50 protein-coding genes and 1 pseudogene (2 of these 51 cut by a window edge) are annotated in these 57,671 nt (G+C 45.9%); 29 read left to right on the top strand and 22 right to left on the bottom strand.

Annotated features, from left to right (window positions below):
* From BN102_RS02805 to BN102_RS02790, 4 genes are all read right to left on the bottom strand, one after another.
* Positions 1-754 carry the 5' portion of a 1,4-dihydroxy-2-naphthoate polyprenyltransferase gene (locus BN102_RS02805; protein WP_035456744.1) on the bottom strand. 137 nt of this gene lie to the left of the window's left edge, so the window shows 754 of its 891 coding nt (coding positions 1-754); its start codon is at positions 752-754; its stop codon lies beyond the left edge, outside the window.
* Positions 747-1,334, bottom strand: a complete 588-nt coding sequence (gene nadD, locus BN102_RS02800) for a nicotinate (nicotinamide) nucleotide adenylyltransferase (protein ID WP_035456839.1) — start codon at positions 1,332-1,334, stop codon at positions 747-749. The genes BN102_RS02805 and nadD overlap by 8 nt, the downstream gene beginning before the upstream one ends.
* Positions 1,335-1,419: 85 nt before the next feature.
* Positions 1,420-1,986, bottom strand: coding sequence for a guanylate kinase (gene gmk, locus BN102_RS02795; protein WP_019207552.1), 567 nt, complete (start codon positions 1,984-1,986; stop codon positions 1,420-1,422).
* Between the two features lie 5 nt (positions 1,987-1,991).
* The gene (locus tag BN102_RS02790; RefSeq protein WP_036786964.1) at positions 1,992-2,864 is read right to left on the bottom strand and encodes a YicC/YloC family endoribonuclease; all 873 of its coding nucleotides are present in this window, start codon (positions 2,862-2,864) and stop codon (positions 1,992-1,994) included.
* Positions 2,865-2,961: 97 nt separating this feature from the next.
* Here BN102_RS02790 and tsaB point away from each other — a divergent pair, with 97 nt between their 5' ends.
* The 11 genes from tsaB (at position 2,962) to BN102_RS02735 (ending at position 12,956) form a co-directional block, all read left to right on the top strand.
* Positions 2,962-3,651, top strand: a complete 690-nt coding sequence (gene tsaB / locus BN102_RS02785; RefSeq protein ID WP_019207550.1) for a tRNA (adenosine(37)-N6)-threonylcarbamoyltransferase complex dimerization subunit type 1 TsaB — start codon at positions 2,962-2,964, stop codon at positions 3,649-3,651.
* Positions 3,652-3,654: 3 nt separating this feature from the next.
* A complete protein-coding gene (locus BN102_RS02780) occupies positions 3,655-4,281 on the top strand; it encodes a DUF4290 domain-containing protein (protein WP_019207549.1) in 627 nt (208 codons plus the stop codon).
* A 31-nt stretch (positions 4,282-4,312) separates the two neighbouring features.
* Positions 4,313-4,831, top strand: coding sequence for a ribosome maturation factor RimM (gene rimM, locus BN102_RS02775; RefSeq protein WP_019207548.1), 519 nt, complete (start codon positions 4,313-4,315; stop codon positions 4,829-4,831).
* Between the two features lie 6 nt (positions 4,832-4,837).
* Complete coding sequence (locus BN102_RS02770; RefSeq protein ID WP_019207547.1) at positions 4,838-5,704, top strand: M23 family metallopeptidase; 867 nt, start codon at positions 4,838-4,840, stop codon at positions 5,702-5,704.
* Between the two features lies 1 nt (position 5,705).
* Positions 5,706-6,851, top strand: coding sequence for a 1-deoxy-D-xylulose-5-phosphate reductoisomerase (locus BN102_RS02765; RefSeq protein ID WP_019207546.1), 1,146 nt, complete (start codon positions 5,706-5,708; stop codon positions 6,849-6,851).
* Positions 6,852-6,871: 20 nt separating this feature from the next.
* Positions 6,872-8,212: an RIP metalloprotease RseP gene (gene rseP, locus BN102_RS02760; RefSeq protein ID WP_019207545.1), complete on the top strand. Its 1,341-nt coding sequence runs from the start codon at positions 6,872-6,874 to the stop codon at positions 8,210-8,212.
* 313 nt (positions 8,213-8,525) lie between these two features.
* Positions 8,526-9,002 carry an arginine repressor gene (gene argR / locus BN102_RS02755; protein WP_019207544.1) on the top strand — a complete coding sequence of 159 codons (477 nt, stop codon included), beginning with the start codon at positions 8,526-8,528 and terminating at the stop codon, positions 9,000-9,002.
* A 25-nt stretch (positions 9,003-9,027) separates the two neighbouring features.
* A complete protein-coding gene (locus tag BN102_RS02750; protein ID WP_019207543.1) occupies positions 9,028-9,588 on the top strand; it encodes a GNAT family N-acetyltransferase in 561 nt (186 codons plus the stop codon).
* Positions 9,589-9,600: 12 nt separating this feature from the next.
* Positions 9,601-10,812 carry an argininosuccinate synthase gene (locus BN102_RS02745; protein WP_019207542.1) on the top strand — a complete coding sequence of 404 codons (1,212 nt, stop codon included), beginning with the start codon at positions 9,601-9,603 and terminating at the stop codon, positions 10,810-10,812.
* A 23-nt stretch (positions 10,813-10,835) separates the two neighbouring features.
* Positions 10,836-11,807 carry an N-acetyl-gamma-glutamyl-phosphate reductase gene (argC, locus tag BN102_RS02740; RefSeq protein WP_019207541.1) on the top strand — a complete coding sequence of 324 codons (972 nt, stop codon included), beginning with the start codon at positions 10,836-10,838 and terminating at the stop codon, positions 11,805-11,807.
* Between the two features lie 12 nt (positions 11,808-11,819).
* Positions 11,820-12,956, top strand: coding sequence for an aspartate aminotransferase family protein (locus BN102_RS02735; RefSeq protein ID WP_019207540.1), 1,137 nt, complete (start codon positions 11,820-11,822; stop codon positions 12,954-12,956).
* 564 nt (positions 12,957-13,520) lie between these two features.
* On the opposite strand, the gene BN102_RS02730 is transcribed toward BN102_RS02735, so the two are convergent.
* From BN102_RS02730 to BN102_RS02700, 7 genes are all read right to left on the bottom strand, one after another.
* The gene (locus BN102_RS02730; RefSeq protein ID WP_019207539.1) at positions 13,521-14,714 is read right to left on the bottom strand and encodes a glycosyltransferase WbsX family protein; all 1,194 of its coding nucleotides are present in this window, start codon (positions 14,712-14,714) and stop codon (positions 13,521-13,523) included.
* A gap of 583 nt (positions 14,715-15,297) precedes the next feature.
* Positions 15,298-16,410 (bottom strand): hypothetical protein, encoded by a 1,113-nt coding sequence (locus BN102_RS02725; RefSeq protein ID WP_198006539.1) that lies wholly within the window; start codon positions 16,408-16,410, stop codon positions 15,298-15,300.
* 78 nt (positions 16,411-16,488) lie between these two features.
* On the bottom strand, positions 16,489-17,916 hold the full coding sequence (locus tag BN102_RS02720; protein ID WP_019207538.1) for a RagB/SusD family nutrient uptake outer membrane protein: 1,428 nt from the start codon (positions 17,914-17,916) through the stop codon (positions 16,489-16,491).
* A 12-nt stretch (positions 17,917-17,928) separates the two neighbouring features.
* Complete coding sequence (locus BN102_RS02715) at positions 17,929-21,153, bottom strand: TonB-dependent receptor (protein WP_083867193.1); 3,225 nt, start codon at positions 21,151-21,153, stop codon at positions 17,929-17,931.
* A gap of 190 nt (positions 21,154-21,343) precedes the next feature.
* Positions 21,344-22,306 carry a FecR family protein gene (locus BN102_RS02710; RefSeq protein WP_019207536.1) on the bottom strand — a complete coding sequence of 321 codons (963 nt, stop codon included), beginning with the start codon at positions 22,304-22,306 and terminating at the stop codon, positions 21,344-21,346.
* A 74-nt stretch (positions 22,307-22,380) separates the two neighbouring features.
* Complete coding sequence (locus BN102_RS02705; RefSeq protein ID WP_019207535.1) at positions 22,381-22,953, bottom strand: RNA polymerase sigma-70 factor; 573 nt, start codon at positions 22,951-22,953, stop codon at positions 22,381-22,383.
* Positions 22,954-23,015: 62 nt separating this feature from the next.
* Positions 23,016-24,380 carry a sodium-dependent transporter gene (locus tag BN102_RS02700; protein ID WP_021312142.1) on the bottom strand — a complete coding sequence of 455 codons (1,365 nt, stop codon included), beginning with the start codon at positions 24,378-24,380 and terminating at the stop codon, positions 23,016-23,018.
* Positions 24,381-24,700: 320 nt separating this feature from the next.
* Between BN102_RS02700 and BN102_RS02695 the strand changes: the two genes are divergently transcribed.
* Positions 24,701-25,093 carry a VanZ family protein gene (locus BN102_RS02695; RefSeq protein WP_019207533.1) on the top strand — a complete coding sequence of 131 codons (393 nt, stop codon included), beginning with the start codon at positions 24,701-24,703 and terminating at the stop codon, positions 25,091-25,093.
* 1 nt (position 25,094) lies between these two features.
* On the opposite strand, the gene BN102_RS02690 is transcribed toward BN102_RS02695, so the two are convergent.
* The 4 genes from BN102_RS02690 to BN102_RS02680 all read right to left on the bottom strand — a co-directional run bounded on the left by BN102_RS02690 (position 25,095) and on the right by BN102_RS02680 (position 28,760).
* Positions 25,095-25,583 (bottom strand): CYTH domain-containing protein, encoded by a 489-nt coding sequence (locus BN102_RS02690; RefSeq protein ID WP_019207532.1) that lies wholly within the window; start codon positions 25,581-25,583, stop codon positions 25,095-25,097.
* A gap of 27 nt (positions 25,584-25,610) precedes the next feature.
* Complete coding sequence (locus tag BN102_RS11215) at positions 25,611-25,745, bottom strand: hypothetical protein (protein ID WP_019207531.1); 135 nt, start codon at positions 25,743-25,745, stop codon at positions 25,611-25,613.
* A 77-nt stretch (positions 25,746-25,822) separates the two neighbouring features.
* Positions 25,823-26,938: a peptide chain release factor 2 gene (gene prfB / locus BN102_RS02685; RefSeq protein WP_019207530.1), complete on the bottom strand. Its 1,116-nt coding sequence runs from the start codon at positions 26,936-26,938 to the stop codon at positions 25,823-25,825.
* 16 nt (positions 26,939-26,954) lie between these two features.
* Positions 26,955-28,760: an AMP-dependent synthetase/ligase gene (locus BN102_RS02680; protein WP_019207529.1), complete on the bottom strand. Its 1,806-nt coding sequence runs from the start codon at positions 28,758-28,760 to the stop codon at positions 26,955-26,957.
* 206 nt (positions 28,761-28,966) lie between these two features.
* Here BN102_RS02680 and BN102_RS02675 point away from each other — a divergent pair, with 206 nt between their 5' ends.
* On the top strand, positions 28,967-30,034 hold the full coding sequence (locus tag BN102_RS02675) for a M20 family metallo-hydrolase (RefSeq protein ID WP_019207528.1): 1,068 nt from the start codon (positions 28,967-28,969) through the stop codon (positions 30,032-30,034).
* Between the two features lie 472 nt (positions 30,035-30,506).
* On the opposite strand, the gene BN102_RS02670 is transcribed toward BN102_RS02675, so the two are convergent.
* The 4 genes from BN102_RS02670 to dut are packed head-to-tail and all read right to left on the bottom strand — an operon-like array spanning position 30,507 to position 34,905.
* Positions 30,507-31,823, bottom strand: coding sequence for a murein hydrolase activator EnvC family protein (locus BN102_RS02670; protein WP_019207527.1), 1,317 nt, complete (start codon positions 31,821-31,823; stop codon positions 30,507-30,509).
* A complete protein-coding gene (gene lolB1 / locus BN102_RS02665; protein ID WP_019207526.1) occupies positions 31,823-32,650 on the bottom strand; it encodes a lipoprotein insertase outer membrane protein LolB1 in 828 nt (275 codons plus the stop codon). The genes BN102_RS02670 and lolB1 overlap by 1 nt, the downstream gene beginning before the upstream one ends.
* Complete coding sequence (locus tag BN102_RS02660; RefSeq protein ID WP_019207525.1) at positions 32,650-34,449, bottom strand: tetratricopeptide repeat protein; 1,800 nt, start codon at positions 34,447-34,449, stop codon at positions 32,650-32,652. Before BN102_RS02660 ends, lolB1 begins: the two co-directional genes overlap by 1 nt.
* Before the next feature lie 21 nt (positions 34,450-34,470).
* Positions 34,471-34,905 (bottom strand): dUTP diphosphatase, encoded by a 435-nt coding sequence (gene dut, locus BN102_RS02655; RefSeq protein WP_019207524.1) that lies wholly within the window; start codon positions 34,903-34,905, stop codon positions 34,471-34,473.
* Between the two features lie 126 nt (positions 34,906-35,031).
* On the opposite strand from dut, the gene BN102_RS02650 reads away from it, so the two are divergent.
* Entirely contained in the window at positions 35,032-36,363 is a 1,332-nt protein-coding gene (locus BN102_RS02650) for a deoxyguanosinetriphosphate triphosphohydrolase (RefSeq protein ID WP_021312276.1), read from the top strand.
* A gap of 355 nt (positions 36,364-36,718) precedes the next feature.
* On the opposite strand, the pseudogene BN102_RS02645 reads toward BN102_RS02650, so the two are convergent.
* The 3 genes and pseudogenes from BN102_RS02645 to glsA all read right to left on the bottom strand — a co-directional run.
* Positions 36,719-37,116 (bottom strand): annotated as a pseudogene (locus tag BN102_RS02645) (ISL3 family transposase); the annotation flags it as partial.
* Positions 37,117-37,365: 249 nt separating this feature from the next.
* Positions 37,366-38,337 carry a glycine N(alpha)-acyltransferase GlsB gene (gene glsB, locus BN102_RS02640; protein ID WP_019207522.1) on the bottom strand — a complete coding sequence of 324 codons (972 nt, stop codon included), beginning with the start codon at positions 38,335-38,337 and terminating at the stop codon, positions 37,366-37,368.
* A gap of 18 nt (positions 38,338-38,355) precedes the next feature.
* A complete protein-coding gene (gene glsA / locus BN102_RS02635) occupies positions 38,356-39,177 on the bottom strand; it encodes a lyso-glycine lipid O-acyltransferase GlsA (RefSeq protein ID WP_019207521.1) in 822 nt (273 codons plus the stop codon).
* 450 nt (positions 39,178-39,627) lie between these two features.
* Between glsA and mraZ the strand changes: the two genes are divergently transcribed.
* From mraZ to BN102_RS02560, 15 genes are all read left to right on the top strand, one after another.
* Positions 39,628-40,095, top strand: coding sequence for a division/cell wall cluster transcriptional repressor MraZ (mraZ, locus tag BN102_RS02630; RefSeq protein WP_019207518.1), 468 nt, complete (start codon positions 39,628-39,630; stop codon positions 40,093-40,095).
* Complete coding sequence (gene rsmH / locus BN102_RS02625; protein ID WP_019207517.1) at positions 40,092-41,009, top strand: 16S rRNA (cytosine(1402)-N(4))-methyltransferase RsmH; 918 nt, start codon at positions 40,092-40,094, stop codon at positions 41,007-41,009. The genes mraZ and rsmH overlap by 4 nt, the downstream gene beginning before the upstream one ends.
* Complete coding sequence (locus BN102_RS02620) at positions 41,006-41,380, top strand: FtsL-like putative cell division protein (RefSeq protein WP_019207516.1); 375 nt, start codon at positions 41,006-41,008, stop codon at positions 41,378-41,380. The genes rsmH and BN102_RS02620 overlap by 4 nt, the downstream gene beginning before the upstream one ends.
* 2 nt (positions 41,381-41,382) lie before the next feature.
* Complete coding sequence (locus tag BN102_RS02615) at positions 41,383-43,512, top strand: PASTA domain-containing penicillin-binding protein (RefSeq protein ID WP_019207515.1); 2,130 nt, start codon at positions 41,383-41,385, stop codon at positions 43,510-43,512.
* Positions 43,513-43,524: 12 nt separating this feature from the next.
* A complete protein-coding gene (locus tag BN102_RS02610) occupies positions 43,525-44,979 on the top strand; it encodes a UDP-N-acetylmuramoyl-L-alanyl-D-glutamate--2,6-diaminopimelate ligase (RefSeq protein WP_019207514.1) in 1,455 nt (484 codons plus the stop codon).
* A 12-nt stretch (positions 44,980-44,991) separates the two neighbouring features.
* Positions 44,992-46,260, top strand: coding sequence for a phospho-N-acetylmuramoyl-pentapeptide-transferase (mraY, locus tag BN102_RS02605; RefSeq protein WP_019207513.1), 1,269 nt, complete (start codon positions 44,992-44,994; stop codon positions 46,258-46,260).
* Between the two features lie 12 nt (positions 46,261-46,272).
* On the top strand, positions 46,273-47,607 hold the full coding sequence (gene murD / locus BN102_RS02600; RefSeq protein ID WP_019207512.1) for a UDP-N-acetylmuramoyl-L-alanine--D-glutamate ligase: 1,335 nt from the start codon (positions 46,273-46,275) through the stop codon (positions 47,605-47,607).
* A gap of 30 nt (positions 47,608-47,637) precedes the next feature.
* Positions 47,638-48,993 (top strand): FtsW/RodA/SpoVE family cell cycle protein, encoded by a 1,356-nt coding sequence (locus BN102_RS02595; protein ID WP_019207511.1) that lies wholly within the window; start codon positions 47,638-47,640, stop codon positions 48,991-48,993.
* Between the two features lie 78 nt (positions 48,994-49,071).
* Complete coding sequence (gene murG, locus BN102_RS02590) at positions 49,072-50,199, top strand: undecaprenyldiphospho-muramoylpentapeptide beta-N-acetylglucosaminyltransferase (RefSeq protein WP_019207510.1); 1,128 nt, start codon at positions 49,072-49,074, stop codon at positions 50,197-50,199.
* Positions 50,196-51,572 (top strand): UDP-N-acetylmuramate--L-alanine ligase, encoded by a 1,377-nt coding sequence (locus BN102_RS02585; RefSeq protein WP_019207509.1) that lies wholly within the window; start codon positions 50,196-50,198, stop codon positions 51,570-51,572. Before murG ends, BN102_RS02585 begins: the two co-directional genes overlap by 4 nt.
* Positions 51,569-52,300 (top strand): cell division protein FtsQ/DivIB, encoded by a 732-nt coding sequence (locus BN102_RS02580; RefSeq protein WP_019207508.1) that lies wholly within the window; start codon positions 51,569-51,571, stop codon positions 52,298-52,300. Before BN102_RS02585 ends, BN102_RS02580 begins: the two co-directional genes overlap by 4 nt.
* A gap of 10 nt (positions 52,301-52,310) precedes the next feature.
* The gene (gene ftsA / locus BN102_RS02575; protein ID WP_019207507.1) at positions 52,311-53,840 is read left to right on the top strand and encodes a cell division protein FtsA; all 1,530 of its coding nucleotides are present in this window, start codon (positions 52,311-52,313) and stop codon (positions 53,838-53,840) included.
* A 42-nt stretch (positions 53,841-53,882) separates the two neighbouring features.
* Positions 53,883-55,262 carry a cell division protein FtsZ gene (ftsZ, locus tag BN102_RS02570; protein ID WP_019207506.1) on the top strand — a complete coding sequence of 460 codons (1,380 nt, stop codon included), beginning with the start codon at positions 53,883-53,885 and terminating at the stop codon, positions 55,260-55,262.
* 12 nt (positions 55,263-55,274) lie between these two features.
* A complete protein-coding gene (locus tag BN102_RS02565; protein ID WP_019207505.1) occupies positions 55,275-55,724 on the top strand; it encodes a GatB/YqeY domain-containing protein in 450 nt (149 codons plus the stop codon).
* Positions 55,725-56,411: 687 nt separating this feature from the next.
* A protein-coding gene (locus tag BN102_RS02560; protein WP_019207504.1) for a SusC/RagA family TonB-linked outer membrane protein crosses the window boundary here: on the top strand, positions 56,412-57,671 show its beginning. The gene runs 1,827 nt beyond the window's last position; the window shows 1,260 of its 3,087 coding nt (coding positions 1-1,260); the start codon lies at positions 56,412-56,414; its stop codon lies off the right edge, out of view.

Raw genomic sequence — 57,671 nt, 5'->3', positions numbered from 1 at the left:
AAAATTGTGGAAGAACGGCCGCCCCAAGATGGCCGCTGAAGACGAAGAGCAGGCACAATTCGGTAGCTGCGATGCCGAGCAGCAAATAGAGCTGTCGCCCCGCCTTTTCGCCCCAACGGACGACAACGGTTTTCTTTCCACTCTTTTTATCTTGCTCGCGATCTCGATAGTTATTGACCATCAGCAATGTGTTGACCGCTAAGCCGCAAGCGGTGGAAGCGACGGTGACGTCCCATGTCCAATCGTGAACCATGACATAAAAGGTACCTCCTACGGGGACGAAACCAAAGAAGAGGAGCACCAGCACATCTCCCCAACCATGATAAGCTAATGGATAAGGACCACCAGTATACAGAAAGGCGAACAAGATGCAGACGAGGCCGATGGGAATCAATTCCCACCCTGCATAAAAGAGGACAAAAGAACCGACGAGGCAAGCTGTAACAGAAACGACGACGATACCCTTCCACATCGCCTGCAAACTGATCCAGCCCTGCGCACAGGCCCTTTCTGGCCCAAGTCGGTCGTCCCGGTCAATCCCCTTCTTGAAGTCATAATAATCATTAATGAAGTTGGCATCAATTTGCATGATGAAAGCGAACAGGAAGCAGACGACGGCGGGAATCAACTGAAACCTGTTTACCCCGTATGCCAAACTACAACCGATCATGATTGGAACACCAGCACCGGTCAATGTTTTCGGACGGGCAGCCAGTACCCATGCCCTCATAGAGTTTATCTCAACGTCATTCATCATGAAACATCTTCTTAATCTTTTTATATACAGCCGGGTGTAGAAAGTAACGCACATCCTTCCCGGTTTCGATGGCTTCACGAATGATCGTCGAACTCATCTCGAAGATCGGCGCTTTCACAAACCTTACTTGGCGGGGTAAAGCACTCTCGTCAATATCGAAGCCCAAACGCGGATAGATCAAGAGGTGATGCCGGCTGAGAATTTGTTCCGGTTGATGCCATCGAGAGAATATTTTCCAGTTATCCGATCCGATGATCAACGCGAAAGTCCTGTCGGGATATTCTTGCTGCAAAGCGTCCAGCGTGGTAATCGTATAGGAAGGATCGGGAAGATGGAACTCATAATCGGAGACGCGGAACTTCGGATAGTCGTCGATTGCAAGTTTGACTAATTCTAACCGAAAATTATCATCCCAAAGCTCTGATTCTTTTTTCAGCGGATTATGCGGAGTGACGAGAAACCATACCTCATCCAAAATATCGTATTCGCATAAGTAATTAGCCAAAGCTAAATGTCCGATGTGAATAGGGTTGAACGAGCCGCTAAAGATACCTGTTCTAATTCTTGCCTGCTGCAGCGTACTTTTTCTCTCTTTTTCCATTCTTTGTCATTATAGATCCGACTTACGATGCATAGAAACGTTGCCTTATCCATTTTTCTTTCTATCGAAGGAATGCTTTGACCAGCTTTAATGCTTCGGTTTTCGCCTCCTCCAACTCATTGTTCACGATGATTTTATCAAACTTCTCGGCGAAAGACAGTTCGAACCGAGCTCTGGCGAGGCGATCCTCGATCACGTCCGGCTTATCCGTCGCGCGGTTTACCAACCGTTTGCGCAACTCCTCGACGCTCGGCGGTTGAACGAAGATGGCTAATGCGTTCTCTCCATAATATTTTTTTATGCTGCATCCGCCTTTCACATCCACGTCAAAGATTACGTTGAAGCCTTCGCTTAATTGCTTTTCCACAGGTGCTTTCAAGGTGCCGTAAAAACGATTGGGATAGACTTCTTCGTATTCTAAAAATTCATTTCTTTTGATGCGTCGCTTAAATTCTTCCGGCGAAAGAAAATAATACTCCACACCATTTTTTTCCTTTCCGCGAGGCGCGCGGTCGGTTGCCGAGATAGAAAAGGCGAGGTGCAAGTTCTGAGTCAGCAGATAGTCAATGATCGTCGACTTTCCTGATCCGCTCGGTGCGGAGAAGATGATTATTTTTCCTTTGCCCATATCATTTACATTACGTTCAGTACTTGTTCTTTGATTTGTTCCAATTCGTCTTTCATTTGGACCACGATGTTCTGCATTTCCGCCAAATTGGATTTACTTCCGGTAGTATTGATTTCGCGTCCCATTTCCTGGGCGATGAATCCTAATTTCTTCCCTTGTCCATGTCCGTTTTTCATCGTCTCACGGAAATATTGCAAATGGTTTTCCAAGCGTTGTTTCTCTTCACTGATATCTAACTTTTCGATATAATAAATCAGTTCCTGTTCCAGGCGATTTTTATCATAATCGACCGGCAAGGTCTTCAACGATTCGATGATACGTTCGCGAATTTTTGCCACCCGCTCCGCCTCGTAGGATTCGATGGATTGCAGTAACCGTTCGATATTGTCGATCTTTTCCATGAATTTCTTTTCCAGTGCTGCTCCTTCTTGCGTGCGAAAGATTACCAAATGGTTTACGGCCTCCTCCACAACCCGCCATGCTGTTTCCCATTCTTCTTCCTCCAATTCCTGGGTTTCTACTTTCGTCAATACGTCGGGCATACGAAACAACAAGTTGAACCAGTCGGTCGGTTCCGGGATATCCAGTTGGGTGGATAATGCTTTAATTTGTCGATAGTAATTCTCCACTAACGAAACGTTGATGGGGGTGGCCGCTTGCTCGTTCTCTTTTTCTATCCAAAGGTTGAAATCCACTTTTCCTCTTTCCAACTTTTGGGTGATCAAAGCACGAATGTCCATCTCCTTTTCCCGATAGTCGGGAGCGATGTGCGTAGACAGATCCATCGCTTTACTATTGAGTGATTTGATTTCTACTATGATTTTCTTGCCCCCGAATATGGCAGAAGATTTGCCATATCCTGTCATGGATTGTATCATAACTTATGTGTATTTTTGACAAAAGTAATGATTTTAAAGAATTGGAGTATAAATAAAAGTGTATATTTGCAAATTATAAGTTGAATGGAGAATCGATATGTCTTGTATTCTGAATATAGAAACCTCTACGGAAGCGTGTTCCATCGCTTTAAGTCAGGACGGTGCAGTCATTTTTTCCAAAGCAGATTTAAACGGTCCGTCGCATGCTGTCCAATTAGGCACTTTTGTGGACGAAGCATTATCTTTTTCCGACAGTCATGCGATCCCATTGGATGCAGTCGCTGTAAGTAGTGGACCGGGCTCCTATACAGGACTGCGAATAGGGGTATCCATGGCAAAAGGAATCTGCTTCGGCCGTAGTTTGCCGTTGATAGCCATTCCGTCGTTGCAGATATTATCGGTACCCGTATTACTGAACGATGACTTGCCGGAAGAGGCCTTGCTTTGTCCGATGATCGATGCTCGCCGCATGGAAGTTTATGCCGCAGTATACGACAGAGCGTTGAATACAAAACGAGAGATAGCCGCCGATATCGTGAACGAAAAATCCTATCGGGATTTCCTCGTGGATCATCCTGTTTATTTTTTCGGGAATGGTGCAGCCAAATGCCGTACCCAAATTATTCATCCCCATGCGCATTTCTTAGAGAATGTGGTACCGGAAGCAAAGTGGATGTTCCCGCTGGCAGAGAAAGCCAACGTGAACCGTTACTATGAAGATGTGGCTTACTTCGAACCGTTTTACCTGAAAGAATTCGTTGCAACTCAACCCAAAAAATTAATATAGTTTATGGAATATAACACCCAACAGCGAAAATTACCCCTTCCGCAATACGGAAGAAGCGTACAAAATATGGTGGACTTTTGCCAGACTCTTAAAGACCGTGCAGAGCGCCAGCAATGCGCTAATACCATCGTTAATGTGATGGGAAGCATGTTTCCCCGTTTACGCGATTCGGAAGATTTCAAACATAAATTGTGGGATCATTTAGCCATCATGTCCGATTTTAAGCTCGATATAGACTATCCTTTCGAGATGATCAAGAAAGAAAATCTCAATCCGAAACCGGAATCAATCCCTTATCATCAGATAAATATCCGTTATCGATATTATGGCTATATCGTGGAGATGATGATCAAACGCGCCGTCGCTTTTCCTGAAGGGGATGAGAAAAATCAACTTATCAGATTGATTGCAAACTACATGAAACGCAGTTACCTCCTGTGGAATAAGGAAAACGTGGACGATCAGAAAATATTGAACGATTTGCAGGACTTCTCCAGCGGAACAATCCATTTGACGACGGAAGATTTGGAACTGAACGATTCTAAAGACACTACGCCACGAAAACCGAACAATCAGCGGAAATCGAACAATCAACGAAAACAGAACAGCGGACAACGCCGAAAGTTTTAAAATTGAGGTTGTCGGGTATTCTTCAGCATAAATGATCAAGGAAGAGGAGGTATATAAAATCGGCAAATTCCATCGACCTCATGGAATAAAAGGAGAATTGTTGTTCACTTTTACCGATGCGATCTTCGATAAGGTAGAAGGCGGTTATCTCGTTTGCTCGATGGACGGAATCCTCGTCCCTTTCTTTATCAAAGCGTATCGTTTCCGTTCCGATACGACGGCACTGATAAAATTGGAAGATGTCGATTCGGAAGAAAAAGCTCGGCTGTTTACCAATGCGGAGGTCTTTTTCCCCAAGAAATTTATAGACGAAAAGGCATCTCCGGAGATTGTGTCGTGGAACCACTTCACCGGATTTCGAGTGAAAGACATCACGCACGGAGATTTGGGGAAGGTGACAGGAGTAGACGATACGACGATAAACGTTTTATTCAAGATCGAGAAAGACCGGAAGGAAATACTGTTGCCGGCGCACGAGAAATTTATTTTGAAGATCGACCAAAAGAAACGATGGCTTACCGTTCAAATACCCGAAGGTTTGTTAGAGTGACGAAAAATGGCTGATAAAAAGAAAAGAAAAAGAGCCTTTTGGCACAACATCAAGTTTAAGTATCGATTGACCGTTACCAACGAGCATACCTTGGAGGAAGTGGTCGATATTTACGTGTCCAAGCTGAATGGCTTGTCGTGGTTGCTGCTGATCGTCTTCGTTATCTTTTCTATAGCTGCGGTCATCGTTACTTTCACCCCCTTGCGGAATTATCTTCCCGGCTATATGAACAGTGAGGTCAGAGCGCAAGTGGTGGATAATGTCCTGAGAGCCGATTCTTTGCAAAGGCAATTGGATAGGCAGCGATTGTATATAATGAATATTCGAGATATACTGCGCGGAGAGATAAAGACGGATTCCACCCGATGGTCTATCGATTCCTTGACGGCCATACGGTCTGATTCTTTGCTAGAAAGAAGCCGCCGGGAAGAGCAATTCCAGAAACAGTACGAAGAGACCGAGCGTTACAACCTGACGGCGCCCCTCCCCTCTGCCGAAATTTCCGGCACGATCTTTTGCCGACCTGTAAACGGCATCATCTCTTCCCGATTCGATAGAGCCCACCGGCATTACGGCGTAGATATTGCGGCAAATCCGCACGAAAGTGTCATGGCGACGATAGACGGCACGGTGATATCCGCTGCTTATACGATTGAGACCGGTTACGTTATCGAATTGCAACACTATCAGGGATTCATCTCCGTGTATAAACACTGCGAATCGTTGTTGAAGCAGGAAGGCGAAACGGCAAAGGCGGGTGAAGCGATTGCATTGGTCGGTAGCACCGGCAAATGGAGCACAGGCCCTCATTTACATTTCGAATTATGGTATAAAGGTCGTGCCATAGATCCTACGAATTATATTCCGTTTTAATATGAAAAAGCAGATTGCGATATTAGGATCTACGGGATCGATCGGGACGCAGGCGCTTCAAGTGATCGAAGCGAATCCGAAATCGTTCGAAGTCTACGCGTTAACAGCGAATAACCGGGTGGAACTTTTGGCCGAGCAAGCGCATGCATTCTTACCCGATTCGATCGTCATCGCCAACGAGAAGAAATACGACCAGCTGAAAGAGCTGGTTGCTGACATCCCGGTGAAGGTCTACGCCGGAGCGGAGGCCGTTTGTCAGATTGTCGCCGCTCAGTCCGTCGATATCGTGCTTGTCGCCGTGGTAGGTTATGCAGGTCTGAAGCCCACAATAGAAGCCATCAAAGCAGGTAAAACGATTGCATTAGCAAACAAAGAGACCCTGGTTGTGGCCGGTGAACTGATCACGTCCTTGGCAGAGGAATACCGCACTCCGATTTTGCCGGTCGATTCGGAACATTCAGCGATATTCCAATGTCTGGAGTACGGAAATCCTATAGAGAAGATCTTATTGACAGCTTCCGGCGGTCCGTTTCGTACTTATTCGATGGAGGAATTGGCTGCAGTGACGAAAGAGCAAGCCCTAAGGCATCCGAACTGGAAGATGGGAGCCAAAATCACGATCGATTCCTCCTCGATGATGAATAAAGGTTTCGAGATCATTGAAGCCAAATGGCTGTTCGGGATACGGCCCAACCAGATAGAAGTGTTGGTTCATCCCCAATCTATTGTCCACTCAGCTGTTCAGTTTGTCGACGGGGCCGTCAAGGCGCAGTTGGGCGTACCGGATATGCGGCTTCCCATCCAGCTAGCTTTCTCCTATCCCGAACGTTTGCCTTCATCCTTCGAGCGAATCGATCTGTCCAAAGTGAAAGAGCTCACCTTTGAGAAGCCGGATATAAAGAAGTTCCGTAACCTGGCCCTAGCATACGACGCAATTCGGCAGGGAGGAAATATGCCTTGCATCGTCAATGCGGCCGACGAAGTAGCAGTAGAGGCTTTCCTGCACGATCGGATCTCCTTTCTTCACATGAGCGACGTCATCGCGGAGACGATGGAAAAGGTGCGGTATATGAAATCACCAATGTATGAAGATTATGTAGCAACAGATGCAGAAGCCCGTCAGGTTGCTCGAAGTTTATGTAAATAATTAAAAACAGATAATAGTCAATGGAAACATTTTTGATTCGTGCTCTTCAGTTGATCGTCAGCTTTTCGCTGCTGGTCGTTATTCATGAAGGGGGGCACTTTGCGGCAGCCAAACTGTTTAAGGTGCGTGTAGAAAAGTTCTACATCTTTTTCGATCCCTGGTTCACCCTGTTTCGATGGAAACCGAAAAAAAGCAAAACGGAATACGGGATCGGTTGGCTGCCTTTAGGCGGATATGTAAAGATTGCCGGCATGATCGACGAATCAATGGATACCGACCAAATGAAAAAGCCACCTCAACCGTGGGAGTTCCGTACGAAACCGGCTTGGCAGCGGTTAATCATCATGATCGCCGGAGTGGTCATGAATTTCCTGTTGGCCCTGTTTATTTACTCCATGATTCTGTTGCATTGGGGCGACTCTTACGTCGCGTTGCAAGATATGACCTATGGTATGAAGTTCAACAAAACGGCTCAACGAATCGGTTTCCGAGATGGCGACATTCTGTTGAAGGCGGACGATAAACCGATCCAACGCTATGGCGTAGATATGCTTCGCGCCATCGCAGAGGCCCGTGTCGTTATAGTGAAGAGAAACGGGCGGGAAAAGGAGATCTTCATGCCGGAGATAAGCTTATTGGATATGGCGAAAGAGAATCCGGTATTCGTAGACGTCCTAATCCCTAACGTGATCGATTCTGTCTTGCCTGGCGGATCTTTTGCCAAAGCCGGAATTCGCAAAGGGGATAAAATCTTAGCGGTCAACGACAAGCCTGTGAACTCGTGGAACGCTTTCCTGGAGGTGATGGATGATCTTAAGAACGATGCAATCGTCAGAAAAGAGAAAACGGCCACCTTGAAAGTCGTCTTCGATCGGGCGGAAAGATTGGATACCGTCAGTCTGCAGACAGATACGCTATTCATGGTCGGAACGATGGGACAAATGCTGAATTATAAAACGACGATCTTAAAATACGATTTCTTCGCTTCTTTTCCCGCCGGCATTCAGCTGGGAGTAAACACCTTGAAGGGCTATGTCAACGATATGAAATATGTATTCACCAAAGAGGGCGCCAAGAGTCTGGGCGGTTTCGGAACGATAGGAAGCATCTTCCCCAAAAAATGGGATTGGCATAAATTCTGGTCGATGACGGCCTTCCTGTCCATCATCCTCGCCTTTATGAATATTTTGCCTATACCCGCGTTAGACGGTGGGCATGTGTTCTTCCTGCTGTACGAGATTATCGCTCGGCGCAAACCGAGCGACAAGTTCATGGAATATGCCCAGATCACAGGGATGGTTCTTTTATTCGCTTTATTGATATGGGCGAATTTCAATGATGTGATGAGATTTCTGTTCTGATTTTTTCAAGACTGTCGTCCCCTGTAGGAGTCAAGGGATTGAAAAACTTAAACGATTGTATTGAAATTATTTATTTTTCTGTCTTGAGATGTTCCGAAGTTTGAAAATAATATTCGCCGAAACCTAAAAATGAATTTAGAAACCGGCATATTGCACGATTCGACCGAAATCCCCCACGATTCGTTCAATTTTTAGCCGTTCGAAGAGGGCTATAAATTTATAATTATAACAAATCGAAAAAAAATGCAGAGGATTGAATGATTATTCGGGAATATCTTGTATTTTTGCTCCGAACCAGAATATTTATGTATTTATGAAGAATAAGAATCGCAGGTTGGAGACGATCAAAGTGATTGTATCCAGCAAAGAATTAGGGAGTCAGGAAGAATTGTTAAGCGAACTGAAAAAAGAAGGGTTCCGGTTGACACAGGCTACGCTTTCGCGTGACTTGAAACAATTGAAAGTCGCCAAGGCGGCAAGTTCGAACGGCAATTACGTGTATGTCTTACCCAACGATACGATGTATCGCCGGAATACGCAGCAACATTCAGTCAACGAAATGTTGGCCCACAGCGGGTTTATCTCCATCGATTTTTCGACCAGGGTAGCGGTCATCAAAACGCGTCCGGGTTACGCAGGGAGTCTGGCTTACGATATCGATAATTTCGGCTTTGAAGAAATATTAGGAACAGTTGCCGGCGACGATACCATCTTGCTGGTAGTCCGCGAAAATTGTACCGATACCCAGATCAAACGTATACTTTCCGTATTGATTCCCAACATACACTGACAGATCGTTTAAACTAAACGAGAAAATGGAGTTGAAAGATATTGACGTGATGATAGCAGATTCCTCTCACGAAATTTATGTTGATATCATTTTGGATACAATCCGTGAAGCCGCTAAAGTCCGCGGAACCGGCATCGCCGAACGTACACACGAATACGTCGCCACGAAGATGAAAGAAGGCAAGGCGATCATCGCCCTTCATGGAGCCCAGTTCGCAGGGTTTACATATATTGAATCGTGGGGCAATAAGCAATACGTAGCCACTTCCGGGCTGATTGTGCATCCTACCTATCAGGGAATAGGGCTCGCCCGCCGAATCAAGGCAGCTTCATTCCGATTGGCGCGTATGCGTTGGCCTAAAGCAAAGATCTTCAGCTTGACGAGCGGCGCAGCGGTAATGAAAATGAATACGCAATTGGGATACCTCCCCGTCACATTCAATGAACTGACTGACGACGAAGCCTTTTGGAAAGGTTGCGAAGGGTGTATCAATTATCCTATCTTGAAAGAAAAGAATCGTAAATTCTGTATCTGTACCGCCATGTTGTACGATCCGGAATTGCATAAAGGTGAGGAAGAAATTTAATAAAAACCGATAGTGGAAAAGAAAAGTAAGAAAAAAGTAGTAGTCGCTTATAGCGGAGGCTTAGATACATCGTATACGGTGATGTATCTAACCAAAGAAATGAATTGCGAAGTCTACGCCGCCTCTGCCAATACGGGTGGATTCAGTGAAGAACAATTGAGAAAGAACGAAGAGAACGCCTATAAGTTGGGAGCAACCCGATATGTGACGCTGGACGTGACGCAGGAGTATTATGCCAAGAGCCTGAAATATATGATCTTCGGCAATGTGATGAGAAACAACTGCTACCCAATATCCGTTTCGTCCGAACGTATCTTTCAGGCGATGGCTATCGCCCGCTATGCCAACCAAATAGGGGCCGATGCCATCGCACACGGATCTACCGGTGCTGGAAACGATCAGATTCGATTCGACATGACTTTTCTGGTAATGGCTCCTGGCGTAGAGATCATTACCTTGACTCGCGACAAAACCTTGACCCGCCGGGAAGAAATGGACTATCTGAACGCACACGGCTTTTACGCCGATTTTACCAAGTTGAAATACTCATACAACGTGGGAATCTGGGGTACGAGCATCTGTGGCGGAGAGATCCTCGATCCGACGAAAGGCCTTCCTGAAGAAGCTTATTTGAAACATGTCGTTCGTCGAGAAGAATCTGAATTGAAGATTCGGTTTGAAAAAGGAGAAATCGTTGCCGTAAACGACGAATGGTTCGACGACAAGATCAGCGCGATTCAAAAGATTGAGGAAATCGGAGCTGCTTATGCTATCGGACGCGATTGCAACGTGGGCGACACCATCGTTGGTATTAAAGGACGCGTAGGCTTTGAAGCCGCAGCGCCTAAACTGATTATAGAAGCTCACCGCCTGCTTGAGAAACATACGTTGAGTAAATGGCAGCAATATTGGAAAGATCAGCTAGGAAACTGGTACGGCATGTTCTTGCACGAAAGTCAATACTTGGAACCGGTTATGCCGGATATGGAGGCGATGTTTCTAAGTAGTCAACGACATGTCAATGGAACTGTAATACTGAAGCTGCGTCCTTACGGTTTTGAAACCGTAGGAGTCGATTCTCCGGACGATTTGCTGAAGAGCAAATTAGGCGAGTACGGCGAGATGCAGCGGGGTTGGACAGCCGAAGAAGCCAAAGGCTTTATTAAAGTGTCGAGTACCCCCCTGAGAGTTTATTACGGCATTCATCCTGACGAGGAACGTTAACGTCTGAATTTAAACTAATTGTAATGATCAGAGTCGGAATAATAGGTGGAGCGGGCTATACAGCAGGGGAATTGATTCGGTTGTTGCTCAATCATCCCGATGTGGAAATGAAGTTTATCCATAGTACCAGCCATGCAGGCGATCGGATAACCTCCGTTCATGAGGGACTTTATGGAGAAACGGATTTGATTTTTACGGATGAACTGCCTTTGCAGGAGGCAGATGTCGTTTTCTTTTGTACGGCTCACGGAGATACGCGAAAGTTTATGGAAAACCATCAGCTCCCGGAGAATCTGAAGGTTATCGACCTGAGCATGGATTATCGCTTGAAAACGGAAAGAAATGATTTTATCTATGGCTTGCCAGAATTGAACCGGCGGACGATTTGCCACAGTCGATACGTGGCTAATCCCGGTTGTTTTGCCACCTGTATTCTGTTGGGGTTGCTACCTTTGGCGAAGCATCTGTTGTTGAACGACGAGGTGATCGTGAATGCGATCACCGGAAGTACGGGAGCAGGCGTGAAGCCGGGAGCGACGAGTCATTTCAGCTGGCGGAACAATAATCTAAGCATTTATAAACCCTTTCGACATCAGCATGTGCCAGAAATCGAACAATCTCTTTGCCAATTGCAGCACAGTTTTCGTTCCGAAATAGCATTCATTCCTTATCGCGGCGATTTTCCTCGCGGTATCTTTGCAACGCTTATCGTAAAAAATACCATGAGCGAAGAAGATTTATACAAGTTGTATGAAGATTATTATGCAGAGGACTCTTTCGTGTTCCTGGTGAAGGAGAATATCGATTTAAAGCAGGTCGTCAATACCAATAAATGCTTGATTCATTTGGAAAGGCACGGGACGGATAAGTTGTTGATCGTTTCGTGCATCGATAACTTGTTGAAGGGCGCCAGCGGTACGGCGGTCCACAACATGAACCTGATGTTTAATCTGGAGGAAACGATAGGGTTAAAACTCAAACCCTCGGCCTTTTAATGTAGTTGTAAGATGAAACTGTTTGAGGTATATCCATTGTTTGGCATCCACGTAGTCAAAGGTAAAGGTTGCCGTGTCTGGGACGATCAAGGCAATGAGTACTTGGATTTGTACGGCGGGCATGCTGTCATAGCTATCGGTCACGCACATCCTCATTATGTGGAGATGATCAGTCGGCAAGTCGCCCGGTTAGGTTTTTATTCCAATTCCGTCGTCAATCAGCTGCAGCAGGAAGTAGCGGACCGATTGGGTCGGATTTCCGGCTACGACGATTATCAGCTTTTCCTGATCAACAGCGGGGCGGAAGCGAATGAGAATGCTCTGAAATTAGCTTCGTTTTATAATGGAAGAAAACGCATCCTCTCCGTAAACAATGCCTTTCACGGACGCACTTCTTTAGCCGTTGAAGTGACCGATAATCCGGCGATTTCGGCCCCTGTGAACAGCAATGGGCACGTTACCTTCCTGCCTCTGAACGACATTGATGCATTTAAAACAGAGCTGGCAAAAGGAGATGTATGCGCTGTGATAATAGAAGGTATTCAGGGTGTAGGGGGAATTCGCGTTCCGGATGCCCGGTTCTTGCAAGAATTGAGTAAGGTATGCTCCGATGCGGATGCCGTCTTGATTCTGGACGAAATACAGTCGGGCTATGGCCGCACGGGTAAATTCTTCGCTCACCAACATGCAGGGATTCGGCCCGATATAATCACGGTGGCGAAAGGTATAGGAAATGGTTTTCCGATGAGCGGCGTTTTGATCAGTTCGAAGTTTTGGCCGACGTATGGGCAATTAGGTACTACTTTCGGAGGGAACCATTTAGCTTGTGCGGCTGCTATTGCCGTGTTGGATGTGATAACAAAAGAACATTTAGTGGAGAATGCGGAGACCGTCGGAACATACTTATTGAAAGAATTGCAGAATATTCAGGTTACTCACCCTGAAGAGATTAAAGAAGTCCGTGGGTGCGGACTAATGATAGGTATCGAATTCAATAAACCTATAAAAGAACTGCGTAAACGTTTGCTATTTGAGCAGCATGTCTTCACAGGGGCCAGTGGGACGAATGTCATTCGTTTATTGCCTCCGCTTTGTTTGTCGCTAGAAGAAGCGCAAGTATTTATTGATAGATTTCAACGACTACTTTAGTTTCTGCAAGAAAGGAAAAGAGCTCTCAACGAGAGCTTATGCCTGTCATAACGTCTAAAAGGGATATTCCGAAAATAAAATTGAAGGTGTGTCAAAATGTTTCTCCTTCGCCGAGACCCAAAAACAAATTTAGACGCCGGCAAACATTATTCCCGGCCCTTCGGACGCTCTGCGGCGGAAGAATAAATCATTTCCCGACCGCCTGACGCTCTGTAACAGCTCCCCCACAAAGGACGATAGCTTTAAAAGCAATTAGACTTCCGCTTTGAACCAAGTGAGCAGTTCTTGAGAGAAGAGAGATTACGCCAAAACATTCGTTTTGACACAATCCCTCTTTGCTTCTTTAAGCATTCCTCTTCGAAAATAAGGTTTGGCAGCCGAAACAGGGATCGGTTTCTACCTTCCAAACGACACACGACATATCTTTTTCCTCCCCCTTCATTTGGTAAGTGTCCGCCGCCTTTAAATCAATGGTTCAAGTAATCTTCCTCACAAAGTTTTTCATCATCATATATAGTTTGATGTGTTATCCATTGACATATGAATGTTATTTCAGACCCGCCTTCATTTCGTATAGCGTTCATATTTGCCTTCTAACATGACATCGCGTACTGCATTTAGATAATCATAGCCATACTCCATATCGGGCAATAGATAAGCACCTTCCACCCATTCATTCATCGCATAAATCGTAATCAACTTGGGTTGATCGGGATGGGTGTCGCAATACGTTTTCGCCCGTTGCAAATAAGCGGCAAAGCTGGTCGGTGTCTTGTTGAAATGGACGAGGTCATGAGGGCCTTTATCCGGGAAACGTGGAGAGTCATCGTAACTGATGGATGCGTTCGGAAAGAATGGGACATTCAACAGCTTGTCCCATTTGCCGATACGCTCCCATGCTTCCTCTCCCCATTGGACATAGTCTTCGCGGATAGGAGATCCCCAATTGTACTGCGTCACACTGTTAATGCCCAACGTGCTTATTTGATCCGCCAATTCCTCTCTGGGTTCTCCAGAAGCGATGACCTGAAAATGAACGCCGGGGAAGCCCGCAGTTTTCGCCTCTTTAGAAAAATAATCCAATCCTTTTTTAGTCTCTTCTACAGAACCGAATGTTTTAATCAGATTTTCGATGCTATAGATAGAAAAAATAGGTTTACCATCGAATTTCAAATAATTCGATTGACTAAAATACTGACCGATGATGCGTTTGACAATAATCTTCCAATTAGGCCAATCGATATTTCCGTTCCACAAACGTGAATTGTCGTCTTTATAACGGTGCACATTCCAATAATTGCGTGCCACGTCATGATCGGCCCACATAACATAGAAATTCATCTTTTTGTTATTCGGCGCTTTTAGGAAACCGTCATTCAAACATCCTTCTAAAAAAGGTCCATTATTAAACCAGTACCAATCAAAAATGAAGGTATTGATACCATTGTCTATGGCAGCATTTATCCATTTCTCCATGACCTTAGGATCGTCATCCAATTCGTAGCCCCATAAGGGAACTTTAGGTTGGTAATGCCCCTCAAAGCGCGGATTGCCTTTCTTTATTATTTCCCATTCTCCTGTTTTCTCCGGCCATAATACTTCTTCTCCCATCGGATCGTTATGGCAAGAAGGCCATATATAAGCAGCGACAATGTAGTCGGAAGACGACTTCATGTCAGACTCTTTCGACGTAGACTTTGGAGAACAACTCAGCAAGAAGATACATGCTGTTACGATAAAATAAACGCTTTTTTTCATATAAAATAATTTTATAATAAAGAGATGAACCAGAGAACGAATCCATCTCTTTGTATTGGTTATTCGGTTTAAAGAGTTAACTAGCAAGTGCAATATTACACATAATATTTGTAAAACTCTCACTTGGAGGTAAAGAAGTTTAATTTTCGTACGGTTGTCCGTTGATTTTAGCCTAATATTGAAGTCCTTCGATCTATATTAATTACTTTTATATTTTATTCCTTGTATGAGTTGACTTAGTTTGGCTATTTAATTATATTCGGTTTCCTATCCACTTTCTATAGCCATCAGTCGATAACCGATCAACCTCTTAACAAGCTCACCTTCGTGTTCTACTACCTGAATAGAGGCATCATGCCGATACTTATGTGAGTCTACTCGTTGCTCCTCTCTGAAAAGCTTGGCATCACAGATAAGACCGTTTTAAAAAGGACTTAGAATTCTACCGCTTTGATTCCAATATTTACGGGCCTTCCAATACGTTGCAACATGGAATATAATTCCGCAACCGGATAAATGAGAATAATCCATAGTCAACATGATATCACGTAAAATTTTTTCTTCTTCATTTGACAATATAGGATCATTTGCCATAAAAACGACCAATGCGGATTCTCCCGCTTCTCTCACAACATGCCAGATGTTCCGATATTCCCCCCCAGAGAGGGATCCTGTATCCATTTTGCGTATGCCATTCTTTTACAAATCTCCAATTAGGTCCCAGCATAGTCAATTTGGTCTTATCCATTTTTCTTATTTCTTCCAGATAATAAATAGAACGTTCAAACGCTAATTCTCCTACCCGCTCGATAAGCTTCTGCAATCGAAGCTGCAACGAAGATTCCGTTTCCAAGTCTAACAACAATTCAAATGAATACATCATTTGAAGATATACATAAGCAGAATAGTTATTCCCTATCCTCTCCGATTGTTCAACAGCTTCATTTATATAACTTCTATACAAATTATAATATTTTCTGTTTTGAGTAACATGCCATGCTGCAGCATAAAACATCGGTAAACGCGCAGCTTCATGGGGCGCAACGTTCCACATCCTACAAATACCTAAGGGACATTGTTTCCCATCAGCTCGCAAAAAATCGTAATTATTCTCCGGTACAACATTCTTATACATTCTTTCGGCAATACCTATCAGAATGAAACGAACAGCCTGTTTCTCCTCCTCATCGGCTAACGGACTATCATAATACTTCCATAATCCATGTACACAATGGGTATATTGGTCCCTCGAAGAATTATAATAAAAACTTTTACCATCTTCCCGACAAATACCTCGAGCAACGAAACCAGTAAAGCCAGGTATCAAAGAACAACGTTTCAGCCCGTCCAATAATTGGGATGCACGTTCTTTCAAGCCTACTTCTTTTGTTTGTCCATATATATCAACAAGTGTCTCCAACATAATTCCTGTCAGAATCACACAATCTTCCATGCCTGTTCCATACCCGCACGGATTTGGGTATTGCCGGTTAACCTCCTGCCGGGTCGGTAAATGAGACAGTTCTTTTCCTTTTTCATAACTACTTATGTAGTCATAAAAAAGATGTGTACCAGTATCATAAAACCGCTCCCATGATGCTGTCCATGCTTCTTCAATAGCAGAATAATCAGGTTTCTTTTCTCCTTTTACTACTATCGATAATAAGCAAAAAACAAATAAAGACGAGATTCTCATTCTATTTCTTTTATAATCAAAGGTATGCTAAACTCTTACATAAACGACAGAAAAGGAATTCAGCATACCTTAACCATGTCAATAACCCGGATTCTGATCCTTCACCGGATCAATAGCCTTATTATAGTTCGTTTCTATAACTGGAATAGCCCAAAGAAGCATAGACGTATCCAAGTCTATCCCTTCTGACATTTTTATCGTTTCCACAGCTTTATTAGTCCGCAACAGATCCAGCCATCTTTTACATTCCAGAATCATTTCATATCCTCTCTCCCGAAGTACAAGTTCAAAAAATGAATTAACATTGTAATCCGATAATTTGAAATCCACTGGAGATTCGATTTCCGAATTATAACCATACCCACGGCGATGTACCTTATTTACATACTCCATTGCTTCTGTCGTAGGTCCGCCGTTCGCCCAATTGGCAGCTTCTGCATAAATCAACAGCACTTCCGGATAACGATAAATTGGCCAGTCATTCGAAGCACTGGTCGTACCGTTGGGATCGATATATTTCTTAAAAAGCATCGTATTAGCTCCTAAGCCGATATTCCAAGGATAGAAATTATGCTGTTTTCTCAGATCGTTATCATCCCAATTTTTATAAAAATAATTATCCGTTGTCGAATAGAAAGAATACCAGTTATTACCATAAGGCTTATAACCATCTCCGTTTATATGGAAAAAGCTCATCAAATCCCACCCCTTCTGATCTGTATACTTAAAATAGAAAATCTCTTCAGTCGTAGTCAGGATATCGGCACCATATATTTTTTCAAAATCATCCGGTTCTGAAACCTGTACCAAAGAATATTTACCCGAATCAATGACCTCTTTTGCCTTATCCCGAGCATTCTCCCACTTCTTTAATGTCAGATACACGTCAGCCAACAATGTTTTTGCCGTCCATTTAGAAGGAGTACCCAATAAGCGAGGATTATCCGGTAAATGCTCTTCCGCATATTCCAAATCACTAAGGATAAGCTTATAAACATCTTCAACCGATGCTCTGGGAAGATTGATAACATCCATCGTTTTTTCCGTACGAAGAGGTACTCCTGCCCATAAACGTACCAATGCAAAATAATCGAAAGCCCTCAAAAATTTAGCCTCCCCCACAAATTGTGCTTTCTTTTCTTCCGATATTCTAGTTCCAGCAGGTGTGTTTTTGATAACTACATTCGCATTTCGGATCGATAAATAAAGTGCAGTCCACACATGCCCCATATTGGTAATATTGGCAGTGCTGAAACCCTTATACTTGCTGATAGTTGCCAAACTACCCTTTCCGTAAACATTATCCGGACATGCTTCCAGCAAGGTAAAATAAGAAGTGAATTTACTGCCGTGTATCGGTTCATATACTCCATTTAAAGCTGCAGCTATTTCTTCTGCTGTATTATAAAACGTTTTACTAGCAATTGCTTTGGGATTTTCCTCCAGCATATCATTGCATCCGGAGAAAAATGTTAAAACGATTATCGTATAGATCAAATTTTTCATCGTATTAAATATTTAAAATGATAACTTAACACCAACAGTAAATCCTTTTGCCGTAGGATATGAATAATAATCTATGCCCTGATTCAGGGAAGCCCCTCCGCCTTTCGAGTTCACTTCCGGATCCCACCATGGATATTTTGTGATGGTCAACAGATTTTGGCCGCTAATATAGACCTGCCCCCATTTCAGCCAGTTTATTCCCAATTTATTGGTCGGTAGATTATAAGCTAATTTGATATTTTTTAAACGGAGATACGAACCATTATAAATAAAATTATCTGCCATTTTAGTCGATATCACATTATCTACAGCCGGATACTTGGCCTTCGTATGATCGGGAGCCCAGTGATTATAAAAGACCTCTTTCAATGCATTATATCCCAGATAAGTTTTATAATTCTGAGTAATCATACTAAAACCATAAATATCATTTCCCTGTGATCCTTGGATAAAGAAACTTAATTCGAAATTCTTCCAAGACATGGTAGAGGTCAACCCATAAATAAAATCAGGATTCGGATCGCCGATGATCGTTTTATCATCTTCCGAGATACTACCATCTTTATGATTATCTTTATACACAAAATGTCCTTTTTCATCGAAGCCATCCGTCTGATACCCATAGAAAATACTCATAGGCAGACCTTCACGAAGCAAATTTACATAATCATTAGCTACGATCAAGTTATATGTCGTACCCTGTACATCTTGCCCTTCATAGAGTTTGACAACTTTATTACGGTTAAAAGATATATTTGCCGATGCACTCCACTTAAAGTCTTTGTTCAAAATATCGGCATCCATCTGGAATTCAAAACCTCTGTTTCTTATTTTTCCAATATTTTTAACCGTTGTCGTATATCCCAATGAAGCCGGTAACTGAACGGTATTCAGCAAATCACGTGTATTCTTCAGATAATAATCGGCGGTCAAACGCAAGCGATTGCCGAAAAAGCCAATATCTAATCCGATATCTGTTTGTGAGGTAGTTTCCCATTTCAAATCACTCGGCAAGCGGGTTCCCGGAGCATAATAAGTATATAAAGCATCATCAAAACTCACTTTCCCGGAAAATAACATATCCAGTGTATAATACGGATTAATAGCCGTACTACCCGTTTGGCCGTATCCAATTCTTAACTTTCCGTTAGAAATAAAAGAAAGAGTTTTCATAAAGTCTTCCTCCGAAAAACGCCAAGCCAATGCTCCGGAAGGGAAATAGCCCCATTTATTCCCTTTGCTATAGCGGGAAGAACCGTCGGTTCTAAAACTTGCCGTTGCCAAATATTTTCCCTTATAAGAATAATTGAAACGTCCCAGCCAAGATAATAAAGTCCAGTCTGTATAAGAAGAAGACGGAGTATGTATTATAGTCGCAGATCCCAGATCATACGAACTCGCCGCATCGCTTAAAAAACCGGCACCAGATGCACCCAACGATTTACGGGTATACTTTTCATAAGTAAAAGCACCTGTTGCAGTAATCGAATGATCTTTATCGATCGTTTTGTGATAAGTCACGATGTTATCGCTATTTATTGTCAAACTGTTGTTAGTCGAGACCCCTGCCGCCCCGGATGAATTGGGGTATTCCACTCCTATATAGTTATCCAGGCGGGTATCCGTATTCGACACGTTTCCGGATATTTTTATCGACAAATCATCAATAGGTTTATACGTCAATGCGATATTTGCCATTACTTTATTACCGACTTGCTTTTTGGAAATCTCATTGAAATAGGCGATCGGATTAATCAGATTATCCGGGCTGAACGGATAGATACCATTCAATAAACGGTATTGCCCGTCTTCCATATAGGGACCAACTGTAGGGGTTGCCGAAAGAGCCGATAATAATATATTTTCTTCATCCGTCAGCGATTGTACCGTTCTACTCAATATTGAATTATACGATATGGAGAATTTTTTATTTATTTCGTGGTTAATGTTTGCCCTTAATACAATCCTTTGGTAATCATTGTTTTTAATAATTCCTTCCTGATCATAGAAACTGGTTCCCACAGAAAACTGAGTCTTTTCATTTCCTCCATTAACCGTCAATGAATAATTTTGTACGGGAGCAGAACGAAAAATTAAATCCTGCCAGTCCGTTCCCCTTCCAAAACTTGCGATATCGTTTGGTGAAAAATATTTTTCACCTTTGGTATTTTCCCAAAAGAGATTATAGAAATTGGCATATTCGGTAGCATCCATCAACTCCATTTTCTTTCTAACGGTCTGCACGCTATAGCTGCCTTCATAATCTATACTAACTCTTCCTTCTTTCGCTTGTTTGGTTGTCACGATAATAACGCCGTTCGCTCCACGAGAACCGTAAATAGCGGTTGCCGAAGCATCTTTTAAAACTTCAACGCTTTCTATATCCGAAGAGTTTATCATACTCTGATCGCCGGGAAAGCCATTTATGATCCATAATGGTTCGTTATTGCCGGAAATAGAATTAGTACCTCTGATGCGTATCTGCATATTGGCGCCGGGAGCACCAGAATTCTGTTGTATCTGTACCCCTGGTACCCTACCCTGCAAAGCCTGCGATATATTATTGGTAGGAAGATCCATTATCACATTACTTTTCACAGAAGATACCGAACCCGTTAAATCAGATTTCTTAACCGTCCCGTATCCGATCACCACTACCTCGTCCAGAGTTTCGGTATCTTCTTTTAAGACGAGATTGAGCGTTCGTTGATTGCCGAGTTTGATTTCGACGGTGGTATAACCGATATAAGAAACGATTAATACAGCATTGTCGGATACGTTCAACGAGAAGTTTCCGTCCGTATCAGTAATAGTGCCGTTCGCGGTACCTTTTTCGAGGATGTTGACACCGATGACAGGCTCATCTTTGGAGTCTGTAATTTTACCGGTTATCGTTTTCTTCGTGGATTGTTGAACCGAACCCACTTCATCTGTACTCTTTGTATATAAGGAGATGTAGTTATGAGAGAACTTATAGCCAATATTACTTTGGCCAAAAGCGCTTGCCAAGATATCCGATACGGATTTACTACCAGCGGAGACAGTAATTTTCTGAGCAGTATCGACATCGTTCTTCTTATAGATAAACAAATAATCGGTCTGCCTCTCTATTTCGGAAATCAGTTTACCAACTGTCAAGGTGTTCGATCTAAGGTTAACAGTCGTATTCTGAGAAAAAATGGTTCCTGCTTTCAATTGGAATACAAAGAAGGAACAAAAAAACAGTGTTATTTTCATGATACACAGTATTTTCTTCATACATTTGCAAAATAAAAGGTGAATACTAATTGTTGCGTAATCTCATAGCATTAGTAAGGATCCTTTTGAGGAGAGTATTCCCAGTACTCTCCTTTTGGTTCTATACTAATAATAAACGTGTGTCTAAGTTTTTTTCTTCATAAGCCATCCGATTTAAGGGTTCATATTATCAGTAAATTTCTATCATATAGTCTGTTTTTATTTTATATTTAAACTTCCCGGCTTTACTGATCGCCTTCATAATGGTTTCTATGTCATCGCCCTGCCGAAACTTCCCATAGTATACTTGATTCAGTATCTCCGGACGGTCGATTCGGAATCGCACCTGATACCACAGTCCTAAATGAGATAACAAGTCTTTAAAAGGCATATCGCTGAAGTCATAGATACCAGTCTGATCCAACTGTTTCTGCTTATAAACGGAAGAGATTTTACGGAGTTTTCCATCCTCTATCGAAACCTTTTCATTGGGTTTCATATAAATTCCTTCGGATTCGTTATCTTTATCATATACATAGACCGAGCCTTTCACCAACTCCGTTTCAAAGATTTCACTTTCCGGATAGGCAAAGACGTTAAATTCGGTTCCTAATACCCGGACATTAAACCGTTTCGTCATCACGACGAACGGTTTAACAGGGTTTCTGCTAATCTTAAAATAAGCCTCCCCCTCCAATTGAACAATCCTTTTACCTTTATCGAAAACAGAGGGAATCCTCAAGCGTGAGGACGGATTTAAAGTCACCGTGCTTTTATCGGCCAAAGTAATCGAGACTCGCTGCCCTTTAGGCGCTTCAACCCATGTATATTGATTCTTATAGGTATTCACGGTCTGGTGTTGCGACAATAGCCATGAGCCGACAACCAACAATCCTACCGCAGCATATTTGGACAGTTCAAAGACAAGTCGACGATTCTTCCGTTTGTTAACCGTCCGTTTCAATTCCTTCAACCGTTTCTCCGACCAGCGATTGTCCTCTCTCCGTGCGGCCATACTCGATAAGGCAACAGCATTTTGCAGGGCGACAAATTCTTTCTTCAAGGCATCATCTGTTCTCAATTTTAGGAAAAGGGCATCCTTTTCCTCTTCTGCCAAAGTACCTTCAAAGTATTTATATAGTTCTTCATCCATTCGAATTCGAGTTTTATCTTAAGACGAAAAAACACCTTTCGAACCACCCAAGGGAATTTGAAATTTAATCTTGTTTAACAGAGAAGGAAGAAAAGGGGGAGGTAATCCTTCAAAGCAACCCGCAGTTTACGTAAAGCGGCAGACATTTGTCCTTCTATCGTGTTTGTCGATATTTCCAACCGTTCGGATATCTCTTTATAAGTCAATCCTTCCATCCGGCTTAACAGGAAGATTTCACGGCAACGATCGGGCAAGGAAAGAATAGCTTCCTGAATAATCCGTTCCAATTCGGACAAAGTAAAGCCGTTTTCATCAAAAGCTTCCAAAGCATATAACTTCAAATTCAGTTCTTGCTGTTCTATGCCCGACAGGTTGCAAAATCGCTCTTTCTTGACAGTACGAAGCGTATCGACACACCGATTCTTCACCACTGTAAACAAATAGGCATTGATATTACCGCTACAAGGGATTTGATCGCGGTTTTCCCATAACCGAAGGAATATATCCTGCACAATATTCTCCGAATCGGAAAAACTCAACAAATATGTATTGGCGAAACGAACTAATTTGGGATAATAGATGTTATATATCCTATCGAAGTCGGCTTCGGTCTTCCACAGCATGTTAGACTTAAGATCTTTAATCATATTCGCAGGTAATTCCAATACAAATATAAACAATTTTACAGCTTACAAAAATAAAAGCAGAATCAAATCAGCCCTAAGCCATTGACAAAAATAAAGATGATACCTAAAGGAGCAACGTATTTAATGACAAACATATAGGCATTGAAAACGCCTTTCCGTATTATTCCGCCATTCGTTACTTCATCGTAAGAAATATTCCGATCCCAATACCAGCCCACAAAGAGAGAGACGAGCAGCCCTCCAAAAGGAAGCATAATCTTGGCCGTCAGATAATCCAGCATATCAAAAACGCCTTTATCAAACAAAGTATATGTTTTCAGAACACCCAAGGACAGAGAGGCTAACATCCCTATGACAAGGCTGAAACCGGTAACAAGCGAGGCAGCACGTCTGCGGGTGAAATGGAATTGCTCGAAGAGAAAGGCCGTAGACACCTCATGCAAGGAAATGGTCGAAGTCAATGCAGCTAAAGCCAACAATACGTAGAAGAGGAGAGAGAAAAAATAGGCGACTACAGGAGCACCGCTAAACGCCTGTTGAAAAACATTCGGCAAAGTAATAAAGATCAAAGAGGGCCCGGCATCAGGACGAATGCCAACGGAGATGGCCGCCGGAAAGATGATCATGCCAGCGAGGATAGCCACCAACGTATCGATGAAACCAACGCCTACGGCAGTCTTCAACAACTTCGTTTCTTTGGAAAAATAGGAGGCATAAGTAGAAAGGCACCCCATACCGAGGCTTAAAGAGAAAAATGTCTGTCCCATAGCGGACAATAAGGCAGCTCCGTCGATCTTCTCGAAATCCGGATGAAATAAGAATCGAAGCCCGACAGTACTACCTGGCAGCATCATGGCACAAACAGCCAAAACGATCAATAGGATAAACAATACGGGCATTAAAACCTTCGAGAAACGCTCAATGCCTTTCTGAACGCCCTTGACTATCACATAATGAGTCATGAGCATGAAGACGAACAGCCAGGCCAACGGACGAACCGGATCCGCAGAGAAAGACCGGAATGCAGCGACGAACTGCTCCGGCGTTTTACCCGCAAAGTCGTTGCATCCCGCCTCGATGACGTACTCTAAAGTCCAACCGGCAACCACGGTATAATAACCGAAAATTAAAAATCCTGTGAGTACTCCTAAATAACCGACCCACTTCCACGGTGTCCCCGGAGCCAAGACGTTGAAAGAGCTTCCGGTACTCGCCTTGGCATGGCGTCCAATGGAAAACTCGGCGATCATCACAGGTATTCCGAGCGCAACTACACAAACCAGATAAATTAAGATAAATGCAGCCCCGCCATGAGCGCCTGTCTCGTACGGGAAACGCCAAATATTCCCCAGCCCTACTGCGGAACCGGCTGCAGCCAATACCGCACCGATCTTACTTCCGAAATGAACTCTCTCCATGTTATTCAATGCCGACTGTTCTTTCAGTTTATTACTTTAGAATTGCAAAAGTATGAAATTAAATACAAAAAGGCTTGTTTATTTAACGAATTTCGAAACAGATGCCCGTCGATCGCTAACCATGAAAATGAATGTTTACTCCCGTCGAGCCACTCAATAGCATCAAAACACTTGTTTTTACTCCGACAACGGGCGGGACAGGTTTCAAACCTCTCGAAATAACGTTGCTCACGATGATTTTCATTTTCCTGCTACGTCAATAAAAAACGTCGCAGGCTTGATTCGTAAAACAAGAATCCGTAGTTTTGCAACAAACTAAAAACATCGATATGTTCAGAAAATATCCTCTTTCACTGATTACAATCTCCATCATCTCTTACCTGTCGTTATTCCAGCCCCCCCAAACGACATTGACCGAAACCCCGTTCATGGACAAAATAGCGCATATCTGCATGTACGGCGGATTAGGCCTGATAATATGGTTCGAATATTTGCGGAGACACCCCCGATTGAATAAGAAACAATTGATCAACGGTGCGATCCTCGTACCCATCCTTTTCAGCGGAGGCATAGAACTGATACAAGAATACGGCACGACCTATCGGGGAGGAGATTGGCTGGACTGGTTATGTAACTCGATAGGGATTTTGTCGGCCGCCTTCATCGGCTATTATTTCTTAAGACCTTTTATGAGCAAGTATTTGCAACGGAAAAGGAAATAGCTCATTCGTTCTCCATCGTTCCCCAAGCCGAAAAGGGGTGTGTCGACAGATAAGCATTGTAAAATCTCCTGTCGCCCGTTACTTCTTTTCCAATGAAAGAGGGCTTCACATAAGGTTCATGCTCCGCCTTCAGTTCCACCTCGGCCATGATGAGCCCCTCGTTTCCGCCGTGAAATTCATCCACTTCGAAAACATGTCGTCCGCATTTGACCAGATATCGATACTTATCGATCAATTCGGGGGCGCAGAGCGCCATTAAATCGCGCGCCTCCTGCAAAGGAATCTCTTTTTCCCATTCGTAACGGCTCATCCCGCCGGCACTCGAAGGACCTTTAACGGTGATATACCCCTTGTCGTCACGAATACGGATTCGCACGGAACGTCTCCTCCCCTTCGTCAGATATCCCTGGGTAATATGAGTCTTGGCATAAGCCATCGTCTTATAGCTGTCGTTGACGACCAAGAATTTGCGTTCAATCTCTTGAGACATGGCGGTATGTTTATGCTTCCCGGTCCGTCAAATCCGATAAGTGAATACGAACATCAACAGGATAGCCAAAACGATCAAGGCAATGCAAATGCCCTTTATGATCTTGTTCGCTTTATCCCGCGCTCTCTTTTCTTTCGCTGTTTTCCTATGGTTTTTTCCCATTGCAGTACTCTTTAAGATATAACATTGTTTTGTTCAAAAATAGACAGTTTCAAATTAAATCCCAAATAATTCCGCGTCTAATTTCCTGTACCGGAGAATTCCATGAGGTAGGCCTTGATGAAACCGTCGATCTTGCCGTCCATGACACCTCCCACATCGGAGGTTTGATAGTTCGTACGGTGATCCTTGACCCGTCGGTCATCGAATACATAGCTTCGGATTTGCGATCCCCATTCGATTTTCTTCTTTCCGGCTTCCACTTTCGCCTGCTCTTCCATCCGATGCTGCAGTTCCTTGTTATACAGAATGGAACGCAGGTGGCGCAAGGCGTTCTCACGGTTGTGAGGCTGATCGCGAGTTTCCGTATTCTCGATCAGAATTTCCTCCTCTTCGCTGGTATACGGATCTTTATACTGATAGCGCAACCGAACGCCGGACTCCACCTTGTTGACGTTCTGTCCGCCGGCACCTCCGCTGCGAAAGGTATCCCAACTGATCCTTGCGGGATCGATGTTCACTTCGATACTGTCGTCGACCAAAGGAGCGGCAAACACGGAAGCGAAAGAAGTCATCCGCTTTCCCTGAGCGTTGTAGGGAGAAACTCTGACCAGGCGGTGCACGCCGTTTTCGCCCTTCAAATATCCATAGGCGAAACTTCCTTCGATGTTCATCGTCACGCTCTTTATGCCGGCCTCGTCGCCTTCCTGCAAATCGGCAATGGTTACCTTATAGCCGTTCGTTTCGGCATAACGCATATACATCCTCATCAGCATGGAGGCCCAATCCTGACTTTCCGTTCCTCCTGCGCCCGAATTGATTTTCAGTATGCAATCCATCTGATCGGATTCCTGGCGAAGCATATTCTTCAATTCCAAAGCCTCGATAGCAGCGATAGCTTTCCGATAGGCAGCATCTATCTCCGCTTCCGTTACCAGTTCATCCTTATAAAAGTCCATCGCTATTTCCAATTCCCCGCTCAAGGTCTCGACCTCCTTGTATCCATCGATCCATTTCTGCAAATCCTTTATTTTCCTCATCTGGGCTTCGGCTTTTTGGGTATCTTCCCAAAAGCCGGGAGCCTGCGTGCGCAGTTGTTCCTCCTCTACCTGAATCAGTTTCCGATCTATATCCAAATACTTATTGAGCGCCGCCGTCCGGTCTCTTACATCTTTCAGTTGATCCGTTGTTATCATATATCATCTTTACTATTTATTCGGCATACATGGCAGCGATTTCGTCCGCATAATTCTCTTCGACGACGCTGCGTTTGATCTTCATCGTATGGGTCAGTTCGCCCTTCTCCATGCGAAACGGATGAGGCAAGAGTGTAAATTTCTTTATCTGCTCGTAGTGGGCGAATTGCTGCTGCAACGTATCGATATGGCTGGTAAACAACTGATGGATACGCTCCTGTTTCACCAAATCTTCCATCGAAGCGTACGCAATGCCTTTGTCTTTCGCATATTTCTCTATCAGTTCGAAATTCGGAACAATGAGGGCGGAGACGAACTTGCGTCCATCCGCAATAATCGTTATCTGATCGATAAACCTGTCCACCACCAGTTTCGATTCGATGCTTTGAGGAGCGATGTACTTGCCGTTCGACGTTTTGAACAAGTCTTTCAGCCGCTCCGTCAAGAAGAGGTGACCGTCCTTGATATAGCCCGCATCTCCCGTCCGGAACCATCCGTCTGAGGTAAACGCAGCCTTGGTCAATGCTTCTTTCTTATAATATCCATGCGTAATGCTGGCTCCTTTCAGCAGAATCTCGTTATTCTCTCCGATCTTTACCTGCACATGAGGCATCACTCTGCCCACGCTGCCTATCACATGGTCGTAGTCGGTCTCGCACGAAACGGTAGCCAACGATTCCGTCAGCCCGTAACCTGCAATCATATTGATCCCTACGCCGAGAACGAACTCCTGCACTGCAGGAGGGATGGCGGCTCCGGCCGTCGGGAAGAATCGTCCGCGCTCCAGCCCCAATCGTTTTCGCAGCAGGCTGTACACCATTTTCTCATAGAGTCTGTACCGAAGGCGGAGGAAGAGCGGCGCCGACTTTCCCCGACGCACATAGCGGATATTATATTCCTTCCCCACGCGAATCGCATCCAGCATCACCGCTTTCTTAACGCCCGACGTTTCGTTGAGCAAGTCATTGACGCCGTGATACACTTTCTCCCAGAAGCGGGGGACGCTGCACATGCAAGTGGGATGAACCTCGCGCAAGGATTGCTGAATATCAGTGGGGTGAAGATTGACGGCCATCGTGCAACCTTCGGAGATGCACCAATACGTCCACGCCCGTTCAAAGACATGAGTATAAGGCAGGAAATTCATCACCACATCTTTCGGCCCCAGGTCGGGGAAACGTTTGTGATGAGCTTCCAAAGCCGCCTCGTAACACGAATGCCTGAGCATGACTCCCTTGCTCTCGCCGGTCGTACCGCTCGTATAAAGGATGTTGGCGATATCCTCGGGGCTCGATTCCTCCGTCCGCCTGTCGACTTCCGCCTGATGTGGGCGAGTCGCTCCCAATTGCAAAAACTCGTCGAAATAAATGGAATTCCGATCCTGCGGCAACTTCCTGACCCGCTTATCGTAGATGATGATCTTTTTCAACGAAGTGCCTAAAGACATCACTTTACATGCCACCTCGTATTGCAGCTGCTCTCCGACAAACAAAAAGCGAACCGACGCTTCATCCAATATATAGTGTATCTGCGTTTCGGAATTGGTGGCATAAAAAGGGATCGTCACCGCCCGGACACCGTAAGCACCGTAATCCGTATAAAGATTCTCCGGCATGTTCTGAGAAAAGACGCCGATGTTCTCCTGAACGCCCACACCTAATTCGATCAACGAATTCGAAACGGCAGCGACGATCTCCGCAAATTTGTTCCATGAGACGGAATCCCACGTACCGGTCTCGTAATTACGATGTTTAAGAGCTACGTGATTACCGAATTTCTTCGCCTGATTCTGTATCAGGTTCGACATAAGAGAACTACTCATGATCTGTTTTTTACGTAATACGCTGCAAAGGTATCGTTTTAATTTGGAAAACGAACCGTAAAGACCGCACAAATTTCGAAACCGACAAGGAGAGAAATCCCCGGAAAGAACACCCGTAAGCCTGTCGGAAATTATTATATTTCGCGCAAAAAGGACAAAATTCGAAACAAACCTGTATCTTTGTCCCGTAGAGCAAAAGAAAAGAGATGACGGCTGATATCACGAACTTAACATTTGAAGCAACGAACTTGTTAAAATCCTTAATCGGCATTCCTTCTATCAGCAAAGAAGAGGAAAAAACCGCGGATTTTCTCCAGAATTACATAGAAGAACAGGGCATTCTGACCAGCCGGTCGGGCAACAACCTCTGGTGCATCGGCCCTGCGCCGGACACCGCCAAACCGACCATCCTGCTGAACTCGCACATCGATACGGTCAAACCGGTGCAAGGGTGGAGGAGACAACCCTTTACCGCGAAACTCGAAGACGGTAAGCTCTACGGGCTGGGAAGCAACGATGCCGGCGCCAGTCTGGTCTCCCTGTTCCACGTGTTTCGTTATTTAACCGCTAAAGAACAGGCTTATAACCTGATCTACCTGGCCTCCTGCGAAGAGGAAATATCCGGCAAAGGCGGTATCGAAAGCGTATTGCCCCTATTGCCTCCCGTCAACATCGCCCTCGTGGGCGAACCCACAGGTATGCAACCGGCCGTCGCGGAGAAAGGATTGATGGTATTGGACGTCATCGCCCGCGGAAAGGCCGGACATGCGGCGCGCGACGAAGGCGTGAACGCTATCTATCGGATGATGGACGACATGGAATGGTTCCGCCGCTACCGCTTCCCCAAGGAGTCGGCGCTGCTGGGACCGGTGAAAATGACCGTCACGGCCATCCAGGCAGGTACGCAACACAATGTCGTACCCGATATCTGCACGATGTTGGTGGACGTCCGAAGCAACGAATGTTATTCCAACGAGGAATTATACGAAGATATTTGCACACACGTAAAGAACGAGGTGAACGCCCATTCTTTCCGCCTGAACTCCTCGAGCATCGATATCGGGCATCCCTTGGTACAAAGGGCCGTCGCCTTGGGCAGGATACCCTTTGGCTCGCCCGCTCTCTCCGACCAGGCACTGATCCCCTTCCCCTCCTTAAAAATGGGACCGGGACAATCTTCCCGCTCGCATACGGCCGACGAGTACGTCGAACTCTCCGAAATAGAAGAAGCCATCGACTTGTACATCCGGTTGTTGGACGGCCTGGTTCTTTGATCGGAAGATTGAAGCGGTCGTCGTTCGAAAGCCATCTCCTTTTCCGCCGTCGCTAATCCACTCGACAAGAGCTAAAATCCGTTTTAGGCGCTGCCGAGCCACTCGGCGGGAGCTAAAATCCGTTTTAGGCGCTGCCGAGCCGCTCAGCGGGAGATAAAATCCGTTTTAGGCGTTGCCGAGCCGCTCAGCGGGAGATAAAATCCGTTTTAGACGTTATCGAGCCACTCGGCGGAAACTAAAATCCGTTTTAGGCGTTATCGAGCCGCTCAGCGGGAGATAAAATCCATTTTAGGCACTGCCGAGCCGCTCAGCGGTCTTTTCCCTCTCCGAACAGTTGCATTCTTGCTTTCCGCTCTTACTTTACCTCCGTAACATCGATATCAACCAGACGAACAGGAGGCAACCGCCATATTAAAATACATCATTGTCAGAAACCGACAAACTTTTTGAACGCACTACGAGGTAACACTTTTTATCTTCCCAACCAGCTCTCCGGATTCAGTTTCGCCGTCTCTTTTCTGAGCTGGAAATGAAGCACGGTATTTCCGTTCGTATCCGTAGCTACGGCTCCGAGCAAGTCCCTCGTCTTGACTTTGCTGTTTTTTTGCACATTGACGCTCGAGAGGTTGCAATACACGGAAATGTAGGCGCCGTGCCGCACCAGTATGTTATTCAAACCGTTGTATTTGAAGATGTACGACACTTCTCCGTCAAAGATCGCTCGTGCCTGAGCGCCCGGCTTCCCCTTGATGTCGATTCCCTTATTATCCAACTTCACAGACCTCAATCCGTCGACGTTGTACATGCCGAAATGACTGACAATCACATAGGGTCCGGTAATAGGCACCGGCAAGATCCCTCGATTTCGTTCGAAATTCCCGGATAAGCGTCTGTCCTCCGTATTCAAATTATACTTTTCGATGGGAGCCGTTTTGGTTGCAGACTTCGCGACGTTCGGAACGTCCTTTTCAGTTGCCTCCGGGACGTTCGCAGTCCTTTTCCCTTGCACTGCGGATGCTTCAACCTTCCTGCGGGCCTCTTCTTCGGCTCTTTTCCGAGCCTTCTCCACTTCCATTTCGATCAAGCGATCGATCTCTCTGTTCAGTTTTTGCGCCGTCCGTTTTTTCTTGTCGATCTCCTGCTGGATGCCTCGCTGTTTCTTTTTCAGATTGGCGATCAGCGTTTGCCGGTCGCGCTCTTGTATTTCCAATTTGATCCGTTCCGCCCGCCCTTGCTGCAGCAAGGTTTCTTTGGCCTTCTTCGTCGCCTCCAACTCTTCCTTCTTCGAAACGACCTGCGACTGTTTACGCGCTATTTCTTTCCCCCGAACCCGTTGATAATCGGCATACTGACGCACATAACGCATCCTTCGGTACATCTGATTCAGATTCCTGGCCGAGAAAATAAACATCAACTTTTCCTGAACGGATCGATTCTTATACATATACTGCACCGAAGCGGCATAATTGTCTTTTTTTTTCTTCAGTTCCTTTTGCAGTTCCGTCAGTTGGGTTTGCAACGTGCCGATTTCTTCGTTCAGCGAAGTTACGTCCCGCTGGATAGTCTCCACATACCTCCTACGTTCATCGATCTGCCCCGAGATAAGGGCCAGGTTGTCCAACTGACTTTTCACATCCTTCTTCGTAGAGCGCAGCAAGGTTTCGGATTCTGCAATCTGTTGGCTGAGTTCGTTTCGCCGGTTTTCCAATTCCTTGATCTTGGGCGTCGTTTGAGCCAGAGAAAAGGCGAGAGGCAGACAAGTCAGACAGAATAGGAGGATGCGTTTCATTATTTAAAGATCATTTTCAACAACTCGTCAAGTGCTATCCTTTCATAACGGTCGGACAGCTGGGTGTTGCCCTCCCAATCCTCATTGGTGGAGAGACGAGAGAAGTTGAAGAGGGCTGTCATCGACTTATTCGATCCTTCTACAGCGACGAACATCGTAGCTGGGAAACGTTTCCCGTCCAGTTCCCTGAAGTTTCCGTATTGCCATTTAATCCCATATTCAGTATCTGCAACTCCAACATGCGTTTGCTTTAACAGACCTTCCGTTATCGTCGTCGTAAACCGATAGAGAAAATGTGTCGCATCCTTTACCTCGAGGATGGCATTCGACGTATCTTGCCGAACGGTAAAAGCATTTACATCTTTCGTCGTTACCCTGTTCTTTCCCGGCAAGAAGATTTCGTTCAAAAACAGCGATTGAAAAGCGTGATAATCGAGGTCTGCATGGATTTTTTCCCTTATCTCCGAGAAAGGAACTCGGACATACCGCTTATGAATGCGATCGATGACCAAGATGTCCTGAGGAGTTATTTCGACCCGAGCGACCTCGATTCCCAAAACCGGCGAGATGGAGAGCACGATGACCTCGTCGCGCTTCATTTTCAAAGAGCCGCTTACCTGAATATCTTCCGCACTCCTTGTCAGCGTCAATTGCATTTTAGCCGTGACGGCCTTCCATTCGGGTGATCTGACGATCACCTCTCGGACATATTCGTCGGCTGCCAGGTTTCCGATGGTCGATTTACCGGCCATTCGCTTTGTCGACGAACAGGAAGCGGCCGCCCATCCCATCGTGCAAGCTATCAGATAATAAACAAATCGCTTCATTATTTCACAAAATATTTCTTATACGTAATCTTCTTTTTCAAAACATCCATCTCCGATTTATCTCGGGCGGATTCTCCTTCAATCGGTTTTTGCTCGGCGAGTTCCTTCGCTTTCTTCCAATATTCCAACGCCTTTTCCTTCTCGCCGTTCATCCAATAGATGTCGCCGCAATGTTCCACTTCTACCGAATTCTTATCGCCTCCGTTCTGCATGGCCTGTTCGATATAGATCTTCGCCTCCGCATACTTCCCCTTCTCGAAAAGAATCCAGGCATAGGTATCCAGATAAGTGCTGTTCGCGGGTTCTGCCTGGACGGTTTTATAACTCATCTCTTCCGCTTTATCCAAATTCTTGCGTTCTAATGAAAGGTAATAGGCATAGTTGTTCAATGCCCCGATATTATCGGCTTTATAGACTAATGCGGAATCGTAGGCGGCATAAGCGAGCTGATCCATCCTCTTCTCGTGATACATATCTCCTAAGATGGCGTAGAGATCGGAAGCAAGCGCCTTATCAGTCTTATCGTTGATTTGGGCAACGCCTTTCCTAAAGACATTCAACGCTTCGTCGGCCTCCCGCTTTTCATGATAAGCCATGCCAAGATAATAATAAAATTGAAGTACTTCCGGCGTATACTCCAGCGCAGATGTGCAGATGGCTATGATGTTGTCCATATCTTGCTTGGAAATCGCGTACTGTAGCAGCTGCAACCGGGCAGGCGTGTTTTCCGGATCGATCCTGAGGACCTGGCGGAGCACCGGGGCCGCTTCTTGATCCATTTTCTTCGTGATCATATACTGAGCGGCGAGCATGGCGATATCCGCATTTTCCTGTTTCTCTTCCAGTATCGCACGGAAAAGGGAGACGATCTTAAGACTGTCATGATCCGTCTGTTCGGCCCGAAGAATCAGTTGACGCATCACATTCACCTTGGTATCACTCGGAATATTCTCATTGAGCAGCACCTTATGCAGTTGAGCTTGATACAGACTGTCCTCCCCCTGATGTTGATAAAAATTAGCTAAAGAGAACTGAACGGGAGCATATTCCGGTTCTTTTTCCATGACCTGCCGGTAGACAGCCAACGCCTCCTCCGGTTTTCCATTTTCCAAATAGACATCGCCCACAAGAGTGAGGTATCGCATATCATACGGATATTCGTCGGCCAGCGTTTTCATCTCATTAAAGGCCTCATCCAAATCCCCCATCGCGATATACATCCGGAACTTTTCCATACTGATTTGTTCCGATTTCCCGTCGACGGCTTCCAATTTGTTCAGCGTATTAATAACTTCCTGGTATTGTCTAGTCTGCGAATACAATACGCTCAACGCCATCAAAGGTTCCAACCTCGAGGGGAATTGCTGCGTCATATCCTCGTACACAAAGATGGCTTTCGGATAATCCTTTTTGTTTTGATAATACGCAGCCAGCGTCTGATTGTACCAAAAGTTTTTCGGGTTCAGCTTTACCGCTGTTTTCAACATATTCTCACTCTCCCGTTCCTGCCCCATATACATGCAGCATTTCGAAAGTTCATAAAACGCCGCAGCAGCGTTCGGATTGACAGAGAGACAATACCGATACATATCGTATGCCCCTGCATAGTCGCCTTTTTCTTTCAGCCGGACGGCTTCCATGAAAAAATAGTCGTACTTACGCTGCCATTTCGCAGGAAGGGTGTCGGCTTCAAGCAAGGCGACTGTTTTTTTCGTTCCTGTCAGTTTCCGATTGCCCGTTCCGCAGGAAACGACCGAGAACAATAGCAGTACCGACAGCAGCGTTTTATATGAATGCATTCGTAAAGACATCGTGCGTGATTAGTTTTTTCCCGTATGACCGAAACCTCCTGCTCCGCGCTCGGTCTCGTTCAAGACTTCGACTTCTTCCCATTGCGCCTGTTCGTGACGGGCAATGACCATTTGCGCTATCCGTTCTCCATCGTTCACCGTAAATATTTCGGTAGACAGATTGATCAAAATGACCCGGATCTCTCCCCGGTAATCGGCATCGATTGTACCCGGCGCATTCAACAGCCCTATTCCGGACTTGATGGCCAATCCGCTGCGCGGACGAATTTGGGCCTCGAACCCTTCGGGTAAAGCGATATAAAGCCCAGTAGGTACTAAACAACGTTCCAAAGGTTTCAATACGATCGGTTCGTCGATGTTGGCGCGAAGATCCATGCCTGCCGAGAGCGCTGTGGCATACGCTGGAAGCCGATGCTTTGATTTATTGATGATCTGAACGTTCATAATTCATTCTTTTTATTGTAAACACGTGCAAATCTACGCATTTCAAAGGATTTATCTAAACATTTACATATTTTTAAGCGGAAGTTTTATACTTTTGCAATTGAAAAGAAATAAAATATCGCAATGATGGATTGGCAACAATTGATATCAAACAAGCGCTTCGGAATGGAAGCTTTGCATGAAGCCCGAAAAGACGACCGTTCCGAATTTCAAAGAGACTACGACCGTTTGATCTTTTCTGCCCCTTTCCGCCGGTTACAGAATAAAACGCAGGTATTCCCTTTGCCGGGAAGCATCTTCGTCCATAACCGATTGACCCACAGTTTGGAGGTTTCCTGCGTAGGACGTTCGTTAGGGAACCAAGTCTCCAACGTTTTATTAAAGAGACGTCCGGAATTGGCGAATACGCATTTCACCGAAATCGGCTCGATTGTTTCCGCCGCCTGTCTGGCGCACGATTTGGGAAATCCCCCTTACGGACACTCGGGAGAAAAAGCCATCTCGACTTTCTTTTCGGAGGGAAAAGGCTTGGCATTGAAAAAAGAACTTTCCTCGACGGAATGGAACGATTTCATTCATTTCGACGGCAATGCCAATGCTTTCCGGCTCCTGACTCATCAATTCGAGGGGAGACGCCAAGGCGGTTTCGTCATGACTTATGCTACCTTGGCCTCCATTGTCAAATATCCGTTCTCTTCCCAGTCGGCGGGGAACAAGCCCAAATTTGGTTTCTTTTTAACTGAAAAAACGGACTACGAGAAAATAGCGGATACCTTAGGCATTCCGCACATTAGCAAAGGTAATGAGCCGGTGAGATATATGCGTCATCCTCTCGTATATTTAGTCGAAGCAGCCGATGACATCTGCTATCAGATCATGGACATCGAAGACGCTCACAAATTAAAGCTTCTCACCCACGATGAAACTCGTGAATTATTCAGCCATTTTTTCGATGAAAAGGGTAAAAACCGCATCCATGAAACATATAAATTAGTGACGGACACGAACGAACGGATAGCGTATCTCCGATCCAAAGCGATCGGCCTGCTGGTCGAAGAATGCGTACGCGTGTTCATCGCGCACGAAGAAGAGATATTAAGCGGCACATTCGAAGGATCCTTGATCGATCACATGCGAAGCCCGTTAAAAGAAGCCTATCAGCTATGCTCGGCTACTGCATTCGCCAAAATTTACCGCTCCAGTTACGTGCTTGACGTGGAGCTGGCCGGTTACAAGATCATCTATACGCTCATCGAACTGATGATCGACGCTGTTCTTTCGCCGGATAAAGCCTACTCTTCCCTGCTCTTGAAGAGAGCTTCAAGCCAGTACGAGGTCAATGCGCCGACACTTTACGGTAAGATTCAAGCGGTATTGGACTACCTATCAGGTATGACCGATATCTATGCACTCGATTTATACCGGAAGATCAACGGAAACAGTTTACCCGCAGTATAATTCGTTAAAGAAGTAGAAAGTAAATGGCTCGACTGATACGACCTGATGTCTTTAAAACTTCGTGCACAGAATTCCGCCCGTTGCAAGAAAGGCTAATGCCTGTCGCGGCATCTGATAAATCTTCATTTTTGAATGATTTAAATAATTGAGTTTTTTATTTGCGTTTTTAAAATTAATCCGTAATTTTGCAGTCGAGGGTAAGAAGCTGGGAAGCTTGTAAACTTTCCATAATGTATTGTTTTATTGATACATTTATGTTTGCGATTGTGTTGTTTGGGGGATGGAGATCTATTGAAAAATAAATCTCCATCTCTTTTATGCTTCGTACCGTCGGTTTCTTGGGCCCACTAGAAATTTAGTGGGGGTAAGCATAAATTTAGATAGTCTAAAAAGGAAGAAGCTTTTGTCAACAACTCCCCTTAGGTTAGCTCTGAAGAGTTTTATCTTAGCATTAAAGGATTCAGCTGCCGCATTTGTAGCTCTGTTGTTGTAGAAGTTTAGAATCTCTTCATAATGCTCATAGAAAGTAACAGCAATAACATTAAAAGAATGGAAACCAGCTTCTTCAACTTTGTTATACCACTTAGCCAATGATAACCTTGCAGCATCTTCGATTGTATTCTTGGCAAAGATCATCCTTAGAGAATGTGAGAGTCCATAGGCTTTCTGGATATCAAGATACTCTCTAAAGAGTATCTCAGCCCTTTGTTTCTGCTTGTCTGTCCATTTCTCAGGTGACTTAAACAGCAAAGGTGTGGCTATTGATATGATAGAAGTTCTCAAGCGTACGGCAAGTCACTGGGGATGTCTCCATACGTCTCTTTTAAAAAAACAAGAAGAAACCCCACTAAATTTCTAGTGAGCCGGTATAATCCCTGATACGAACTCTTATACGTGCGCATCCGACGCACAAACAATTCGCCTCCTGCCTACTTCTATCATCATCCGATGATAAAATAGAGAATATAAGCTGCTCGATTGAATTAAATGCTGATGACTCCGCTATTCCTCCTTGGGAGAAGGCAGTAGCTTCAACGCCTCCGGATGTTCCCGCACATACGATTCGATATGACGAACCCGTTTCTCCTCCAATATCTCGTCGACGGCTATCAGAATGCCCGTTTCCTCGACCTCCCCGAATTCGTGGTTGATGGCCGTCCCAAAAACGCGCATCGTGGGCGAGAGACTCATATAAGCATTTACTAAAGGAGGGATGTTGAAACCTAACTTGCGAACCTCAGCATTTAAAATCCGATAGTTAGCCTTGAAGTCGTCCTTGCCGAACAGACGTTCCAGCTCTTCAACGTCTGTCTCAGGCAGAATGGGGTCGATGGGCGTAACCAACGCATCCTTGTCGTAGAAATGCTTTTTGAGGAAATGCAGAATCATGTCACGCCCTTTGCGATTAAAGCTCGGGTACATGGTCATCTTCCCGAAGAAGTATTTCATGTTCGGTTTGATCACGGTAAGGGCGCCCAATCCGTCCCACAAATTATCCAAAGCGAAGAGCCCTTTCGATCCGGCACGGGTCGACTGATACTCCAACGTGACGAACGAGCGTCCCAACTCGACGGTATAAGGCAAGTATTCCTTTAAAAATTGGCGGGAGAAATTGAACATGTGCGCCGTGGCCAAAATGGGTTTCCCCGTCTCGTCGAACGTCACATCATCGCCCAACAGGTAGCGGTAGCCTCCCAAGATCTCTTCGGCTTCGGGATTCCATACGATCAACTGTTTATAAGGATGTTCCATGACGTCGTATTCGTCGATATCGACAGCCTTCCCCGTCCCGCCTCCCGAGGCGCGGAATGCAAGCTCGCGCAACCGTCCGATTTCTCGCATCGTATGAGGCGAATTTTGCGCCGTCATGATATAAATTTCATTATGGCTCTTATTCGTAAAGCGAAGCCGTTTCTCTTCGGTCAGCTCCGCTTTTAACAGTTCTTTATCGACAGGCGCAATGATTTCTTCCATAACCATACTCTTTTGTCGTTATAACGTATAAACCATTTCTTTCACATATTGAGCCCACTCCGTGAGCGACTTGCGCTTATCGAAGGTTTGCCAGGAAATGGGTTTGCCGATGGTCAGCGTAAATTCTTTATGCCGGTTTTTCATCATTTCGTCGGGCAAAAAGATCATGGCGAGATTGAATTTCACCCACTTGACATTGCACAGATTGGCAAACCGATAAAAGAAATCGGAATTCCTCCCTTCGAAATGCATAGGGACGATGTCCCGACGATTTTTTATGCTCTCGCTGATAAACGTTTTTTTCCAGGCCAAATCTCGGATCTTTCCTCGCTTCCGACGAGAACAGACGCCTGCCGGAAACATGATGATATGATTATCCGAAGCGAACGCTTCTTCCACAATCTTAGGAAACTCGCGAGATTGGGAGCCCGTTTTATTGATCGGGATGCATAGAGACGCCATACCTCGCAGGTTCATCAGGATATCATTGACCAAATATTTGATCTTTCCGGCGTAATGTGAGCCGATGATATACCCGATAGCCACGCCGTCGAGCGCTCCCAACGGATGATTGCTCACAAACGTATACACCCCTTCGCTGGAGGGTAAGTTCTCCATTCCTTTCACGTCAACTTTATCGTCTAAAAACTCCATGCAAGCCTTTAAGAAAGAGATTCCTTCCTTATCCGAACTTTCCCTGAGAAACGCGTTAAGTTCGTCCTGGTGAACGATATGTTTTAGATAGGAACGGACAAAGCGCGGTACGCATTTGGCTTTCGCCCCCATTTTTTCGGCTATTATTTTGTCAATATCAATTAAAAAGAGAGAATTGCTTTCCATTTTAAAACGAATTTATCGCAAAATTAACTCACTTTTTGGGATATCAGTCATTTATAAAAGAAAAAAGTTTTCCTCCTGAAAAAAATCCGCCGTTTTCTCGGAAAAAGAGGAGGGGAAAATTTGCAGATTGCTCAAATACGCATCATTTGTGCAATACAACATTGATATATCCGCCTAAATATCAAAACAACATCGGGCGAAAATCTCTGCTGAAGTGTTCCGATTCGGGACAGAACAGCGTCCCGTTCATACCGGTTTGCATGAAAGCTTTGGCGCACGAATCCTACCTATTGGCGATCAAAAAATAAAAAAATCGGGCATTTTAACGCACCGACAAAAAACTTTCTGCACCTCCAAATTCGCCCTTGAAAAATTTTTCAGATAAATATTGTGGGGAATTGTGGGGAATTGTGTAATTTTACCACCGGAATTTATAATAAGGTATGACAGATGCGATTCTTAGGTAATTCGGAGGCGAGATTAGACGCAAAGGGACGGGTTTTCCTTCCGTCTGTTTTTCGCAAACAAACCCAAATGGCTACGGGCGATTGCTTCATCTTGAGAAAAGATATTTTTCAGGAGTGCCTTATCTTATACCCCGAGAAAGTATGGAACGATCAGCTGAATGAGTTGAGAAACCGACTGAACCGATGGAATGCTCAGCATCAGACGATTTTCAGGCAATTCGTTTCGGATGTCGAAATCATTACCCTGGACGGAAACGGCCGGTTTTTAATCCCCAAACGCTATCTGAAGTTAGCCCAGATCAATCAGGAGGTCCGGTTCATCGGAATGGATGATACCATCGAAATATGGGCGAAAACCATCGCCGACAAGCCATTTATAGGTTCCGAAGAGTTCGGAAAAGCCTTGGAAAGCATCATGGGTGACAACGAGAAAACAGAAGAGGTGACATGAAGCAGGCAGATTCACCGACATATCACATCCCCGTCTTGCTCAACGAAACTGTCGAGGGGTTGCATATCCGACCCGGCGGAGTATATGTGGACGTCACTTTCGGGGGAGGCGGCCATTCGCGGGAAATCTTGCACCGTATGGACGCCCGGTCGCGGCTATACGGCTTCGATCAGGACGCCGACGCAGAGAAAAACATCGTAGATGACGCCCGCTTCACTTTCGTACGCAGCAATTTCAGGTACTTGCGTAACTTCCTCCGCTATTATGGAATCGACGGGCTCGACGGACTCTTGGCCGACTTGGGCGTTTCGTCGCACCATCTCGACGCCGCCGAAAGAGGTTTTTCCTTTCATTCGAATGCTCCCCTCGACATGCGGATGAACGCCAGAGCAGGCCAAACGGCGGCCGACGTCATCAATCGGTACGAAGAATCGCGGCTGGCGGATATTTTCTACTTATACGGAGAACTGAAAAACAGCCGGAAAATCGCTTCCCTCTTAGTGAAAGAAAGAACATCCCGCCCGATAGAGACAATTCCCCAGCTCCTCCACCTGATCAAACCGCTGTTCGGACGAGACAGAGAAAGGAAAGAACTGGCCAAAGTGTTTCAGGCATTACGCATCGAAGTAAACCAGGAAATGGACGCGCTGAAGGAGATGCTCCAAACCGCAACAGAAGTGTTGAAACCGGGAGGACGACTGGTGGTCGTCACCTATCACTCCTTAGAAGACAGAATGGTCAAGAATATCATAAAAACAGGCCATATTCACGGCGGATATGAACAGGATTTCTACGGGAACATAGTGACGCCGTTCCGGGCAATCAACCATAAGGTGATAACGCCCGACGAAATGGAAATGGAAAAGAACCCGCGCTCACGAAGCGCTAAACTCAGAATAGCGGAAAAAAAATGAAAGACAAAGAACAGGACGAGCACAGGCTGCAGGAAGGAATCCGCAAGGATCCTCCCAGACGGCTGTCGCTAAGAAGCATCTTAGGCGGAGATATCCTAGCCAACGACTTTCTGAAACGGCAAGCGAAGTTGCTTATCCTCATCATGGTACTGACGGTACTGTATATCGACAACCGGTATAGCGCACAACAGGATTTGATTGAAATCGACCGGTTGAAAAAAGAGCTGGTCGATATCAAATACGATGCGTTGACCCGCTCTTCGGAACTGATGGAGAAAAGTCGACAATCCCGAATCGAGGAATATGTATCGACCGAAGGAAGTAATCTGCAAACGGCTACAAACCGCCCCTATCTGTTAAGAAAGAAATAGCGATGATCCCAGGCAAAAACAACATCATGACCCGTTACTCCTTGGTGGTGCTCTGTATGATCCTGACAGGAGTCGCCATCCTCATCAAGGCGGCGTTCATCATGTTTGCCGAACGCCAATATTGGAACGATGTCGCCGATCGGTTCGTCAAGGAAAACGTGAAAGTTCCCGCATTGAGGGGCAATATCATTTCTTCAGACGGACAACTGATGGCGAGCAGTCTACCGGAGTATCGCATCTACATGGATTTCCAGGCCGGAGGGGAAATAAAAGATTCCTTGCTCGTGCTGTACATGGATTCTATTTGTAAAGGACTTCATCGAATTTTCCCCGACAAGAGTAAAGCCTTTTTCAAACAGCAGATCGCCGAAGGACGCAAGAAAAAGTCCAGACACTTCCTGCTCTACCCCCATCGCATCTCTTACATCCAGTATAAGGAAGCAAAAAAACTGCCCGTTTTCAATATGCATACTAATCGGGGCGGTTTCCACGAACAGGTATTCAACCAACGTAAAAAACCTTTCGGTTCGTTAGCCATGAGAACGCTCGGCGACATGTATTCGGATGTCGGTTTAGGAGCAAAAAACGGGTTGGAGCTCTCTTACGATTCGATCCTGCGCGGCATTCCTGGCATCACTCATCGACAAAAGGTCATGAACCATTACCTGGATATAGTCGACATACCTCCTACCGACGGGTACGATATCATCACGACAATTGACGTCGGCATGCAGGATATTGCAGAGAAAGCGTTGATCGATGAATTGAAACTGATCAACGGTACCGTCGGAGTCGCGATGATCATGGAGGTAAAAACGGGAAATATCAAGGCGATCGTAAACATGACGAAATGCAGCGACGGTAATTATCGAGAACTTCGAAACAACGCCGTATCGGATTTGATGGAACCCGGCTCTACCTTTAAAACAGCTTCGCTCATGGTCGCCTTGGAAGATAAGAAAATTACCCCCGACGAAACGATCGATACGGGTAACGGCGTTTATAACATGCACGGCAGTTGGATGAAAGATCATAATTGGCATCACGGAGGATACGGCGTCATCACCGTTACGCAAGCTCTGATGTTTTCCTCGAACGTGGCCGTTTCCAAGCTTATCGACAAACATTATTACAACCATCCGAAACAATTCGTAGAAGGCCTATACCAGTTGGGGATCGGAACGCCGCTGAACCTCGACATCCCCGGTTGGGGAACGCCGAGGATACGTATGCCGAACAAAAACAACTGGTCGAAGACCGCGTTGGCATGGATGTCTATCGGTTACGAGACGCAACTTCCGCCGATCAACACCCTGACATTTTATAACGCCATCGCCAATGACGGAGTAATGGTCAAACCCAAGTTCGTGGAAGCGATCGTCAAAGACGGAGAGGCGATGAAAGAGATTCCGACGGAAGTGATCAAGGAAGCGATTGCTTCCCCCCAGACAATCCGAGAAATTCAATCCATGTTGGAACAGGAAGTCAATGGCCCCGGCGGTACGGGGAAAAGAGCTGGTTCCAAACAGTTCCTCGTATCGGGCAAGACGGGTACCGCCCAAATCTCCCAAGGAAAAGCGGGCTATCGCGGCGTTCGAAAATACATGGTCAGCTTTTGCGGCTATTTCCCGTCCCGCCATCCGAAATACACGTGCATGGTTGCCATCCAAAAGCCGGGACTCCCCGCTTCCGGCGGTTTGATGGCAGGAGCCGTCTTCCACGAGATTTCCGAACGAATCTACGCCAAGCATATCGCCCAGAACATGGAAGAAGCCAGAGATTCCGCATCCGTCCTGGTGCCAGACGTCATGCACGGAGACATCACGGAGACGGGATATGTTTTGAACAGCATACATATACGGTCGAATGCGGCGAAGTTTGCAAAATCGGGGAAAATCGTTTGGGGAAAATCCAAACGCGACTCTGTGGCCGTTTCATTCCAAACAGAGCCGATAGCAAAGAAGGTTGTCCCCAACGTTTTGGGAATGGGGGCCAAAGACGCAGTATACCTGCTCGAATACTCCGGATTGAGAACAAAGATGACAGGGATGGGCAAAGTATGCCAACAGAGCCTCGTCCCCGGTTCCCGTTTGAGTGCGGGACAGACTATTCATTTAACATTGAAACAATAAACAGGATAATAAATGAAACTTCAAGAGATCATCAGAGACATTGCTGCATTAAAAATTGTCGGGACAATCGATAAGGAAGTAAAAGGAATAAATATCGACTCCCGTCTTGTCGAAGAAGGTCACGTTTTCGTCGCCATACGTGGCACTCAAACCGACGGACACGCTTTCATCCGAAAGGCCATCGAAAAAGGTGCTACAGCCGTCGTCTGCGAAGAGATACCCGACGATAAAACCGACGATATCACGTATATTCAAGTAGCCGATACGGAAGATATCGCAGGGGAGATAGTCACCCGGTTCTACGGGGATCCTACCGGCAAGATCGATTTGGTAGGCGTGACGGGAACAAACGGCAAGACAACCGTCGCCACATTGTTATATAATTTGTTCCGACAGCTCGGTTATAAGGTCGGGCTCCTTTCGACCGTATGCAACTGTATCGACGGCCAAACGGTCCCTACCGACCATACCACCCCCGATCCTGTGACATTAAACAGATTATTGGAGAAAATGGCTGAGGAGGGATGCAAATATGTATTTATGGAAGTCAGCTCGCACGCTATCGCACAAAAGCGTATCGGAGGGCTGAAATTTGCCGGAGGGATCTTTACGAATATCACCAGAGATCACTTAGACTACCATCGAACATTCGAGAACTATCTGAAAGCGAAAAAAGCGTTCTTCGACGGACTGCCCTCCACCGCATTCGCTTTAACCAATAAAGACGATAAAAACGGAATGGTGATGGTTCAGAATACGAAGGCGAAAGTGTATACATACAGCGTAAGAGGGATGGGCGACTTTAAAGGAAAGGTACTGGAAGAAGGCTTCGACGGGATGCTTCTAGATTTCAATCGCACGGAAGTCGACGTCCGCTTTATCGGACGTTTCAATGCCTCCAATCTGTTGGCCGTATACGGCACTGCATGCATCTTGGGGAAAAAGACTGAAGAGGTCTTGTTGCAATTAAGCACCTTGCATCCCGTGGCCGGAAGAATGGAACCGCTCTATTCCCGAAAAGGTTATATCGCTTTGGTAGATTATGCACATACTCCGGATGCATTGACGAACGTACTCGCCACCATTCGCGACGTGTTGCACGGAAAAGGCAACGTCATCACCGTGATAGGCGCCGGAGGGAACAGAGATCACGGCAAACGCCCGATGATGGCGAAGGAAGCAGTCAAGCAAAGCGATAAAGTGATTATCACGTCGGATAACCCGAGATCGGAAGATCCGCAGGCAATCATCGACGATATGCGTGCGGGATTGACTTCGAAAGAGATGCACAAAGTCATTTCCATCGTCGACAGGAAAGAAGCTATCCGAACAGCCTGCATGCTGGCACAATCCGGCGACGTGGTCCTCGTCGCAGGAAAAGGGCACGAAAATTATCAGGAAATTGCAGGGGTAAAGCATCACTTCGATGACAAAGAAGTATTAAAGGAAATATTTGCGAACGAATAACCAAGCGAAAAGATGTTATACTATTTATTCCATTATTTAGAACAATTCGATTTCCCCGGAGCGCGCATGTTCGGGTACGTATCGTTCCGCGCGTTGATGGCCGTCATCTTATCGCTGATGATTTCGACGATCTTTGGCGAATACTTTATCAAATTATTAAGAAGCAAGCAAATATCGGAAACTCAACGCGATGCTTCCATCGATCCGTTCAATATCGAAAAAGTCGGAGTTCCCACTATGGGAGGCATCATCCTCCTCATAGCCATACTTATACCTTGTTTGCTCTTGGGCAAATTGCACAATATCTATATGATTCTGATGTTAATCACCACCGTCTGGTTAGGAACGTTAGGCTTTTTAGACGATTATATAAAAGTATTTCGGAAAGATAAAAAGGGGTTGCATGGCAAATTCAAGATCATCGGTCAAATCGGTTTAGGACTGATCGTAGGACTGACGTTATATGTAAGCCCCAACGTCGTAATTCGGGAGAATGTGGAAATTGAAAAAGGAGGAGAAATCATCAGCGTCATGCATAAATCGCAAGATGAAAAATCTACGAAAACGACCATCCCCTTCTTTAAAAACAATAATCTGGACTATGCCGATATCGTCGGATTTATGGGCAAACATGCACAAACGGCGGGATGGATTCTTTTCGTACTCGTAACCATCTTCGTGGTTACCGCCGTATCCAACGGGGCCAATCTAAACGACGGTATGGACGGTATGGCTGCGGGAAATTCCGCCATCATAGGAATAACTTTGGGAATTCTCGCCTATGTATCCAGCCATATCGAATATGCCGGATATTTAAACATCATGTACATACCTGGCAGCGAGGAACTGGTTATTTATATCTGTGCATTTATAGGCGCACTCATCGGTTTTCTCTGGTATAACGCTTTTCCCGCCCAAATCTTTATGGGCGATACGGGAAGTTTGACAATCGGAGGTATTATCGCCGTATTCGCCATTATTATCCATAAGGAACTATTGATCCCCCTCCTCTGCGGGATATTCCTCATAGAAAATTTATCCGTGATCCTTCAGGTAAGGTATTTCAAAAAGGGGAAAAAGAGAAATCGCGTGCAAAGAGTGTTCAAACGAACGCCTATTCACGATCATTTCCGTACGACATGGGCTCAATTGGACCCAAATTGTACTTATTTATTCACGAAACCGCATACGGCATTTCATGAATCCAAAATTACGGTGCGTTTCTGGATTATATCCATTTTATTGGCAGCCATTACCATTATCACATTAAAGATTAGATAACATTACGATATTATGGCAAAGAGAATTGCTATTTTAGGGGCAGGAGAAAGCGGTACGGGGGCAGCTATCCTGGCGCAGAAGAAAGGGTTCGAGACCTTTGTCTCCGATTCCTCAAGCATCAAAGACAAATACAAACAGATGCTGAACGAACGCCACATTCCATGGGAAGAAAGGCATCATACCGAAGATCTCATTGTGAATGCCGACGAAGTCATCAAAAGCCCGGGCATACCCAATGATGCGCCGCTCATTCTGAAACTGAAAGAAAAAGGAATCCCGATCATTTCGGAAATTGAATTTGCTGGAAGATATACGAATGCGAAAATGATTTGCGTGACAGGCAGTAATGGAAAGACCACGACCACTTCGCTCATTTATCATATCTTCAAGAAAGCGGGACTAAACGTTGGCTTAGCAGGGAATATCGGCCAAAGCTTAGCTTACCAGGTGGCCGAATTTCAATACGACTATTACGTGATAGAGTTGAGTAGCTTCCAATTAGACAACATGTACAAGTTTCATGCCAATATCGCCGTCTTAATGAACATTACGCCCGACCACCTCGATCGGTACGATCATAAAATGCAAAATTATATCGATGCCAAATTCCGGATCATTCAGAATCAGACGGATAAAGATGCTTTTATCTATTGGATGGACGATCCGATCATTAAAGAGGAATTACCCAAATATCGCATTCACGGACAGAGTTATCCGTTTTCCGAGAAGAAAAAAGACGAGGCCGTTGCTTATATTGACAATGACAAAGTTTGTTTTACCGAACCCATCGCCTTCAATATGGAAGAAGAAGAAATGGCCCTGACCGGTACGCACAACATGTATAACTCAATGGCTGCCGGCATTTCTGCCAATCTCTCGGGGATAAGGAAGGAATGCATCCGCGAAGCGTTAAGCGATTTCGAAGGCGTCCCCCACAGATTGGAAAAGGTTTGCAGGGTAAAAGGGGTGGATTATATCAACGACTCGAAAGCGACCAATGTCAATTCCTGTTGGTATGCCCTTCAAAGCATGAAAACGAAAACCGTCCTCATTTTAGGAGGTAAAGACAAAGGCAACGATTACCGCGAGCTTGCCGATCTGATTCAGAAAAAATGCGTAGGGCTTATCTATTTGGGATTGCACAATGAGAAACTGCATGCATTTTTCGATCCTTTCGGATTGCCCGTAGCCGATGTGCAAAGTATGAAAGATGCCGTAGATATGGCTTATAAGATGGCTAAAAAAGGAGAAACGGTTTTATTGAGCCCGTGTTGCGCAAGCTTCGATCTGTTCAAAAGTTATGAAGACCGAGGCGATCAGTTTAAAGAGTGCGTCAGAAACTTATAACGTAAATTGATAACATTAGATGCGGTCAAAATGGGATTAGTTAAAGATTTATTCAAAGGTGACAAAGTAATATGGATTATTTTTCTGTTTCTTTGCCTGATCTCTATCATCGAAGTCTTTAGTGCCGCCAGCACACTGACCTATAAGAGCGGAGATCATTGGGCTCCTATCCGGCAACACAGCACCTATCTGATGGTAGGATTCGTCATCGTGGTCTTAGTACATAAGATACCGTCCAAATGGTTTCGCGCCGCTCCGTTTTTCCTACTGCCTCTGTCCGCCGCTCTTTTACTATTCGTCGCCATAATGGGAGCGGCAGGCGGTCGTGTCAACGGAGCGGCCAGATGGACGAATATTTTCGGGATTCAATTCCAACCGTCCGAAATAGCGAAGATGGCTGTTATCATTATCACTGCATTCATCCTCTCCCGTTTCCAAGAAGAGAAGAAGGCTAACGCCAAAGCGTTCAAGTATATTATATGGTGTACCGGAGTAGTGTTGTTGCTGATCGCCCCGGAAAACGCCTCTACAGCGGCGTTACTGTTCGGCGTCGTATTCTTGATGATGATCCTCGGGCGCGTCCCTTGGAGACAATTGGCGAAACTTATTGTGAGCATCAGCATCGTTCTGACTCTTTTCGTCGGAATAATCATGCTCACTCCTACCCAGAAATATCGGGATCTGCCGATGATGCACCGCGTGGAGACATGGCAAAATCGTATCAAAGGATTCTTCGAGGATAAAGGAGCCGTCCCCGCTGCCAAATTCGACATCGACAAAGATGCCCAGATCGCCCATGCCAACATCGCCATCGCCTCCAGCAACATCGTCGGGAAAATGCCGGGCAATAGCATTCAACGGGACTTCCTTTCGCAGGCCTTCTCCGATTTTATTTTCGCCATCATCATTGAAGAATTAGGATTATTGGGAGGAGGATTTGTCGTCATCCTGTATATATGGTTACTGATCCGAGCCGGAAGAGTCGCCCGAAAATGCGAAAAATCTTTTTCCGCCTTTCTCATCATGGGAATCGCTTTATTGCTTGTCTCCCAAGCGATGTTGAACATGATGGTCGCCGTAGGATTATTCCCCGTGACCGGACAACCGCTGCCGCTCATCAGCAAAGGCGGGACATCGACTCTGATCAATTGCGCATATATCGGTATGATACTCTCCGTGAGCCGTGAAATAAACGAGAGGCAGGAAGCCGAAGAAGCGGCGCTGGCAGCACAAAACATCGAGCAGGAAAAAGCTAAGAATTTATTGAACATAGCGATTAATATGGCCAATCAACCGGAAGGAAACGAAACTAAAAACGCTCCGACAGAAAATGCGGATGCCCCGGTCGAAAACGATCGCACAACCGAAGGAAATTTTTCTACATGATAACTTACCGACAGATAAAATACGGTTGGAAACGAAAGATTCACGCAGTTTATTCCTAAATTTGCAAAAAGATAGGATATGGAAGAAAAGTTACGAATCATTATCAGTGGCGGTGGAACAGGCGGGCATATCTTCCCGGCCATATCGATAGCGAACGCCGTCAAGGAACAACTTCCGGAAACCGAAATATTGTTTGTCGGAGCTGAAGACCGGATGGAAATGCAACGCATCCCTGCTGCAGGTTATCCCATCATCGGATTACCCATTGCCGGATTCGATCGCAAACATCTTCTCAAGAACATTGCGGTAGCATATAAATTAGTTAAAAGCCAACTGAAAGCTCGGCAGATTATAAAGGATTTCAGACCGGATATCGCCGTCGGCGTCGGAGGTTATGCCAGCGGACCGACATTGAAGACGGCGAATATGATGGGAATCCCGACGCTCCTTCAGGAACAGAATTCATACGCGGGAGTAACCAATAAACTCCTCGCCAAGCAAGCTGAAAAAATATGCGTAGCCTACGAAGGGATGGAACGTTTCTTCGACAAGGACAAGCTAATCCTAACAGGCAATCCGGTTCGCCAGGATTTACTGACGAACCGGAAAGAACGGACAGAAGCCATTCGGTCTTTCGGGTTGGATCCGAACAAGCAAACGGTACTCGTCCTGGGAGGAAGTCTCGGCGCACGCACCATCAATCGCTGCATGATGCAAGGATTAGCCGAAATAAAAGCCTCCGCCGTCCAATTCATCTGGCAGGCAGGAAAAATTTATATCGACGAAGCCCGCGCGACGTTAAAGGACGCGGGCCACATGCCGATGGTATACTTAACCGACTTTATCAGCGATATGGGCGCGGCATACGATGCGGCGGATCTGGTGATCAGCCGTGCAGGCGCCGGATCGATATCCGAATTCTGTCTGTTAAGCAAACCGATCATCTTAGTACCTTCCCCCAATGTGGCGGAAGATCACCAGACGAAGAATGCGCGGACATTGGTCGATAGAGGAGCGGCACTCTATGTCAGGGACGCAGATGCCGAAACGGAACTGATTAACAAAGCGATCGAAACGGTAAATCGACCCGATTTATTGAAAAGCTTAAGCGAGAACATACACCAATTGGCCTTTACAGACGCTGCAAATAAAATTGCGCAAGAAGTTATCCGGATTGCAGTAAAACATAAGAATGCAGGGAGATGAACATTAATACTATTCAGGCTGTATACTTCGTCGGTGCCGGAGGCATCGGCATGAGTGCATTGGTACGATTCTTTCTTGCCAAAGGGAAGATCGTAGGTGGATACGACCATGTTCCCTCCCCATTAACGGAAAAATTGATCGACGAAGGGGCGGCCATTCATTATCAAGACAATGTAACACTCATACCCCAAGCGTTTCGGGAAAGAGAAACGACTCTTGTCGTCTATACGCCGGCAGTTCCCGTCGACCATAGCGAACTGACCTATTTCCGTGAGAAAGGATTTGTCGTCATGAAGAGGGCTCAGGTACTCGGCCTGCTGACTAAAACGGGCAAAGCGCTCTGCGTAGCCGGCACGCACGGGAAGACCACCACGTCTGCGATGGCTGCACACTTGCTGCACCAGTCGCACGTGGGTTGCAACGCATTCCTCGGCGGGATTTCCAAGAATTATGAGACGAATCTTCTCCTCTCGGATACCAGCGACTACATGGTGATCGAAGCCGACGAGTTCGACCGTTCATTCCACTGGCTATCGCCTTACATCTCCGTAATCACAGCTACCGATGCCGATCATTTGGATATTTACGAAACCCAAGACGCCTATTTGGAAAGCTTCCGGCATTATACTTCCTTGATTCGAAAAGGAGGCGCGCTGATTATGCACCAGGATGCAGCGCTGAAACCGGATTTGCAGGAAAACGTCAGACTTTACACCTACGCGAAAGCAGCAGGAGACTTTCACGCCACTCACATCCGCATCGGAGGCGGTAAAATTATATTCGACTTCAACTCTCCTTTCGGAAATATCGAGGATATATCGTTAGGCGTACCTGTACTTATCAACATAGAAAACGGCATCGCCGCCATGGCCCTTGCCCAAATGAGCGGAGCGACGAAAGAGGAAATAAAAAGCGGGATGAAAAGCTTTAAGGGAGTGGACCGAAGGTTCGATTTTAAGATAAAGAACGACCGAATCGTTCTCCTAAGCGATTATGCCCATCATCCTGCCGAAATCCAGCAAAGCATCCTTTCGTTGAGAGCGTTATACCCCGATAGAAAGTTGACGGCGATTTTCCAGCCCCATCTTTACACTCGGACAAGAGATTTCTACAAAGATTTCGCCGATAGCCTCTCTTTATTGGACGAAGCGATCCTGATCGATATTTACCCGGCGAGAGAAAAACCCATTCCCGGCGTAACCAGCCGACTTATCTACGATAACCTGCGCCCGGGCATGGAGAAAAGACTTTGTCGCAGAGACGAACTGCCTCAAATAATAGAAACGGAGCACTTAGAAGTCGTCATCGTTTTAGGAGCAGGCGACTTGAACGACGACGTACCTCTGTTCACAGAAATACTCAGGAAGAAATGATAAGAAAACTGTTCATATTCCTATTTTTGATACTGCTGACGGCCTACCTCGTAGCCGCGATGACGGTATTCAACAAAAAGCCCTCGCAAACGGCTTGTAAGGATGTGAACTTAGTACTCAAGGACAGCGTGGGATTCAGCATCATCCATAAAAAAGATCTACTGGACATCCTCCAACGGAAGGGCGTCTCTCCCATCGGAATAAAAATGAATGACATCGATACCAGACGGATGGAAGAAGCAATCCAAAAACATCCTTTCATAGAAGAAGCGGATTGTTACAAAACCCCGGGAAACAAGATCGGAATCCAAGTGAGGCAACGCATCCCCCTCTTGCGTGTCATGGCCCATAGCGGAGAAGATTATTATATCGATATGAAAGGAAAAGTCATGCCTGTACCCGATAAAGCAGCCCACGTGGCTGTCATCACAGGCTTTGTCGATAAGAAATTCGCATCGAAAGAGCTTTACGAATTGGGCAAATACCTCCTTTCGCATCCGCTATGGAAGGCGCAAATAGAACAAATCAACGTAACTGCCAATAAGGAATTGGAACTTATTCCGCGCGTGGGAGCACAAGTCATCTTCCTGGGGAAACCCGGCGATTACGAGCGCAAGTTCGATCGTCTGAAGTTTTTCTATGAGAACGGGCTGAATAAAATAGGATGGAACAAATACAGTCGAATCAGTTTGGAATTCGACAATCAGATAATTTGTACTAAAAGATAGAAGTAAAGATATGGTAACAGCAACGACAGATTTTATTGCGGCAATTGAATTAGGATCGAGTAAGATCACAGGTATTGCAGGAAAGAAACTTTTAGACGGGAGTATTCAAGTGCTGGCGATAGCCAGCGAAAACTCGGAGGAATGCATCCGTAACGGAGTAATCTACAATCTGGACAAAACCGCACAAAGCCTGACTTCGATCATCCACAAAATAGAATCGACGTTAAAGGCCTCCATCGGCAAAGTGTACGTAGGGGTCGGCGGACAATCGTTGAAAACGCTTCTCAGTACGCAAACGCTTCATTTCGAAGAAGAGACGAAGATCACGCAAGAGTTGATCGACACCCTTTTGGACAAGAACCGGGAAGTGCCCCTCATCGACCGGGAAATATTGGAAGTCGCCCCGCAAGAATACAAGGTAGGCAACAATTTATTGAACGATCCCGTGGGCGTACCAACCGACAGCATCGAAGGCAGGTACTTAAATGTCATCGCCCGAACCAACGTAAAGCAGAACGTGGATAAATGTTTCGCCCAGGCAGGGATCGAGATCGCCGATTATTTCATCGCTCCGCTGGTTTTGGCCGATGCGGTCTTAACGAACACGGAACGACGGTCGGGCTGCATATTGGTCGACTTGGGAGCAGATACCACCACCGTTTCGGTTTACAAAAACAACATGCTGCGTCACCTGGCAGTCATTCCGTTAGGCGGTACCGACATCACCAAAGATATCAGCAGTCAACAAATCGAGGAAGAAGACGCCGAAGCATTGAAGATCCGGTACGGGAATGCCTGCCCCGACCCGACGAACGAAGAGGAAGAAACCGTAACCTATACCATTGGAGAGCGTTGCAGCATCCAGGCTCATCTCTTGAACGAAATCGTCGAGGCACGCATCAGCGAAATTCTGGCCAACGTATGGAACCAAGTCGTACTCTCTGGCTACGACGATAAATTATTGTCAGGCGCTATTTTAACCGGCGGCGCAGCGAATCTGATCAATATCGACGTGGCTTTTACGCAGATCACCCATATCGCCAAAATCCGCATCGCCAAAGAAACCCGATTCACGATCAAAGATCATGCGGAAATCCGTAAGGACGGATCGCAGAATACGATCGTCGCATTATTGGCCTCGGGGAAAGAAAACTGTTGCGTTCCTGTCAGACCATCGAAAGAAAAAGAACCGGAAATACCCATCGCACCGGAAGGCCTCTTCACCGAAGACGGAGAAAGTGCAGAAGACAAACGGCAACGTTTAATCCGAGAACAAAAGGAAAAACAACTTAAAGAACAGCGGGAGAAACAGGCGAAAGCTGACTACGCCGACGCACTGAAGAAAATTCACGAATTGAAAGAACAAGGCAAGTATAAGGAAGCATTAGCGGAACTGGAAGAAGCGAGGCGATTAAACCTCGCAGACAAGGAAGAGGAAATGAACCTCTTGGAAGATCAAATCAGAGAACTGAAGAAAAAGAACAGTCGGTGGGCTTCGTGGATGAAGAAAATCGATACCATGCTCGACGAAGAGAAATAAAAGGAAACTTCCGTACAAAATAACTCATAAATAATCAAGGCTATGTCAGAAAACAACCATACGAAGACGTTCGACCTCCCGCAAGGCGAACCGAACGAACGTCAGGAAAAGGATTCCGAACCGTTGCACTTCGTTTTTCCCGAAGGCAGCAAGAATCCCAGTATCATCAAAGTGATCGGTGTCGGCGGCGGCGGCGGCAACGCCGTGAACCACATGTATAAAGAGGGCATCCACGACGTTACCTTCGTGCTTTGCAACACGGATAATCAAGCCCTGCAGGAATCTCCCGTGCCCATCAAATTGCAATTGGGCACCGAAGGCCTAGGCGCGGGAAATCGGCCGGAAAAAGCGCGCGATGCGGCGGAAGAAAGCATTGAAGACGTGAAGGAGATGCTCCACGACGGATGCAAAATGGTATTCATTACCGCAGGAATGGGAGGCGGAACCGGAACGGGCGCTGCCCCCATCATCGCTAAGACAGCCAAAGATATGGGAATCCTCACCGTAGGAATCGTTACCATCCCCTTCCTCTTCGAAGGGAACCGGAAGATCGACCAGGCGCTCGACGGCGTCGAAGAAATGAGCAAACACGTCGACGCGCTGCTGGTCATCAACAACGAACGCCTTCGGGACATCTATGCCGACTTCAGCGTGATGAATGCTTTCGGAAAGGCCGACGATACGCTCTCGATCGCAGCGAAGAGCATCGCCGAAATCATTACGGTGCGCGGTACCATCAACCTCGACTTCAACGATGTGAAAACGGTCCTGAAAAACGGCGGCGTCGCCATCATGAGTACCGGATACGGCGAGGGAGAGAATCGAGTGAGCCAGGCCATCAACGATGCCCTGCATTCACCTTTACTTAACAATAACGATATCTTCAACTCGAAAAAAATCCTGTTCAATATCTCTTTCAGTACGAAAAACGAATTGATGATGGAAGAGATGAACGAAGTGCACGATTTCATGTCGAAGTTCGGGAAGGACGTAGAGACCAAGTGGGGACTTTATGTGGACGAAAGCCTCGAGCAACGTGTCAAATTCACCGTGCTGGCTACCGGCTTCGGCATCAAAGATGTACCCGGCATGGATAGCATACTGAATAAACGCACCATCGAAGAGCAGAAGAAAATCGAAGAACAAGAAGAACGCGAACAGATTCTCGACGATCGGCGCGCCGGATACTACGGAAAAGATACAGCCAAAACAAGCAGTAAGAAACGCCGTTACAACACCTACATCTTCACCCTCGAGGACTTGGATAACGACGACATCATCAGCATGGTAGAAACCACGCCCACTTACCAGCGCAGCAAAGCCGTACTCGACAGCATCAAGTCGAAAGCGGATATGGGCCAAGAGACCGCCCCGTCCGAAGACGAGACGGACTACACCCATACGTCGATTTCATTTCAATAAAAATAAAAAACCATGAATTTATTCGATCAGGTCAGCAACGACATCAAAGAGGCCATGAAAGCCAAAGACAAAGTGAGACTGGAAACCCTTCGCAATATCAAAAAGGTATTCCTCGAAGCAAAAACCGCACCGGGAGCCAAAGATACGTTGGCTGACGTCGACGCACTGAAGATACTGATGAAATTAGCCAAACAAGGTACCGAATCGGGCGACTTGTACCGGACGCAGAATCGTCCAGACTTAGCCGAGGAGGAATACGCCCAGGTGAAAGTCATCGAACAATACCTCCCGAAAATGATGAATGCCGAAGAAATGGAAAAAGCGGTACGGGAAATCATTGCCGAAACCGGGGCGACTTCCCTGAAAGAGATGGGTAAAGTGATGGCCGTCGCATCGAAGAAACTGGCCGGAAAAGCTGAAGGCAAAGCTATCTCGGAAAAAGTCAGGGAACTTCTCGCATAAGGGAAAAAGCGAGCTGAACCACGTCTTGAAGTACTTCCCCTCCCCTCGAGGCTTAGAATACCACGCGGATAGGCTTTTCGCAGGCAAGGGCACCCGTCGCTGCCTGCCGAAGCGAGTAAAGAGACGTCGTGTGGACAGACGTGGCATCTCCCCACCTCGTCGCGTTCGGAAAGCCGAAGGCACGACCTCGATGAGGGTCGGTCGACAAAAAACTCCCGGCGGAGACTCTTTCCTTAACACTTGAGTGCCAAGTGTTGCCGGCGGAGACTCTTTCCTTAACATTTGAGTGCCAAGTGTTGCCGGCGGAGACTCTTTCCTTAACATTTGAGTGCCAAGTGTCGCCGGCGGAGACTCTTTCCTTAACATTTGAGTGCCAAGTGTTGCCGGCGGAGACTCTTTCCTTAACATTTGAGTGCCAAGTGTTGCCGGCGGAAACTCTTTCCTTAACATTTGAGTGCCAAGTGTCGCCGGCGGAGACTCCGCCAGCGTCAAAAATCCTTTGGAAGAGCTCGGCAGAATACCTGCCGCATCTAATTTTCAGGTTAGCATATGTTAAATTTTTGTTTCGGATAATACTTTTTCATGCATTGTCGTGTTATAAAATAAATGCCGTCACGGAGTACGTTTAGACAAACGCCGACTATAATCAATCGTAATCAGTAACCATTTATCTAAACATGCAAGAGTATGAAAAAAACGAGAACCAACCAAAGGGCGAGGCATGATCGCAAACTCATTCGAGCCATGAAGCTGTGCATGCTGTTTTTCTTGATTGGAACGAGTATCGGATGGGGGAATCTTTCCTATGCGCAACGCCCCGATCAGATGCACAGGCTATCGGGCAGGGTCGTCGACTCGAAAGGAGAGCCCATCATCGGCGCCAATATTGTCGAAGCAGGAACAACCAACGGCACGGTGACAGACGTGAACGGCCACTTCACGCTGAACGTGGGAAGCAATGCCACGATACGGGTCTCATATATCGGCTGTATCGCACAAGACCTTCCGATCGAAGGGAAATCGAATGTCGAGATCACCTTGCAGGAAGATACACAGGTATTGGGCGAAGTCGTGGCGATCGGGTACGGCACCATGAAGAAGAGCGACTTGACCGGATCGGTAACCAGAATTTCGATGAAGGATAAATCGACCGGAGCGAATACGAATCTGTTTCAAGCGCTTATCGGCTCGGCGGCGGGTGTACATCTCGAATCGCGGGGCGGTTCGGAAAGTCTTCCTTCCATTGCCGTTCGCGGACAGACTTCCTTGTCCGCCTCCGATGCTCCCTTAATCGTGATCGACGGTGTCATTTACAACGGCTCCATCTCCGGCCTCAACCTGAACGATGTGGAAACGATCGATATCTTGAAAGATGCCAGCGCTGCTGCCGTTTACGGGGCGAGGTCCGCTAACGGAGTGTTGCTGATCACCACGAAGAAAGGCAAACAGCAGAAACCTCTGATCTCTTTCGATGCTTACGTGGGGTGGCAGGATATGACGAATAACCCGATGAGAGTCATGAATGCGGACGAATTCGCCGTAAGGTTGGTCGACTGGAATTATCAGTCAAAGCTTTACGAATGGTACGCCACCCACCCTACCAGCGTCGCAGACAGACCGAAGCGTCCCGATGTGACCGACAGAAACCTCGTAGCCCAATATCTGGCCACACCGGAGGAACGAAACAATTATCTGGCCGGCAACGAAATCGATTGGGTGAAAGAGGTCTTACGCATAGCACCCCTGCAGAACTACAGCATAAGCCTTCAGGGAGGAGCGGACAATATGTCCTATTATCTGTCCGCTTCCTATTCCGACATAAAAGGCATCCAGCTAAATGACAACTTTAAGCGGGTGACCGTGCGGAGCAACATAGAAAGTACCGTCAATAAATGGCTGACCTTAAGCCTGAACGCTTCTTATTCGTACCTCGACCGCTCGGGGATA

It is taken from the genome of Phocaeicola abscessus CCUG 55929 (assembly GCF_000312445.1).
Taxonomy (GTDB): Bacteria; Bacteroidota; Bacteroidia; order Bacteroidales; family Bacteroidaceae; genus Phocaeicola; species Phocaeicola abscessus.
This window is presented reverse-complemented; position numbering and strand designations above follow the sequence as displayed.

What these genes read in the sequence shown, in the direction of transcription:
- gmk (WP_019207552.1), bottom strand. Translation starts at nt 1,986, where the DNA reads ATGGGCAAAGGAAAAATAATCATCTTCTCCGCACCGAGCGGATCAGGA.
- BN102_RS02790 (WP_036786964.1), bottom strand. Translation starts at nt 2,864, where the DNA reads ATGATACAATCCATGACAGGATATGGCAAATCTTCTGCCATATTCGGG.
- tsaB (WP_019207550.1), top strand. Translation starts at nt 2,962, where the DNA reads ATGTCTTGTATTCTGAATATAGAAACCTCTACGGAAGCGTGTTCCATC.
- BN102_RS02780 (WP_019207549.1), top strand. Translation starts at nt 3,655, where the DNA reads ATGGAATATAACACCCAACAGCGAAAATTACCCCTTCCGCAATACGGA.
- rimM (WP_019207548.1), top strand. Translation starts at nt 4,313, where the DNA reads ATGATCAAGGAAGAGGAGGTATATAAAATCGGCAAATTCCATCGACCT.
- BN102_RS02770 (WP_019207547.1), top strand. Translation starts at nt 4,838, where the DNA reads ATGGCTGATAAAAAGAAAAGAAAAAGAGCCTTTTGGCACAACATCAAG.
- BN102_RS02765 (WP_019207546.1), top strand. Translation starts at nt 5,706, where the DNA reads ATGAAAAAGCAGATTGCGATATTAGGATCTACGGGATCGATCGGGACG.
- rseP (WP_019207545.1), top strand. Translation starts at nt 6,872, where the DNA reads ATGGAAACATTTTTGATTCGTGCTCTTCAGTTGATCGTCAGCTTTTCG.
- argR (WP_019207544.1), top strand. Translation starts at nt 8,526, where the DNA reads ATGAAGAATAAGAATCGCAGGTTGGAGACGATCAAAGTGATTGTATCC.
- BN102_RS02750 (WP_019207543.1), top strand. Translation starts at nt 9,028, where the DNA reads ATGGAGTTGAAAGATATTGACGTGATGATAGCAGATTCCTCTCACGAA.
- argC (WP_019207541.1), top strand. Translation starts at nt 10,836, where the DNA reads ATGATCAGAGTCGGAATAATAGGTGGAGCGGGCTATACAGCAGGGGAA.
- BN102_RS02735 (WP_019207540.1), top strand. Translation starts at nt 11,820, where the DNA reads ATGAAACTGTTTGAGGTATATCCATTGTTTGGCATCCACGTAGTCAAA.
- BN102_RS02730 (WP_019207539.1), bottom strand. Translation starts at nt 14,714, where the DNA reads ATGAAAAAAAGCGTTTATTTTATCGTAACAGCATGTATCTTCTTGCTG.
- BN102_RS02725 (WP_198006539.1), bottom strand. Translation starts at nt 16,410, where the DNA reads ATGAGAATCTCGTCTTTATTTGTTTTTTGCTTATTATCGATAGTAGTA.
- BN102_RS02720 (WP_019207538.1), bottom strand. Translation starts at nt 17,916, where the DNA reads ATGAAAAATTTGATCTATACGATAATCGTTTTAACATTTTTCTCCGGA.
- BN102_RS02715 (WP_083867193.1), bottom strand. Translation starts at nt 21,153, where the DNA reads ATGAAAATAACACTGTTTTTTTGTTCCTTCTTTGTATTCCAATTGAAA.
- BN102_RS02710 (WP_019207536.1), bottom strand. Translation starts at nt 22,306, where the DNA reads ATGGATGAAGAACTATATAAATACTTTGAAGGTACTTTGGCAGAAGAG.
- BN102_RS02705 (WP_019207535.1), bottom strand. Translation starts at nt 22,953, where the DNA reads ATGATTAAAGATCTTAAGTCTAACATGCTGTGGAAGACCGAAGCCGAC.
- BN102_RS02695 (WP_019207533.1), top strand. Translation starts at nt 24,701, where the DNA reads ATGTTCAGAAAATATCCTCTTTCACTGATTACAATCTCCATCATCTCT.
- BN102_RS02690 (WP_019207532.1), bottom strand. Translation starts at nt 25,583, where the DNA reads ATGTCTCAAGAGATTGAACGCAAATTCTTGGTCGTCAACGACAGCTAT.
- BN102_RS11215 (WP_019207531.1), bottom strand. Translation starts at nt 25,745, where the DNA reads ATGGGAAAAAACCATAGGAAAACAGCGAAAGAAAAGAGAGCGCGGGAT.
- prfB (WP_019207530.1), bottom strand. Translation starts at nt 26,938, where the DNA reads ATGATAACAACGGATCAACTGAAAGATGTAAGAGACCGGACGGCGGCG.
- BN102_RS02680 (WP_019207529.1), bottom strand. Translation starts at nt 28,760, where the DNA reads ATGAGTAGTTCTCTTATGTCGAACCTGATACAGAATCAGGCGAAGAAA.
- BN102_RS02675 (WP_019207528.1), top strand. Translation starts at nt 28,967, where the DNA reads ATGACGGCTGATATCACGAACTTAACATTTGAAGCAACGAACTTGTTA.
- BN102_RS02670 (WP_019207527.1), bottom strand. Translation starts at nt 31,823, where the DNA reads ATGAAACGCATCCTCCTATTCTGTCTGACTTGTCTGCCTCTCGCCTTT.
- lolB1 (WP_019207526.1), bottom strand. Translation starts at nt 32,650, where the DNA reads ATGAAGCGATTTGTTTATTATCTGATAGCTTGCACGATGGGATGGGCG.
- BN102_RS02660 (WP_019207525.1), bottom strand. Translation starts at nt 34,449, where the DNA reads ATGCATTCATATAAAACGCTGCTGTCGGTACTGCTATTGTTCTCGGTC.
- dut (WP_019207524.1), bottom strand. Translation starts at nt 34,905, where the DNA reads ATGAACGTTCAGATCATCAATAAATCAAAGCATCGGCTTCCAGCGTAT.
- BN102_RS02650 (WP_021312276.1), top strand. Translation starts at nt 35,032, where the DNA reads ATGGATTGGCAACAATTGATATCAAACAAGCGCTTCGGAATGGAAGCT.
- glsB (WP_019207522.1), bottom strand. Translation starts at nt 38,337, where the DNA reads ATGGAAGAAATCATTGCGCCTGTCGATAAAGAACTGTTAAAAGCGGAG.
- glsA (WP_019207521.1), bottom strand. Translation starts at nt 39,177, where the DNA reads ATGGAAAGCAATTCTCTCTTTTTAATTGATATTGACAAAATAATAGCC.
- mraZ (WP_019207518.1), top strand. Translation starts at nt 39,628, where the DNA reads ATGCGATTCTTAGGTAATTCGGAGGCGAGATTAGACGCAAAGGGACGG.
- rsmH (WP_019207517.1), top strand. Translation starts at nt 40,092, where the DNA reads ATGAAGCAGGCAGATTCACCGACATATCACATCCCCGTCTTGCTCAAC.
- BN102_RS02620 (WP_019207516.1), top strand. Translation starts at nt 41,006, where the DNA reads ATGAAAGACAAAGAACAGGACGAGCACAGGCTGCAGGAAGGAATCCGC.
- BN102_RS02615 (WP_019207515.1), top strand. Translation starts at nt 41,383, where the DNA reads ATGATCCCAGGCAAAAACAACATCATGACCCGTTACTCCTTGGTGGTG.
- BN102_RS02610 (WP_019207514.1), top strand. Translation starts at nt 43,525, where the DNA reads ATGAAACTTCAAGAGATCATCAGAGACATTGCTGCATTAAAAATTGTC.
- mraY (WP_019207513.1), top strand. Translation starts at nt 44,992, where the DNA reads ATGTTATACTATTTATTCCATTATTTAGAACAATTCGATTTCCCCGGA.
- murD (WP_019207512.1), top strand. Translation starts at nt 46,273, where the DNA reads ATGGCAAAGAGAATTGCTATTTTAGGGGCAGGAGAAAGCGGTACGGGG.
- BN102_RS02595 (WP_019207511.1), top strand. Translation starts at nt 47,638, where the DNA reads ATGGGATTAGTTAAAGATTTATTCAAAGGTGACAAAGTAATATGGATT.
- murG (WP_019207510.1), top strand. Translation starts at nt 49,072, where the DNA reads ATGGAAGAAAAGTTACGAATCATTATCAGTGGCGGTGGAACAGGCGGG.
- BN102_RS02585 (WP_019207509.1), top strand. Translation starts at nt 50,196, where the DNA reads ATGAACATTAATACTATTCAGGCTGTATACTTCGTCGGTGCCGGAGGC.
- BN102_RS02580 (WP_019207508.1), top strand. Translation starts at nt 51,569, where the DNA reads ATGATAAGAAAACTGTTCATATTCCTATTTTTGATACTGCTGACGGCC.
- ftsA (WP_019207507.1), top strand. Translation starts at nt 52,311, where the DNA reads ATGGTAACAGCAACGACAGATTTTATTGCGGCAATTGAATTAGGATCG.
- ftsZ (WP_019207506.1), top strand. Translation starts at nt 53,883, where the DNA reads ATGTCAGAAAACAACCATACGAAGACGTTCGACCTCCCGCAAGGCGAA.
- BN102_RS02565 (WP_019207505.1), top strand. Translation starts at nt 55,275, where the DNA reads ATGAATTTATTCGATCAGGTCAGCAACGACATCAAAGAGGCCATGAAA.